This is a genomic window from Paucisalibacillus globulus DSM 18846 (assembly GCF_000482485.1).
Taxonomy (GTDB): Bacteria; Bacillota; Bacilli; order Bacillales; family Amphibacillaceae; genus Ornithinibacillus; species Ornithinibacillus globulus.
On the sequence record NZ_AXVK01000031.1, the window covers coordinates 1 to 57,671 of the forward strand.

Here is a 57,671-nt window from a genome sequence, read left to right on the forward strand (position 1 = left end):
TATATAGCTTCATAGTCATAGCCTGCATCCATTGTTTGATAACGTAATGGGAGATGAAGGCGTTCATGAATTCCCTTCAGTAAAGGGATAGCTGCCTTAGCGTCACTTAGGCTTCCAGATGAAAAAAGGGCATGTAGAATATATTGACTAGACGTTCCAACGGCAAAATGACCTTTGTATCCAAACCAAAAAATATTCTGCCCTTCTGCGTTCTTTTTCACGCCCCATTTAGGGTCTTGAGGGACTTCAGCCCGTAGTTCAGCTAAAGGTACATCCAATTGTGCTTCGATTTTTCTGTCATATAAAGGCAAATTAGCTTCCTTTTCAGCCTGTTCCTTAAGCCACCCGTCACGCTCTTCTTTTAATTTACGACCGCGTTTTTTGGGCTCAGGTTTTGGCTTTTCCTCTTTAGGAGGTGCTTGGTCACGTGCTTCAAAATGAGTTGCATCAATGGCAGCTGCATCATCCGTGATAAAGCCTTCCGCAATGGCTTGAAGGGTTACGTTATCTCGTTCTTTCTCTAAGACATTGCACTCGACTAATTTTGTGATAAGACGAGAATAGGAGGATTCCGAGGGAACTACGTCTGATACGAGGAACCCACAGTTCAACTTAAAAGAAATATCATTCTTAAGACGTTTAATCAGATCCTTAATCGTTGGAATTCGTTCAACATACCTTACTAAGGTGGAAATAATCATCGCCGCATAATTCAGATCTTCTGGCGCACCCAGTCGGGATTTCTTGGTAACTTTATGATAGATTTTATCCAAATCTACCGTCGAAATAATCGCTTCATATTTTTGGGTAGGTTCCATGTCGTATAATTCTTGAATGCCAAATAAGCTAGTTTGTCGTATAATGGTCAAAGGGAGCACTCCTTCTGTCTTTTTGGTTGTTTTAGTCAACTACCATTATACAAGATTTGGGGAGGTGCTTCCTTTTTTATGTTTTTAATCCCTTGCCACGCAAGGGCTAAAAATTATGAAATTCATTCAACCGAAAACTACTAACCAACTTTATCAATATTTTTTCCGCATTAGTTTGATCTAGCTTACCAATCTTAGAAGGTGGAAAAGCTGTAGTTGGTGTAATGTAAAAGTCATAGTTTTCATGAAAATCTTCCATTTTAATTGCAACTTCATCCCAATACTTTAAACTAGTTAGAAAATCTTTCGCAGTTACTGCTTTTCCAAGCAAACCAAGAATCCAAGTGGTAGGTTCAACATCTTTAGAAGTTACTTTACGACTAACTTTTTTCTCAATTTCTCTCAATGTTGAGCCAACCTCAGCAAAATACATCATGAGATAGCTTTCTGCTAATCGTTTGCCGTCAATAGGGGCTTCTTTTTCCTCCACATGATGTCCCATGCTTTCCAACAGCTTCAACGTTTTATGTACTGCCACTTTGCATTCTTCGTCAACAGGTGTTCCTAATGGTGATCTAGTTGTAAAAGCAATGTTTAAAGGTCGGTTGATAGGAGTCTGTGACGCCTTTAAATATGAGCCCTCAAAAGTTGGCGCAATAAAGGCATTCGCACGGTCCGGTGTATACTCATCAAGCATTGCCGCACTGTCCCTTACCGAACGAGTTAAAATATGGTCCACGGAAGCACCTTGCCATGATCGACCACGTGCAGGGCCAATAGGTGTACGTCCTCGAGTTGGTTTTAAGCCAAACAACCCACAATATGCAGCAGGTATTCGAATCGAACCTCCCCCATCATTTGCACCTGCAATTGGCACCATCCCTGATGCTACAGCAGCTGCAGATCCTCCACTTGATCCACCAGGTGTGTAATCCGTATTCCAAGGATTTCGAGATGGCCCGTAAAAGGTTGGTTCTGTTATACCCATTAATGCAAATTCTGGAACATTAGTCTGTCCAAGTATGTTTACCCCAGTGGTCATGATTTGCCGGACAAATTCACTATCATGATCCGCTTTATATTCAGCAAGTGCCTTTGACCCCATTGTCATTGGCTGTCCTTTTGACTCCTGAGCAATATTTTTAGTTAAGATAGGTACACCAGCGAATACACCAGTTAAATTTGGTTGTGATTCATCATACATCTTATGAATAATTGCGTTAAGCTTTGGATTCTTATTTTCTATTTCCAGAATTGCCATGGAACGTACTTCTTCCAATTTCACTTCATTCTTTTTAATTAAATCTGCTAATCCAAGACCATCGTATTGCTTATAATCAAATACCAATTGGACCACCCCATATCATACTTATCTATTAATCATATTTATAAATTGTTTAAAAATTTAAAAAAATATTCTTCCATTCCATTCTAGCATAGTTGTAATGATATTACCTTCTTATCGCCAATTCATTTCTTACAATGGATTAATTTTTCTACCTAGTGAAATACTATGTTAGTACACTTACTTTTTTATACCTTGTGTGTATTTCGTTAGGAGTGTTCATTATGTACAACGAATCCTATAGCCCATTTTTAATTATCTTTTCTATCCTTATTGCCATTTTCTCATCCTATACCACATTAGTTTTAGTCGGGAGAATATTAGATGGTAAAAGGGCAAAGAAAAAGATATGGCTTTTTACTGGGGCATTTGTCATGGGCTCTGGAATTTTTTCTATGCATTTTATTGGCATGATTGCCTTTCATAGTAATCATTCCATTACGGTAAATGGATTTCTACTAGTATTAGCTTTCATAAGTTCGCTTTTATCTTCTTATGCTGCTTTTTATCTCCTTCAGGCTCAGCCACTAACAAGAACTAAAATTCTTATTAGTGGCTTATCGGTTGGTCTGGGTATTGTACTGCTACACTATATTGCAACTTTTGCCGTACATGAAAAAGTTGCAATTCAGTTTAAATCAATCTTTTTCACCTTATCTATCTTGATTTCTCTTGCCTTCTCATTCGTAGCAATTAAAATGTTTGTAACGATGAGAAGTAAACCTCAAAAGTCCAATTTTAACATCCTAATTAACTCAGTTGTTTTAGGGGTAACCGTTTCAGCCATGCATTACACCGGAATGAAAGCAACAAATTTCCTAGATTCAGACTCTAATGCAAGTTCTTCAATGATTGATGCACTGGTGTTAGGTAATATTATTTCATACAGTATTATTTTCATTATGATGGCCACATTAATTACAGCTTATCATGACCATCGCATCCTAATTACGGAGAGACGTCTTATCAAACAACTCAAAGAAAGTGAATTGCGGTACCGACGTTTGGTGGAACAATCACCAGAAGCAATTCTTGTTCATAATGGACAAACTATTTTATTTGTAAATGATGCATGTCTTAGAATTACACATGCAACTAGTAAGAATGAGCTGATTGGTAAACAAGTTATAGATTTTATTGACCCCATAAATCGTGAAGTTTTAAAAAAACATATAGAGTCCATAGAGATGGAAGGGCGATTAGAAATTAGCCAACAGAAAATTATTGCTGTTGATGATTCAATCGTTGATGTGGAAATAGCCTGGATTGGAATAATGTATGATAATCAGCCTGCAATTCAATTAGTTTTGAGAGATATAACAGAACAAAATAAGTTAAAAAGGGAGTTAGAAGAAAAAAAACAACGATACTCGTCCCTTTTTGAATATAATCCTGATCCAGTTTTATCGGTTGATTGTCAAGGCAACTTTAAAGAAGTAAATTCTATAGTTTGGGATCTTCTGGGTTATTCTAAGGAAGAATTGTTAAATATGTCATTTCATTCCCTGATAGATCCTAGTTATTTAGATTTGGCAATATCTATCTTTTACAAAGTTCTCGGTGGAAAGCCCCAAAATTATGAGGTAGTTGTAATTGGAAAAAAAGGGTACAAATTACCAGCAAACTTAACGCTTATCCCTATTATTATTGATAAAAATGTCACGGGTGTATTTTGTATTGCTAAAGATTTAACAAAAGAAAAAGAATCACTACAAAGAATAGAGGAACTCGCATATACCGATCAACTTACCGGCCTTTTTAATCGTACGTCTTTTAACAATTACTTTAGAGAAGTATTAACAAAAACAAAAGAAGATAAGACCTCCATTGTGATTCTCATGCTGGATTTTGATAATTTTAAAGATGTTAATGATATCTTAGGACATAATATCGGAGATCTCTACCTACAGCGTGTATCCAAGAGACTTAGGGAATGCCTTCACCAACAGGATAAAATTGCAAGAATTGGTGGAGATGAATTCATCATATTATTAGAAGACGTAACCAAGGATGAAGCAGGGAATATAGCTAGAACTATTCTTAATGTAATGAATCATGCTATTCATATTGAGGGTCACGACATTACAGTAACATTGAGCATTGGAATTAGTATCAATTCTGATTCAAACACTGATGTAAATACGATGATTAAACAGGCTGATTTAGCGATGTATCACGCGAAGGACCAAGGGAAAAATAATTACCAATTTTTCACCAATGAATTAAATGAGAGAGCCCTTCGAAAAGTAAAACTAGAAAGTGCACTAAGAAGAGCCATTGAACAGGAGGAGCTAAAGTTACATTACCAACCACTAGTAGAAATTCAAACCGGAAAACTTGTCGGAGTGGAAGCACTACTAAGATGGAACCCTATATTTGGTTCTGTTGCACCTAGTGAATTTATTCCGATTGCTGAAGACACCGGATTGATTGTCGAAATAGGAGAATGGGTAATTGAAGAAGTTTGTAGGCAAATAAATAGTTGGCAACGCCATTATTCCACTGTAGTCCCTGTTTCCTTAAATGTCTCGGCAAGACAATTTAAAGAAGCCGAATTTACTAAAACAGTAAAACAAATCATTCAAGATGCACATATTAATCCTTCCTTATTGGAAATTGAAATTACGGAAAGTGTCATGATGGATATAGAAGAATCGGTTCAAATTATACAAGAACTAAGGGATTTCGGGGTAAAAAATAGCAATTGATGATTTTGGAACTGGCTATTCTTCTTTATATGTTATTACGAACCTCAAATATGACACCCTAAAACTTGATAAATCCCTTATTGACGAAGGGTTAAGACCTGAATTCAGAGCAATATTATTGGCTGTTTTAGAATCAACAAGAGATCATAAACGAATCGTTGTGGAAGGTATTGAAACAAAAGAACAATTCGATGCACTAAAGTCTTTTCCGATAATTGGGCAAGGTTATTATTTTAGCAAACCTCTGCCCCCAGAAGAGATGCAGTTGTAGTTTTAAATTGAGAAAAGCCGAAGCAATTTTGACAAGGGCTCCGGCTTCTCCATTATTTATCTTTCATCCATTGTTCTTTCGTCAATTTCATATTAATCGAATCGATCCATTCCCCTTCATATTCCAAATCATTTTCATCAACACGTTCGAATACAAATCCAACTTTTTCATAAACAGTCTTTGCCCGTGGATTAAATGCAAACACACTTAAAGTTAATTGATTTAAATCTGTTTGTGTAAAGAGATAATCGACCAATAGTTGGGTCGCTTCTGTCCCAAATCCGCGATTTCTTCCACGTGGTCCAATTAATATTCTGAAGTTCATACTTTTGTGTTTTTCTTCATATAAATTGGCAACGACCTCCCCAACTAAATAATTCATTTTTTTATCTATAATAGCTAGATCCAAACGATCAGGCTGCTCATTTCTAGTATTATACCAATCCCTAACTTCTTTCTCGTTATATCCAGGGGTACTCCCTGTTAATTTAATAACTTCAGGATCTTGTAGACATTCTTCTAGTCTAGGAAAATCTTCTTCTAAGATAAATGGTTAATATTACTTTTTCACCTTGAATAGTAGGTTTCTTTCGTAGATTAATCATTTCATACTCCCCACTTCTACAGCTTTACTCCGCTTCAGCAATACTTATATTCATTCGTCCATCGCGATAGGGTGCAAAAAAATCATCTTGCTCTCCTATCATTAAACGTTCATTTTGAAGAAAGGCTAGTTCTTTCTTATGGTATATCTCCCCATCGATTTCAACTTCCAATACTAGGTGATGCCAAAAGGAATGCCCATCCTCATTTTCTACCTCCACTATCTTATAATCTTTCACACGATAATTCTGTTCTTTCAAAAATGAAATTTTACTATGATAGAATTGTTTTGCTTCCGTTTCTATTAAGGAGGTTCCTGCACTTCTACTGCCTTCACTGTCGATTTTCTCTTGATCATATATATACAAATATTGATAAGCCTTCTCATAATCTTCATCTATGATTGCTTGATAATATTTATTAATTAAACGTTCCGCTTCTAATTCAGGAAAGAAAGTTTTCCGTATCCCTGACCAGGAAAATGCTACGATAAGTAGGATAATTACTACTATTATTACTTGCTTATTGATTCGTTTCAAAACAATCCCCCAATATCTCAGTAAAAATTGTGAAGTCATCTATAATAACTTTCTTCATCTCATATACAAATACAAAGCAAATGCAATAAAGGAAAGGGAAATGGCTATGATATAGATCCAAGATAAGCTTTTCACATTGGAAGATATTGATTGGGATTCATATTCAAGGGACCTTTTCAACTCATTTTGGGCTGTATCTCCATCTTCTTCATATTGTTTCATCTTACTTTCTTCTTGCTTTATAACTAGAAGTGTTGCAATTAACCCAATTACACATAAAATAGCAATGATAGCTATAATAAGCCATATATTCACGTTAAATCCTCCTCATTACATAAGAAAGTTTAGATACCTTTTTAACTGCTAAAACATATCTATAGTATTAATTTTACTATACTTCTCTTAATTAATGGGTATAATCATTGAAAAATTTCAAATATAATACAAAGGGCAGTTTTGTCGTTGCTCTTCATGCAACACAAAACTGTCCTTTGTATTTATCCTTATTTAGCATTCTCATCTGTCTGATGAATACCGATAACATTTCCTTCTGTATCTATATCATATCCTTACCACGCCATTTCTGGTAGTGCATACTTTGCTAATGCAACAGTACCACCATATTCAAGATTTTTTGCTTCCGTAGCATCATTTGTGTTAATCTTTCATTTTATCTATTCCATAGCACCCAACCACAAATCTGTAGCCACCTCTAGCTCCTCACTAAGTTCTACTTTTCTATTATGCAACGTATTAAGCTCCATATAATCAATAGATGCTACTAGCATCGCTTCCTCTAATGCTTTTAATTCCTTTTCAAGAAATTCTACTTTTTCCAGTAGCTTTGCTTGATTGACAGTTATCCTTTCCTCACTAACTTGCTTCACTACCCGTACCTGCTTCTTCGGTACTACTATACGTTCTTTCTTTTCTTGCTCGAGTCTAAACTTCTCTTTTTCATTTTTATAATCATCATAATTTCCAAGATAGCTCTTTAAGGAATGTTCCTCTACCGCGATCATACGATTACTCATTTTATTAATGAAATAACGATCATGTGAGATAAAGAAAATCGTCCCCCCAAAGTCTTCTAATGCTTCCTCCAACGTTTCAATCGAATCAATATCCAGATGGTTAGTTGGTTCATCCAGAATTAATAGATTGACCTCTTGATAAAGTAAAATGGCTAGCTTAAGTCGGATTCTTTCTCCACCAGACAAATGCTTTACTTTCTTAAAGACACTTGCTTTATAAAACATGAACTTGGAAAGATATTCTCGTGCTTTTCCTTCTACTATTGAAATATCTTCACGAAAAGCATCGATTAACATTAACTCCTCATTAGGAAAAATGATTTTTTGTGGCAAATAAGCTACTTTCACATTTGCTCCAATTTCGATTTCTCCACGATCCGGGTATTCTTCTTTAAATAGCATCTTTAAGAGTGTCGTTTTTCCACTTCCATTTGGGCCAATAAGACCAACCCTTTCCCCATAACGAACGAAGACCTCAGCATCCTTAAATATTAATTTTTCTCCATAGCTTTTAGTTAAATTATTAGCTTTGATGGTTTCTTTTCCAGATTGTCCAGACTCATTCATATCTAGTTGCATATTTTTCCTTTGGAGTGTTGGTTTATCTATACGTTCCATCTTATCTAATCTCTTCTCGATACTAGCAGCTCTTCTAAAAAATTTATTATTATCCGCTCGCATTGCCCAATCTCGTAAGTCTTTTACCGTTTTCTCCATGGCATTAATCTTCTTCTGTTGCACACGATATTGTTCGAATTGAATTCGTATAGTTTCTTCCTTTTGTTTTACAAACGATGAATAGTTACCCTTGTAACTAGTAGATTCCATATCTTCAATTTCAACAATTTTTGTAGCGACATGATCAAGAAAATAGCGGTCGTGCGACACAATGAGTACAATCCCTTTATAACTTTTCAAATAACCTTCTAGCCATTCAATGGATTCCATATCCAAATGGTTGGTAGGCTCATCTAGCAGTAAAATGTCAGGATTATGAATGAGTAGCTTACCAAGTATGACGGTCGTTTTCTCACCGCCACTTAAGTGATCAAAATCCCTTTGTAGAAAGCTTTCATTAAACTTCAACCCTGTACAAACCTTGCTTAATTTTTCTTCGCGTTCGTAACCACCTTTTAATTCATACAATTGCATTAAACTACTATATTTATTAAGTGCTTTATCAAGGGAAGTACCGTCTAACTTTTTCATTTTTTCTTCTTGTTCACGCATTTTCTTTTCTATCGTATCAATTTCTTCAAAGGCAAGATTTAGAATGTCGATTACTTTCACATCATGTGGGTAGTTAGGCATTTGTTCCAGATAAGCTTTTGTTGCTCCTCGTGGTATCACATGAATTAAGCCTTCATCATATCCATTGCTTGTCGTTTGCGGATAACCCGGATAATAATTCATTGGCTCAATCCCAGCAATCACCTTCAGAATCGTACTTTTCCCACTTCCGTTTACGCCAACAATTCCTAATCTTTCACCATCATACGCTTCAAAACTGACATCCTCTAACACAAGTGTCGCTTCCAAATACTTTTTAATATTATTCAATTTAAGTTCTAACATACTAATCTCTTCCTTCATCCATTAGTGTGTTACACCAACAGTGGACAGGCAAAACTAAGTCGTTTACTATTCAGCTGTTAACTAAAAAAGACCATAAGAAGAAAACACTTCTTACAGTCTGATATAATCTGCGAAAATAAATAGATCGATATGCACCATTTCTTATGCACATACAAATGTATGAGACAAGGGCCTGTAACAGTTCTTTGCCTTAACATTATAATCTCCGTATCAGATAGTAAGTAACCTTCTAAATTGCCTGATTCCTAATGGCATAACAAATAAACCTATTTTTTAGGTTATATTCTTACAAATACACATTAAAAATCTTTATTAATTTGATTAACAATTAATAATTAGCAATTTGTCGGCATCATTACTACCTAACTCCTTTCGAAATTGTTTATATTATTACATTTTTTTGTCATTTTGTAAATAGGCGGTTTACAAGGACAACAAATCCTTTCCCACTACTATTCTCATATTTCAATTAATATAGGTACAATCATCGGTCGCTTTCTTGTTTTCTCTTTTATATGCTGGCCAACTAATTTTTTGATTTGTTTCTTTTTCACATTCCAGGAATACCTATTTGCCTCATGGAGCTCTTCAACGGTGGCATTAATGATCTGAATCATTTCTTTCCGTAGCTGGGAAAAATTATTGTCTACAAATCCACGCGATATTATTTCTGGTTCTGCAACCATTTCTCCTTCCAGTTTACTCATCGGAAGAATAAGCATAACCATACCATCCTCTGAAATTTGTTTGCGATCACGTAATACAAAATCAATATTCCCTACATCCACACCATCTACATAAGTGCTTCCAACTGGAATTGTTCTGATACTTAATGCAATAGAATTTTCAATATCAACAACATCACCATTCTTTAGAATAAACGTATTCCCCTGCTCTACACCTACTGATTCAGCTAGTTGACGATGATGATGTAGCATTCGATATTCTCCGTGAATAGGAATAAAATACGTAGGTTTCATCAGGGTCAGCATTAACTTTAAATCTTCTTGATACCCATGACCGGAAACATGCATACCAGAAGTACTTCCTGAACCATAAATCACATGAGCACCTAACTGATATAGATTGTCTACAATAGCAGAAACATTCTTTTCATTTCCTGGTATGGGGCCCGCAGCAAGAATTACTGTATCTTCCGGTAAAATTTCAGCATCGCGAAAATTACCTGTGGAAAGTCGACTAAGAGCGGCACCTGGTTCGCCTTGACTACCTGTACATAAAATCGTTATTTTATCTGGTGGAAAGTCATCCACTTCTCTCGGTTCAATTAGCATGCCTTTTGGAACATCTAGATAACCTCTTTCCATCGCAACCCCAATAACATTCACCATAGATCTACCAAGTAGAACTAATTTTCGATTTGTTTTTTCAGAGGCTTGAACTACTTGTTGGACACGACTAACATTAGATGCAAAAGTCGAAACAATAACTTTCCGTTTTGCTTTCATAATTATACTTTCTAAATTTTCACCTACCATTTGTTCCGATGGCGTATAGCCTTTGCGTTCTGCATTGGTACTCTCGGACAGCAAGAGCAGTACTCCTTTATTTCCAATCTCAGCCATTTTATGAATTTCTGGACGTTCATTGTTGGCAGGGGTCCAATCAAACTTGAAGTCCCCAGTATGTACAATAGTTCCATCAGGAGTGTTAAAAACAATTCCTAAGCAATCGGGAATGCTATGATTGACTTTAAAAAAGCTGATATTCATGTCTCCAATTTGAACTTCAGAGTCTGAATGGATTCCATTGAGCTCGGTTTCTCTTAGGATTCGGTGCTCCTTTAATTTAATTTCAATCACTCCCAGTGTGAACCATGTTGCATATATTGGCACATTAATTTTCTTTAAAAAATACGGAATCCCGCCAATATGGTCTTCATGACCATGCGTAACGATTAATGCTCGGACCTTATCCTTATTTTCTTCTAGATAGGAAATATCCGGGATGATTAAATCAATACCTAATAAACTCTCGTCAGGAAACTTATTTCCACAATCGATAATAACAATATCCTCGCCATATTCAATGGCATACATGTTTTTTCCTATTTCATTCAATCCACCAAGGGCAAAGACTGATAGCATGTTATTCAATTTCATACCCTCCTGTTTATAATTTTGTTATAGTATGCCCGTTTAGTTTCCTTTTTATGGGAGGTATGTTTTATCTCAATATAAAAAGCACTCAAGTCTATGAGTGCTTTACAGTATGTATTCCTATAGTTTTTTAACAAATTCGGACTTTAGCTTCATCGGACCAAATCCATCAATCTTGCAATCGATATTGTGGTCTCCTTCAACTAAACGTATGTTTTTCACTCTAGTCCCTTGTTTTAAGACTGATGAACTTCCTTTTACCTTTAAGTCTTTTATGACGGTAATGGTATCCCCATCACTCAATACATTTCCATTTGCATCCTTTATAACTTTACTATCCTCTTCATTCTCTGTTTCTTGATTTAACATCCACTCATGTCCACATTCTGGACAAACTAACATTGTCCCGTCTTCATAGGTATACTCAGAATGACATGTTGGGCAATTTGGTAGATTCACTTGAATTTCCTCCCTTTGTGAAAGAATACTATGTAGCTTCTATACTACCTTCTCTGTAAAGAAAGTAAATAAAAGTGCTGTCACTTCCTGGAATATGTCGGGTTCGACATATTTCGGGAAGTGACAGGCACCATTAATCTTCTGCTTTATGGAAGAGGGCTTCTGGTATCATTTCGAAGCCTTCGATCATGGTGTTTTCCTCTAGTTCTATCATGAGGTAGATTTTTCCGTTAAGGTGTACTTGACGGACATGTCTTAATTCTGGTGGACTGATAGAAAGGTCTGCTACTTTTGTTTTTACTTTAATGGATTTAGATGAATATTTTGGTAAAATATTACTTGCCTTCAATTCGAAATTTCCATCATCGATTACGGTCTTAAATGCATCTTCAACCTTTTCTACATCTACGTCTTTTACACCACTCGTCCGTAAAACTTTTTCAACATCCTTGTAGTCTAGTTTAGGAACTTCTTCCTCTTCATTTTCTTCGATAACACGATGAATCTCATCGTAAACATTAGAAAGTGTTGATGTATTAATCTGATCACCAGCAACTTTTTTCACGATTTCTTCAAAGACTATCTTATCATCTTCAGCAGTCATGGTTTCTTCAGCATTTAATACTTCTTCAATAAAATGATAGCTTAACTCATACTTTTTCCCAGCAGAATATAAAACATGATTCACATCCGCTGCGTTATCATTGAAACATGGGAAAAGAAAACCTGATAATGGTGCTTTTAAATTAATGATAGGATCAACAACAATATTATATTTGAACTGTTTTTCTACATAGTCAAAGAGTAATTCCTTCTTTGGATCTTGTGTGCGATTCATACTACTCAAAATAAACGGGTTCGAGAAAACCGTGTCTCGTGCATTTTCTTCCGTTTCTGCATTACTTCGTTTCACTGGCTTCCTATATTCCCCGCGAATAAAGGTCACTACAATGTCCATCTCATATTGCTTATCCGTTAGCATCTTCTCCACTAAACGAAGCATATGACCTTTCCATTCTTCTGTATCGCTACTTAATAAACCTTGGTGAAGAATCAGCTGACTGTTATTCTCTACATCTCGTTGGAATTTTAATTCAAATAGCTTCTCATCCAACTGACCAGATAGTACTTTTTTAAAGTTATCCATAAACAACTCTTGTTGTTCTTGTTCTAGCATTTCGAATGGAAAGCTTTGATGATGATAAATATCGCTCGATTCCTTCATGATGTACACGTAGAAAATTTCATGTATCTTTAAAAGATCATTATTTACTTTGAACTGTTTTTTAAAATTTGCTATGTCTTTTTTGTTCAACTTTTATAACACTCCTAAGCAGATTATCTTATTCATTGTTACACACATTCTTCCATTTTATCATGAATCAAAATGTAGCATAATCTTTTCTTCCAAAAGATATGGATAACCCCATAATAAAAAACACTCAAACATTTTAAGCTGCTTGAGTGGAATTAATTGTTATTCATGATAAACTTTCATGCTAATGGATTGATAGTCTGTCTATCATCTAACAGCATTAAGTACACAACGCCCTTTACCGAATGGTATACACATTGGTGTACCAAACAGTGGATCACAAGCTACACTACACTTCATTTGAAATACTTCATGAACTAATTCGCTTGTAATAATTTCTTCAGGCTTTCCTTGTGCAAAAATCTTTTTATCTTTGACTGCAATAATATGATGGGCATATCTACTAGCTAAATTCAAATCATGCAGCACCATAACAATGGTCCGCCCATCTTTCTCATTCAGGTCAAATAATAAATCAAGAACATCAATTTGATGTGTAAGATCCAAATACGTAGTCGGTTCATCTAGTAGAATAATATCCGTTTGCTGTGCCAATGTTAATGCTATCCACGCTCGCTGCCTTTGCCCACCGGATAGTGAATCTACTAGTTTATCTTTTAAAGAAAGCATATTAGTCAGTTCGAGTGCATGTTGAACTGCTTCATCATCTTCCGTTGTCCATTTTTTCGTAAAACCTCTATATGGATGTCTTCCTAAATTGACAAGTTCTTGAACGGTTAATCCCTCGGGGGTAATCGGACTTTGAGGTAATATAGCCAATTTCTTAGCAATATCTTTCGTTTTCATAGTAGTAATATTCTCACCATCTAATACAATGTTACCATCCATTGGTTTTAATAAACGTGCTAAGGAACGCAATATAGTTGACTTTCCACAACCATTTGCACCGATTAACACAGACACTTTTCCTTTTGGTATGTCAAGATTAATGTCATCAATAATGACATTCCCTCCAAACCCTAATGTTAAATCTTGTGCTGATAATGTCTGCATGTAATCCACCTCCACCATAGTCGACTTAAGAACTTAGTAATACCGATTCATCCATAATCGTTACTTCCATTCTATTTGCTTTCACCCCCGAAGTCAATGATAATCGTTTTCATTTAGGTGAAATTGAAGAGGCTGAAACATATGTAGTTGAATGAATGATTTTACGTATGTTTCAGCCTATTTTATTATTTTACTAATATATCCAACATAGATTCAATTGTACGTTTTGATGCAATCAGGCCTTTATTTGTCCAATTACTTGCATCGTGTACTATATATACTTGCCCATTTTTAGCTGCTGGTGTACTTTTCCATACTTCACTATTTTCTAATGTTTCTAACCCCTGCTCATCTTCCGTAGCAAGCAAGAAAACATGGTCCGCATCTAGTTCAGAAAGCTTCTCAACTGAAATAGGATTCCACTGTGCTTCCGCTTCTCCTAATTCTTCAATTAAAGCTGGATACTGTAATCCCAATTCAGAATATATCACTTCCGCACTGTGACGATTCTTTTCAAATAAAAAGAATTGATTTCCAATGGCCCATATCACTGCGACAGTGTCTTCACCAATTGCTTCTTTCAACTGTGTACTGGCATTTGCAACAGTTTCTTCATAATCCTCTAATGCTTGTTTAGCAGCATCTTCCTTATCTACTAATTGACCAAATACTTCTAGTTGCTTACGCCAATCTGTCATTGTTTCCTCAGTCATTACATAGGTAGGGGCAATTTTGTTATAATCATCATAGGTTCCTTCATAGCTATCTAAATTGTTTTCTACTATAATTAAATCTGGTTCATACTGAAGAACTTGTTCCAATGGAAGATTCCATTCTAATTTTGGTAAATCTTTCATTTCAGGCTCTAGATAATCTTGAATTGTATTTCCAATGGCCCATTTTGCTACTGGCTCTACATCAAGTGCTAGCAAGGCATCTTCATGAAATGGAGCAAGAATTCGTTCCGTATCTTTAGGGATAGCAAATTCACCTTTAGCAGATTCTATAACCGCTTCAGAAGATGATTCTGTATTCTTCTCTGATTCGGTAGAATTATCATTACTTCCACAAGCGGAAAGAAATGTAACAAGGCAAATGGTAACGATTAATACATATAAATGATTATGTAAAAATTTATTCATGTTAACTCCCCTTTATGGTAAAATTCATGATAAATGATAATCATTTTCAATTATAAAGTCAATACATATCTATTATACCTTATATTAAATCGAGGGAAATTATGCTAAACACAATTAAACACTCAACCATATTAAAAACAATCATTAATAGTATTGCCATACTATTACTCTTTTTATCAATTACGCTATCTATTTCTTATGGTGTCACATCGATACCACTTGAAACCGTTTGGAACGGTATTTTTTCATTTGATAGTAGTATGACAACACATCAAATAATACAGGAAATTAGAATACCTCGCACCTTATCAGCAGCATTTGTGGGAGCTTTTCTAGCTGTGTCTGGTGCTATTATGCAAGGGATGACACGAAATCCCCTTGCTTCTCCGTCTATAATGGGTGTTACCGATGGAGCAGCTCTAACATTGGTCATCATGTTGGCATTCTTTCCAGCAATCTCTAATTTGGGATTAACTTTTTCCTCCTTTTTAGGTGCTGGATTGGCAGTAGCACTTATATTTTTTATTGGATCCTTTTCAACAGGTGGATTAACCCCGGTTAAGCTTGCATTAGCAGGTGTGGCCATTGGAACTATGCTACGCTCCTTATCTACCATTCTGTCGTTACATTTTAATTTGGAAAAGGAAGTAGGATTTTGGCTTGCGGGTGAATTATCTGGTACGAGTTGGACATCCGTTCAAGTTCTATTCATTTCAGGGATTATTGGACTGCCTCTCGCCTTCTTCTTAGCCAGATCCATTACCGTACTTAGCTTGGGAGAAGATATGGCAACAAACTTAGGACAAAACAGTATTCTTATTAAAACGCTTGGTATCCTCACGATTCTCATCCTGACTGGAGCAGCAGTTTCTGTTGCTGGAGTAGTGGGTTTTGTAGGACTTATTGTGCCTCATATTACTAGATTTATTATGGGTACAGATTATAAGTGGATCATCCCTTCTTCCGCTATATTCGGTGCTTTACTACTTGTTTTGTCTGATTTAGTATCCAGGTTTATTAGTGCACCATTTGAAACACCTGTAGGAGCTATTACATCATTAGTTGGTGTTCCATTCTTCCTATATTTAGCACGTAATAGTGGAGGTGGGACAAAGTGAATCACAATAGTAAGTCGAAGAAAAAGAAATTTATTGGAATTAGTTTAATACTGACTGCTCTTATTATCATAATGATTTTTGTTAGTTTGCGTACTGGGGTCATTTCTATTTCATTTCAAGAGGTAATAGAGACCATTTTCCAAAATGGTTCTAAAAAGAATGAACTTATACTATTTGAGTTTCGATTACCAGGTATCATTCTTGCCATACTAATCGGGATAGGTTTAGCAGTTTCTGGTGCCATTCTACAAGGTATAACCCAAAATGAGCTGGCAGAACCAGGTATAATGGGAATTAATACAGGAGCTGGCCTTGCAATTGTCCTGTATCTTTTTCTTACTCGAGCATGGCTACCTACTAGTAGTGCCTTATCCACCTGGATGATGCCTATAGCTGCAATGCTTGGTGCATTATTTGCCGCATTGCTAATTTATATATTAGCATGGAAAAAAGGGGTAAACCCCATTCGTCTTATTCTTGTGGGTATTGGGATTAATGCTGGATTTGCAGCATTCATTACCATTTTCCAATTAAAAATGGACCCACAAGACTATCGACAAGTAACGGTTTGGCTATCTGGTGATATATGGAATGCTAATTGGAATACGGTAATAGCATTTTTGCCATGGATCTTAATTCTGATTCCTCTAGTCTTACGAAAACTCGAAACATTAAACGTATTAACTTTAGGGGATGACTTAGCTTCTGGATTGGGAGCAAATGTAGAAAAGGATAGGCGAACCTTACTAATTCTTGCTGTTGCATTGGCAGGAGCATCGGTTTCTGCAGGAGGGGCAATTGCCTTTTTAGGCTTAATTGTTCCACATATAGCCAGAAAGATTATTGGTCCATTACATCAGTATATCATTCCACTTTCCATGTTAATTGGTGCCTTGCTAATTATTACTGCCGATATAGTTGGAAAGGTAATCTTGGCACCAACAGAAATACCAATTGGAATTGTAGTTTCCATGTTAAGTGCTCCTTATTTTATTTACTTGCTAATGAAATCTGCGTAATTTCTAGGAGGAATAGTTAATGAATAACGACCTTTTTGATGTAACCATAATAGGTGGTGGACCGGTAGGATTGTTTACTGCTTTTTATAGTGGGATGCGTGAAATGAAGACTAAAATTATCGAATACTTACCCTACCTGGGTGGAAAAGTATCCTACTTTTATCCTGAAAAAATAATTCGTGATATAGGGGGTATTCCCCAAATTTCAGGAGAAAAGTTAACCGAAAACTTAATTGAGCAAGCGATGACCTTTGACCCCACCATCGTATTAAATGAACAAGTATTGGATGTAGAAAGATTAGAAGATGGGACATTTCTACTGACAAGCCATAATGGTGCAAAACATCATACAAAAACAATTATACTGGCTACAGGGTTTGGTACATTAAAATCCGTTAAATTAGATCTTCCTTTCGTTGAGGAATTTGAGGAATCAAGCATACACTATGCCATTAAAAGTCTAGCACGCTACCGAGGGAAAAAAGTACTTATTTCTGGTGGAGGAAATAGTGCGATTGATTGGGCTAATGAACTTGAATCCATCGCAGAAAAGGTAACATTAATTTACCGGAAAGAAGCATTTTCCGGAATTGAAAGTAATGTAAGGAGATTAATGAACTCATCGGTTGAGGTCCTTACCCCGTATCAATTGATTGAACTACAGAAGAGCGAAGGTAAATTATCAAATGTAGTCATTCAACATATGGAAACTGACAATCAACGAGAAATGAATATTGATTATCTAATTGTTAATCATGGTTTCCATATTAACTTAGGACAGATAGCTAATTGGGGACTTGCTATGCTAGATAATACCATTCAAGTCGATCATACCATGTCCACTTCTATACCTGGAATTTTTGCAATTGGTGACATTTCAAACTATCCACATAAATTAGGTTTAATTGCTGGTGGCTTTAATGAAGGACCAATCGCTGTGAATAGTGCTAAGCAATATATTCTACCAGATGAACAATTAGTTAATTTATTTTCAACCCATTACGAATCTTTTAAAAAGTAATCAAACTGGATTGTATACATCTAAACGGTGGGTAGAAAAGAAGGGAGACATCTATTTTGAAACTTATCGGAGTATCTGGAACACTGGCTGGAAATAAAACATCACAGGCCGTACATGATGTATTAGCAGCAGCTTCTCTCATTGACTCTACTATTAAAACAGAGTTAATTGACTTAAGAGAATATGAAGTTGAATTTTGTCGGGGCGAACCATTAACTTATTATAATGACGATACATGGAAAGTGGTAAAGAAAGTGTTGGATGCTGACTTTGTCGTGTTCGGTACGCCTATCTATCAGGCATCCATTTCAGGAGTCTTAAAAAACTTATTAGATTTCTTCCCAGAGTACGCTTTTAAAAATAAGGTAACCGGGATTATTGCTACAGGAGCTTCTGAGAAACATTTTCTTGTTCCTGAGAATCATTTAAAACCTGTCCTTTCCTACTTAAGAGGCTTGGTACCATCAACCAATGTATTTGTACATAATGATTTTTTTGATATCGAAACAGATGAAATAATTGATCACGGTATTTCTAAGCGAATTCATCATTTGGCAGAGGAAATGATTTTCTTACAGCGTAGTATAGATAGTAGATTGAATTCTAGCGAAAAATAAACAACGAATGAAGCGTGCCAAACCTAGTGACAAATCTCACAGTAAGAATTTTCCGAATTTAGTATACTCCTCTTGTTCTTTTAAAAACAGGAGGGGTTTTTTATGTCTAGGGAGAAGTTAGCTGCAGTGACAATTGTTTTAACATACTTTCTCATTGTCTTCGGTGGTTATGTAGCCTCATCAGAATCTGGGATGGGCTGTGGACCAGAATGGCCACTATGCAACGGAGAAGTGATTCCAGAATTACAGGGGGAAACATTGATTGAGTTTGGACATCGAGTAATAGGGGCAGTCCTTTTTGTATTATCAATCGTGTTATTTGTGAAGGTTAAAAAGGAAAAGGGTAGCAAACAGGAAAAGCTTGTGGCTAATTGGATGATCGGGTTACTTACTTTGCAATTGATTGCGGGAGCCATTGTTGTTTTCTATCATCTACCCTCGATTGTCATTACCATCCACCTATTAATTGCCATGATATTTATGAGTATCCTAACTTGGTTTTGGCGTCTTACATATACTAGAATTCAGCTTAAAAACCATAGTCGTATCAAAAAGCATCTATCCTTTCTTGCTACTCTATTATTTATCACCATGGCACTTGGGGCTTACATAAAACACCAACATTATGGAATGGCATGTGGATACTTAGAGTGTAATGATCGGGTTCTACCAACAACCTGGCCTGAATTCCTACAATCATCCCACCGATTATTCGCTTTCCTATCTACTATCTATATATTGTTCCTTTCCGTAAAGGTATTTTCTATAGGAAACAACAGGTTAAACATTCGGATGATTCTTGCTTTAATTATCATTCTAGTTCAGTTGATAATTGGGGTAATGACGATTGTTTCAACCATAGCGATTTCATTTGCTGTGTTACACTTAGCAGCAGCTACATTGCTTTTTGCCATTGTGATAGAGACAAGGATTGTGATGGATTAGTGATAAGAATAGCTATGTATCTTTATTACTAGTTATCTAAAAGAATGAAGCTAAATGAATTCCGCAAGAGATAGTATCTTATATTAATTGTAGAATTTATTTGTTTGGTAATTAAAAAGTATTATGATACCATAGAACTTAATTAAATAGAATTCCTTCGGGGTCGGGTGTAATTCCCAACCGGCGGTGATGAGATTTTTTCTCTAAGCCCGTGACCCGTTATTATATTTTTAATAACGGTGGATTTGGTTAAATTCCAAAGCCGACAGTTAAAGTCTGGATGGGAGAAGGATATCGGGTAAATTCAAAAATATAGTTTTTGAATTTTATTTGTTATGCATTTTCTCCCTATCATTATTATAATGATGGGGATTTTTTAGTAATGGGAAAAATTTACTTATCTAGTCGTAATTGTTCCATAGTGACAATTTGTCAGCGTATTTTTCTATTTCTATATATTCTCCGTTTCTTCTTACCTATCCCCCACCCCCCCAAGAGAATTTCATTCTATTTAAAAAATGATTTCATAGAAAGGATGATACCTATATTTACTGGATTAGTTGAAGAATTTGGCACCGTTAAAAACATTTCCAAGAATGGCCATTCCATGAACGTAACAATTAAAGGAAAAAAAGTTATGGGTGATTTAAAACTCGGTGACAGCATTGCTGTGAATGGTGTTTGTTTGACGGTTACTGAATATGACAACCATTCTTTTATAGCAGACGTAATGCCAGAAACGTTTAAAAGCACCTCATTAGCTAACTTAAAGGCAGGATCACTTGTTAACTTAGAACGGGCCATTGCAGCTGGGGAACGTTTTGGTGGGCATTTTATTAGCGGACATGTGGATACTGTAGGACAGATTCTCCAAAAGAAAGTAAGGGAAAATGCACTATATATTGAAATACTATTTCCAAAAGAATATGGCCACTTGGCCATACTAAAAGGCTCTATAGCAATCGACGGTGTCTCATTAACAATATTTGAAAAAAGTAATCAAACCGTTACCGTATCACTAATTCCCCATACGGCTAAAGAGACAGTTCCTGGTATCAAGGGGGTCGGTGAAAAAGTGAATATTGAGTTTGACATGGTAGGTAAATATCTTTTTTCATTCCAAAATGCCAATATACAAGAAACGAAAGATAAGCAAACCATTTCAAAGAATTTACTTATAGAAAACGGATTTATGTAATGAAAGGATGGTTAGATGTTTGATAGTATTGAAGATGCGATTAAGGATTTAAAAAGTGGTCAAGTAGTTATCGTTTGTGATGATGAAGACAGAGAGAACGAAGGTGATTTCATAGGGTTGGCTGAGTATATAACACCACAGACAATTAACTTTATGGCAAAGGAGGGGCGAGGACTCATTTGCACCCCAATCACGAATAAATTAGCTAGAAACCTTAATCTTAATCCCATGGTCTCTAATAACACAGACAATCACGGGACAGCCTTTACAGTTAGTATCGACCATATAGATACAACAACAGGAATTAGTGCTCATGAACGAGCATTAACGATTCAAAAAATGTGTGATGACCATTCTTCACCAGAAGATTTCAGAAGGCCTGGCCACATTTTCCCACTGATAGCTAGAAATGGTGGTGTTTTGGAAAGACCAGGACATACGGAAGCTTGCGTTGATTTAGCCAAACTAGCAGGTGCAAAACCTTTAGGAGTTATTGTTGAAATCATGAACGAAGATGGAACAATGGCACGGGTCGTTGATTTAAAGAAAGTAGCTCAAAAATTCAATCTAAAAATAATAACCATAAAAGATCTCATCCAATATATGCATAATCATACTGGAAGATAACCTAAAATTATCCCCTATATTTCTAAAACACAAAATGAAGATATGAAAGGAAAGAGTAAGATGAAAAGAGTATTGGAAGGAAGTTTAATAGGCTCGGGACTTAAAATAGGCATTGTAGTAGGACGTTTCAATGAGTTTATCACAACCAAATTACTTAGTGGTGCTGAAGATGCGTTAAAAAGACATGGAGTAAATGAAGAGGATCTTACAGTTTTATGGGTTCCAGGAGCATTCGAGATTCCCCTGGCTGCTAAGAAATTAGCTACTAAAGGTGAATTTGATGCAATCATCACATTAGGAACCGTTATAAGAGGTGCAACCCCACACTTTGATTTTGTGAGCAGTGAAGTTGCAAAAGGCGTAGCAAATATCGGATTACAAAGTGATATCCCAATAATATTTGGTGTCCTTACGACTGACTCTATTGAGCAGGCAATTGAACGAGCAGGAACAAAAGCAGGAAATAAAGGCTATGAGGCTGCTATTTCAGCAATTGAAATGGGTAATCTTTATAAAGATATAATTTAATATATTTAGAAAGGATCCCACTATTTGTGAGATCCTTTCTTATGTACGAAATTCCTAAAGTTTATATTCACACACCATACTATAAGGAATAAGATAAGGTAAAAAAAGGAATGAGCAAATTGCCTACTTTTCCAGTTCAACTTATTACATTAAACGTTAGTGGTGGTCCAAATAAGATTATATATTATCCACAGGTAATCCAAATGGAAAATCAATCACTCGAAAGGTATATTAATCAATCCATTATTCAACAATCTCAAGCACTAATTAATCAGCAAGTTGCGGAAATGCCAACAACCGTAGTGGAGATGCTGGGTACGTATGAAATAAAAAATAATCAGCGAAATGTCCTAAGTCTCACGCAAACAAATTACACGTATCATGACAAAGCTGCACATGGTATGACATATATTAAATCGTTAACATTCGATTTAGAAGCCCAAAAGAAAGTAGAATTAAAGGATTTATTTAAACCCGACAGTAATTACGTTGAACGGTTATCAGCAATTATCCAAGAGCAAATTAAACAACGTGACATTGGGCTTATTGAGGATTTTACGGAAATCAGTCCTAACCAAGATTTCTACATTGCCGATAAAACCCTAGTCATCTATTTCCAACTATATGAAATTACACCATATGTTTTTGGCTTTCCAATGTTCCCAATTTCTGTGTATGATATTCAGAATATAATTAAGGAAGATGGGCCGCTTTCGAGAATGGCAGAGAATAATTAACAACCACGAACAACCACGGGGACAGGTTCATTGGCTGTAGCCAATGAACCTGTCCCCGTGGTTGTTTCGACTCTAGAGCTAAGGTACCTATTCTTTTGTTATTTTACTTTTTAACCTCTGTAATATCGGAGAATGTTCCAACATAACGAATCGGTTCTCCTGTTTCATCCTTTATAGTACTGATGTTTAACCATTCTAAATATAATGTGCCATCTTTTCGTTTATTCCAAATCTTACCTTGCCACTCCCCATTTGCATGAATCTCTTGCCACATTTTCTGATAGAATTCAGCTGATTGTTTACCAGATTTCAGCACAGCTGGTGTTTGCCCAATAATCTCATCCTCTGTGTAACCTGTTAATGTGGAGAAAGATGGATTAACTGCTATGACCTTACCATCTATTTGCGTTACCATAATTCCTTGCCCTGTAGAGCTAAATACATCATTTGAAATCTTTAATCGATCCTGATAATAAATCCAGATTACTAAGATTAAACTTGCCAGCGTAATTTGCGATAACAACATAAAGCCAATAGCATAATGACTCGTAATCGAATAAACACTAGCTAATATTAGCGGAGGGAAGAATCCACCTAGCCCTCCCATCATAGATACAATACCATTTGCAATACCAGCTTGTTTGTTAAAATACATCGGTACTAGTTTGAAGATGACTCCATTTCCAATCCCTGATGAAATAGCAATAGCGATGGAGCCAATGGTGTAAAGACCAATTGATGGCGAGAAGGCTAATATAATTGCTGCTATCGTATAGATTCCGAAAACTCCTATTAGTAGAGTTAGAGGTTTAAAACGGTCACCCAGCCAGCCGCCAACTGGACGTAGTAAGGTTGCTACAGCGATAAATCCTGCCGTTCTTAATCCAGCATCAACCTTATCTAGTCCAAAGTTTCCCACGAGAAAATTTGGCAAATATACTGTAAAAGCAACAAATGATCCAAATGTTATAAAATAAAACATGGAGAAAAGCCAGAGCTTGTCATTCTTATAAACACCTTTAATTTGTTCGACAATCGGAGTTTTCACCTTTTGTTCATGACGATCCCCTATGAAAATATTAAGTACGATAAATAATAATAACAGGAGTAAATATAGTTTTACCGTTACCTCCCAACCTACTTGGGTTGCTATAACTGGAGCAGCAAACGTCGTGATTGCCGTCCCAATGTTACCAACACCATACACACCATTAATCAAGCCGTGTTTTTCTTTCGAATAGTATTTTGGTAAAGAGGTAACCCCAACTGAGAATACTGCCCCTCCAATACCTATAAACAATCCACCAATAACTAAATCAGTAAATGTAGAAGCTTCACTAATATAGAAGACCGGAAACAATAACAAGACAAAACTTATAATAAATACAATTCTTGCCCCCACTAAATTAGCAAGATACCCAAGCGGAATTCGTAGTATGGAGCCTAGCACTACCGGAATAGCAGTTAAAATAGCAATGCTTTCTGGTTGTATTGTAATATCTTCTTGTATAAATGGTAGCAAAGAGGAGATAATAACCCACACCATAAAACCAATAACTAGATTCGCAGTTTGCAAAGGTAATTGTAATTTTTTCATGTTTCTTTCTCCCTTTTTTTCCTATATGTTTTAACTTCTAACTACCTTCATTTTATTTAGTGCTCGATATGAATAATATAGGGGAGTCCCCCAAATTTCTTAGGTGACTCCCCCATTTTTTATGATGTAATAAGTGTATTTAGTTCTTCCATTAATTGATTCAAATCGTCTATTCTCATCACACGGTCAACCATAGGAAAAAGCACCGTCACTTCCTTAACAAAGTGAATCATAATTACTTCAAATGTCTCACCAGCATCTTGGACAATTTTCTTCATTTCTTGATAGGAAAAGTCTTGAACATTCCCCCTTGAATGATGGAAGAAGTGCCCCATATACCCATCAATTTCCTTGTGCTCTTCTTCAATTGCCACAATTGGCCCTTGTTCTTTACCAATATACATTCCAAGCATAGGGAAAAAGTACTTTTCTTCCTTATCCGTATGGTTTTTAAATGGTTCAATAAAGGCCTTCAATTTCTCTTGTAAGGTAATGAATGCAGCTCTCGCTTCTTCCTCATTTTCAAAAGAATCGTTTTCAAATTTTAATACAATAGGGTGCCATTCTTCCATTAAATACTGTAAATATCGATGTTCGTTTTCTAAGATTTGTGTTGCGCGATTTTTCGTTTTGAAATCTTGCTTTGTCCACATTTATAAGCACCATCTTTCATTAAGGCAACTTTTGTTAGACTGCGATGTAACTAATAATTTTTAGTAGAGCACCATACCCGCTCCGGAAATACACTGCGCTTTCCATGGGCGGCTGTTGAGCCTCCTCGTGCTGTCGCACTGCGGGGTCTCACCTATTCCTGTCCTCCCATAGGAGTCTCCGTGTATTTCCGGAGCTGGTGCAGATTTAGAATATAATAACTGCCTATGCAAATTTTACATCTATTATTTGTTAGTTTTATGCTTAGAAAAAAAGCTTTCGTAAACAGCTTACTTTAAAATTCTAGTAATTTCTTTTTAAGTGCAAATTCTACTAATTCTGGTTTACTTTGCAATTCAAGTTTTTCCATGATCTTTGCTTTGTGAGCTTCGACTGTTTTTACGGATATGTAAAGTTTCTCCGCTATCTCTTTATTGCCAAACCCTTTTGCAACTAGTGGTAAAATCTCTAATTCTCGTTTTGTTAATAATTTCAGTGGGTCTGTTCGGTTGGATTCTCCATCATATTTTACAAATTCTCGTACCAATGAACTAGCCATTTTAGGTTCGATGTATGTACCATTATTATGGATTGTGCGAATTGCTAAAATTAACTCTTCATCAGGTGAATTTTTTAAAATATACCCAGATGCTCCGTTTCGTAATACATGAAATAAATATTCTTCATCATCATGCATCGTTAAAATCAGTATCTTTGTTTTTGGGAAATCCTCATGTATTCTACCAACAGCGGTTAAGCCGCTTTCCCCTGGTGGCATACTTAAATCTAGTAGTAAGATATCTGGTCCAAATTGTGATACTTTTTGATAAGCTTCAATCCCATCTGCCGCAGTGGCAACAACTTCCATATCGGATTGCAAGTTTATAATCATCGAAAATCCACTACGTACAACAGCATGGTCATCAGCAATCACAATCTTCATTTATAATGGGACCTCCTTCTCTTCCAGTTGTGTTGTCGGTAATGTTAGATAGACCGTTGTTCCTTTACCTATCTCAGAATGAATTTGAAGCCTACCACCAATTAAATCAGCACGTTCTTTCATCCCAAAAATACCCAATCCAGATCCTTTTACGTCAGGTCTTTCCGTGTCAAACCCATTCCCTTGATCTTGCACAATAAGCTCTAATTTTCCGTTTTTCTCTGAAAGGGTAACATTCACCTCTAACACCTGAGCGTATTTTACTGCATTTAAAACCGCTTCTTGGCAAATTCGGTAGACAGACGTTTCAATATTTTGAGAGTAACGTTTTTTATTAATGGTTGATTGGTAATTAACATAAAAACCATAACTATGTTCAACCCATTTAAAATGCGAACGAAAGGCAGCTTCCAGTCCAAGGTCATCTAGTGAGGCAGGTCTTAGGAATACAGAAAGATTGCGAATATCAGCTATTAATCTATTAAGTGATTCCTCTGTCTGTTTGACGCGTGAATGGATTTCTTCATGACTCTGAATGTATTTTAATAGACGCATATCGACTAACATACTAATTAATTCTTGTACAACACTATCATGAAGCTCACGGGAAATTCGCTTACGTTCATTTTCCCCAGCCTCAAACGTTTTCTTTAGCATTTCGTTACGATAGAGCATTTCCTGTTGTTTATATTGTAATGTTAAATCTCTAAGCATATAGACATGGATCCCGTTTTCCTTATCAATCGTATGATAAGTTGCTGTAAACGGGACAATTCCTTTATCACGAGTATCCAAGTAAACTTGAAAAGATGTAAAGTTACCCTCTTTATCATTTACATAACAATTGGAGCAGGTAATATGCTCTTCACTGCTTGTATAGCCACGACATAATGAACATAATGTATGAGCCTTACCATTCTTTATGGATTCTATTACACTTGGATCAATAATTCGCTCCGCGGCAGGGTTTAGTGATAAGATTTTTGCGGAGTTATCTAAGAAGAATATTGCTTCTGTGCTGTTTTTGTACATTTTCATTAAGAATTCAATTATTTGTGAATGGGTAACTTGATTCAATTTGCCAACAGCTCCCGTATAAATAATGGCCCGAAACTATCACCTAAATCATAGATAACTTGTTGATAAAAATCTTCCGAGATGCCATTTGGTTTACGTGATGCAAACATTAAAACCGCCTTAACCCTATGATGTTTAAATAACGGGATAGAAACGCAACTTTTAATCTGTTCGAATTGTAGTATCGGGTATTCATATAACTCATTTATACTAATTTCATCATGAACATTTTCTAGAATTAATGATTTTCCAGTTTTAAATACCTGTCCTGCAATCCCTTTACCAGATCGTAATGTAATACGCTGATACAAATCATTCAAGTTTCCTGATATATACTTCCACTTTAATACATATTCTTGATCCGGCATAACAATTGCTAATGCAATAAGATCAACCTCATATGTCCTTCTAAGTTCATTGATTGCTTCTTGATAATTAAATGCGTAAACCACCCGAATCTTCCCCTCTATCATACGCGACTAGTTAGACTTATCTTTTTCTAAGGTGTCTTCTATATAAGATGTAGCTCCTACCAACATAATTCCATGGAACACTCCAAACATGAACAAGGCGGGTAAATGGCCAAAGTGCAAAAATCGTAAATCCTGCAAGAACATGCATTTTAAATGTAAAAGGAACATTCATCATATATGCTGCATCAGGTCTTAAAATAATTAAATCTCTAAACCAAATAGAAATGGTGTCTCGATAGTCGAAGTCGTGTTGGATATTATTGGTTACAAGTGTAGCATAGACACCAATAAAAACGATAAATAATAATAAAAAATTCACAATAATATCAGACATGGAGCTTAGCTTACGTACTGATTCTTTCGTAACACGTCTCAAAGTTAAAAGTAACATTCCTGCAAGCGTTACAATTCCAAATAATCCTCCAACATATACTGCCCCGATATGGTACAAATGATCATTTACACCAATTGCGCGCATCCACTCTTTTGGAATTCCTAAACCAGCAACATGACCAAAAATAACTGGAATAATCCCAATATGAAATAGCAAGCTACCAATCATCAATTGTTTTTTCTCGATAAACTCGCTTGACTTTGCTGTCCAGCTAAATTGATCATGCTTATAGCGAAAGATATGCCCTACTATAAAAACTACAATACATAAATAAGGAAATATTATCCACAAAAATTGGTTCATCAACTTGACTCTACCCCCTGCTTTTTCACACAGGATTTCAACATAGCACGAAGTCCCTTAACAAGATGGACATAAGGACTTTTTTGCTTTTCTAATGATTGTACGAGATGATAGGTACCATCCTCCATGACAGCGAACAATAAAGAAAAGCTCTGCGGTGACCGGTCATCATGTAACCAATCACCTGCAAAAATAAACTCACACATTAGTGGTAAATAATCGGAAAGCTCACTCTTTGGCATATTTAACCCATACATTTCATAACAGACTTTAAGCCTTGCAAGCATTTGCCCACGCTCTTTACTATCCTCAAATTTAGGATAGGTCATATATAAAGTGGACGACTTATGAAAATCAAATGTTTCGATATATTCTTCTTGGATTTTATCTAAGTCAAATTTCTGCATGGTTACAAAGTACGTTAAAACATGTTCATATCCGGGAAACTCTTTCTCGAAACAAGCATGCAAGTATTCTGAATCAAAATCCACTGCCTCTGGATAAGAAAGATGCTGTGTAAAAAAGCTAAAAGCTTGTTTATATTCATGGAGTTTTGCAAGATCAATCACGCCAAATCCCTCCGTAGAAGTTTTCTTCATAAACTTCTTTACCTGTTTTCCCTGCTGGTACTGTAGGTCCACAGCCGTCACAATCCATTCCAAATCCTTCTGAGCCTTGGGCACGGTACGTATTCATATATCCTTCTTTATGAGAAGTTGGAATCACAAAACGATCCTCATACTTCGCAATAGACAATAGGCGATACATAGATTGAGTTTGATGCGCAGTAAGCCCAACGCGTTCTAAACGAGTTTCATCAAAATCTTTTCCACTCGAAAGAGCACGCATATACGACCGCATCATCGCCATTCGTTGTAATGCCTCTTTCACTGATTCTGCATCACCGGCTGTTAGCATATTAGCCAAGTATTGAATTGGTGTGCGCATTTCCTCAATTGCTGGAAAAATAGCATCCGGATTCTTAATAGAGTCTTTCCCTTCAAAATAGCTCATAATCGGGCTTAGTGGTGGTACATACCAAACCATTGGTAGTGTACGATATTCTGGGTGAAGTGGAAAAGCTAATTTATACTCAATTGCTAATTTATAAACTGGTGAATTCTGTGCAGCCTCGATCCAGTCCTCTGTAATCCCATCTTTTCTTGCTTGTTTCATCACTTCTGGATCATGTGGATCTAAGAATAAATTACATTGTGCTTCATATAAATCTTTTTCATCTGGTGTAGCTGCTGCTTCTAACACCTTATCTGCATCATAAAGTAATACACCTAAGTAACGTATACGACCAGTACATGTTTCTGAACAAACAGTTGGTAAGCCAGATTCAATTCTTGGATAACAAAATGTACATTTTTCTGCTTTATTTGTTTGCCAGTTGAAATATACCTTTTTATACGGACAGCCTGTCATACAATAACGCCAACCACGACATGACTCCTGATCCACAAGAACAATACCATCTTCATCACGTTTATACATGGCACCCGAAGGACAAGAAGCAACACAGCTAGGATTTAGACAATGTTCACATAAACGTGGAAGGTACATCATAAATGCCTGTTCAAAATTAAATTTAATTTCTTCTTCAATCTTCTCAATGTTAGGATCCTGTGGACCCGTAACGTGAGCACCAGCCAAATCATCCTCCCAGTTCGGTCCCCATTCTAAATCCATTTTTTTACCGGTTACTGCAGAATGTGGACGAGCCACTGGTTGATGTTCTTTCTCACCAGAATTTGTGAGATTATCGTAATTATATGTCCATGGCTCATAATAATCCTTCATTTCTGGCATATCAGGGTTATAAAAAATCTTACCTAATGCGATTTTTGATAGCTTGGAACCAGCTTTTAGCTCAAGCTTGCCATTACGCATTTGCCAGCCACCTTTGTATTTCTCTTGGTCTTCCCAGCGCTTCGGGTAACCAATACCAGGCTTCGTTTCCACGTTATTAAACCACATATACTCCGCACCAGGGCGATTTGTCCACGTACTTTTACATGTCACACTACAGGTATGACATCCAATACATTTGTCCAAATTCATTACCATTGCTACTTGTGCCTTAATCTTCAAGCCAATCTACCTCCTTCATTTTTCTCACAGCTACATATACATCCCGTTGGTTTCCTATAGGACCATAGTAGTTAAAGCCGTAGCTTAACTGAGCATATCCACCAACCATTTGGGTTGGTTTCACATGAATTCTAGTTGGGGCATTATGACTTCCACCACGTTCACCCGTTATTTCTGAACCAGGAACATTAATATGTTTATCCTGGGCATGGTACATAAACATCGTTCCCTGTGGCATTCTGTGACTGACAACCGCTCGGGCTGTTACAACACCATTACGATTAAATACTTCAACCCACTCATTATCATGAATATCATGTTGTTTAGCATCCACATCACTAATCCAAACTGTTGGCCCACCTCTAAATAACGTTAACATGTGTAAATTATCCTGATACGTACTATGAATATTCCATTTTCCATGTGGTGTTAGATAGCGAAGGACTAGCGCATCCTCTCCACCGACTACCTTTTTATCCCGCGTACCAAATACCATTGGTGGTAATGTTGGTTTATAAATGGGTAAAGCCTCACCAAATTGGAGAAATATTTCATGATCAATATAAAAATGTTGTCTACCAGTTAATGTTCTAAATGGCACCAATCGCTCGATGTTTGTAGTGAATGGTGAATAACGTTTACTACCTTTATTGGACCCAGTAAAGACAGGTGTTGGGATTACCTCACGCGGTTGTGCGGTAATTTGATCAAACGTTATTTTTTCCCCTGCCCGGTCTGCAGAAATATCTTTTAGTTCGAGACCTGTATCCTTCTCTAATGATTCATATGCACGTTGTGATACGGCACCATTTGTTGCAGATGAGAGATGTAACATTGCATTAGCAGCTTGACGTGCCGTATCTAGCTTTGGTAAGCCATTTTTAAACGTTTCATCAAAATGGGTTCCATTAATTAATTTTAGTTCTTCATATTCCTCGGCAACAGAGAAATTAACACCATGTGCACCGGTCTTTCCTTCTTTCAAATTCGGACCTAGTGTGACATATTTATCATAAACTTTCGTATAATCTCGCTCGACAATCTGTATGTTAGGCATTGTTTTTCCTGGTATCGTATCAATCTCACCCTTTTTCCAATCCTTAATCTTACCTAAGGGTTGGGCAATTTCATTTGGTGAATCATGTCCGAGTGGGGCAGTGACTATATCTTGATACGTTCCAGGTAAATATTCTTCAGCCATTTTTGAAAAGGTTCGTGCTAGTGATCGATAAATATCCCAATCGGAACGGGACTCCCATAGTGGATCAATCGCTGGGTTAAATGGATGAACAAATGGATGCATATCTGTTGATGAAAGGTCTGTTTTTTCATACCAAGTTGCTGCTGGTAAAACAACATCCGCATACATTGGTGTTGCTGTCATTCTAAAGTCTAAGGCTACAAGTAAATCTAGCTTTCCTTCGACTTCTTCCCGCCACTTAATTTCTTCAGGCTTTTCCTCATCATTTGGTGTAGATAAGAGTCCATTATGTGTGCCAAGTAAATGCTTCATGAAATACTCTTGACCCTTTGCTGAACTGGAGATTAAATTAGAACGCCACACGAATAATGAACGTGGGAAATTCTCTTCTGCACCTGGATCTTCAATTGCAAAATTCATCTCACCAGATGTTAATTTATCTACAGTATGCTGAACAATTTCTTCATTCGTTGTTTTCCCTAGTTTTTTAGCCTCTTCTACTAACTCTAAGCTATTTTGATTAAATTGCGGGTAGGACGGTAACCACCCTAAACGAGCAGCTAATACATTGTAATCTGCTGGGTGTTTGTAACGAATGTCCCCACCGGTTGGTGACTTTAGTGACTCGTTTCCTGATTCTTCATATTTCCATTGATCCGTAGCAAAATAAAAGAATGAAGTTGCATTTTGTAAACGCGTTGGTCCTTGCCAATCCTTAGCAAAGGCAATAGTTGACCACCCTTCAATTGGACGACACTTTTCCTGCCCAACATAGTGAGCCCAGCCACCACCATTTTTACCTTGTGATCCGGTCAAAATTACAAGATTTAAAATAGCACGGTAAATTGTATCACTATTGAACCAGTGGTTAATTCCAGCACCCATGATAATCATGGAGCGCCCATTCGTATCAATTGCATTCTGTGCAAATTCGCGTGCCACCTGTGTAACTATAGAAGCTTTTACACCAGTAATCTTTTCCTGCCATGCTGGTGTGTAATGGGAGTCTGCATCATCATACCCCTTAGCCTCTAGAGGACTTCCGCTTTTCCTTATACCATATTGGCTAATCATTAAATCATAGACAGTAGTTACTTTCTTCGTAGTTCCATCTGCTAGTTTAATAGATTTAACGGGAATAGGGCGTCTAAATATTCCATTCCCTTTTTGGTCGAAATAAGGGAATACCATCTCTTCCCAATTTGAATCATGTGGAACTACAGATAATGCAGGTGTAATTTTAGACCCGTCTTCCCGCTTTAAAATTAAATTCCACTGTTTCTCTTCTTCCCAGCGCTGTCCCATCGTACCATTTGGAACAATAATCTCATTTGTAGCTTCATCAAAAATAACTGGCTTCCATTCCGCATGCTCATCCGTTTGTCCAAGGTCACTTGCTCTTAAGAAACGTCCGGCCTTATAGCTTGTGTCTTCTTCTTCCAACATAATTAGAAATGGCATATCCGTATATTGCTTTGCATAATCGATAAACATAGATTCTTTTCTTTGCTCATAAAACTCATCTAAAATAACATGTGTCATTCCCTGGGCAATTGCTGCATCTGAACCTGGATTAGGAGCCAACCAATTATCAGCAAACTTCACATTCTCCGCATAATCCGGTGCTACAGATACAACTTTCGCACCTTTATACCGTACTTCCGTCATAAAGTGTGCGTCTGGTGTACGTGTTAGCGGGACATTGGATCCCCACATAATTAAGTATTGTGCGTTGTACCAATCAGACGATTCTGGTACATCGGTTTGTTCACCCCATATTTGTGGCGAAGATGGCGGTAAGTCTGCATACCAATCGTAGAAGCTTAACATCTCTCCACCAATTAAATTGATAAAGCGAGCCCCCGATGCATAACTAATCATTGACATCGCTGGAATTGGTGTAAAACCAGCAATTCGATCTGGACCGTACTTTTTAATCGTATAGATAAGCTGTGCAGCAATAAGCTCTAATGCCCCGTCCCATGGGACACGAACATGCCCCCCTTTACCGCGGGCGCTTTTATATGTCTTAGACTTTTCCTTATCTTCTACAATACTTGCCCAGGCCTTGATTGGATCATTGTATTCCGCTAGCGCTTCCCGCCATAGGCGCCATAGTTTACCCCTCATATAAGGATATTTCACACGAAGTGGACTATATTCATACCAGGAAAAAGATGCCCCACGAGGACAACCTCGTGGTTCGAATTCAGGCATATCAGGTCCACAGGAAGGGTAATCAATTTGTTGATTTTCCCATGTGATAATGCCATTCTTCACAAATACTTTCCAACTACATGAACCAGTACAGTTGACACCGTGGGTTGTCCGAACTACTTTATCATGTGACCAACGATTGCGATACATATTCTCCCAATCCCGACTCTTCTCTTCCAGAAGCGACCAATTTCCGGAATATCGTTCTATAGGTTTAAAATACTTCAATCCAAATTTACGCTTCAATTGGTTCCACCACCTTAAAATGATTGCACTCCTACATGTATCTGTTGAACAGAATTCATTTTCTATACATGTATTCATACACCTTGGAAGCTATTCACTGTTCTACAACCTATTATGAGGAATTTTAATCCTGTATTATATTAGGGATAATCCTATTAATCTTGGTAAATACCCTTTTCTTCCCCACTCTATTCCTAGTAGATTTGTCATATTCACGTTTAATAATGACAAAATTTGACCTTGGTTAGATTTTGAAACTAATTTCCAACTGCTACATTATGTGATTATCGTTAAATATCAATCTTTTCGAAGAGTGTTTTGTTGTATTATTTTTGTTGTTTTATAATGCGCAGTTGATGGAAAGTGTGAAGTAACTTAAATTATTAAATGAAGTACGTGGGTTTCCGTATAAATTTACAGATTTCCTGTGTTGAGGCCTCAAGGTGCGAGAAGCCATGCGCCCGATTCCGGAAAACATGAGCCCTCACAGCCAGAGCATGCGACCGATTCAGGAAAACATGGGCCCGAATTATGAAAACGTAGTCCTTGTTACTTCACACTTTATACAAATTCTGTAATTTACAACAATCTTTCAGAATACTACCTTTACGAAATTAGTCGATGCAATTAAGGGAAATCCCTAATCTAATAATTTAGTAGATTATGATAAGCTATACGTAGAAGGAGTGGATATTCATGAGCGGACCATCATTAAAACAATTGCATGCCCACCATGCCATTCATGCAGGAGCACTAGCGGGTGCTATAGCAAAGACAGAACAACTAAAACAATTTATACTAGACAGAAATCAAGAACAAATTAAGAATGCTGTTTATGACTTAATTGATTATTGGGAAACAAGAATTATTAGTCATGCGGACGCTGAAGAGGAAGAAGATGGATTTTACGAGGAAATTTTGGAATGGAAGCCCCAACTAAAAGATGAAGTTACCGCATTGAAACGGGATCATACTATTTTACGTATAATCACTCAAGAAATTAGAGATATTATGGTTCAGGACGGATATACCGATAATGTTTTAGATAAGTTTCTAGCATTAATTATTGTAAATGAGATTCATAGTCGGGATGAGGAGCGTATCCTATTAGAAGATTAAACAAAGAGACAAATTTATTACCTATTAAAAATACCCAATAAACATTCACTTTCCAATGTTTATTGGGTATTTCCTACTCTATTTCGTTACTTCCATTTGATGCTCTGTATGTTCATGAAGACCTTCATCATTTTCCACATGAATGACTATTGTATACATACCCTCTTCTATAAAGGAATGAGAATTTGTGTATTCTCCAGCAACAGATTCCTCCACATCAATCCAATCATGTTTCTCAGAACCTTCTTGATAGATTTCATAACGAACTCGAGCTTGCTCAAGTGGCTCATTATCCAATTGTAAATGTACCATTAGCTCTATTTCTTGATTTACTTTTACATCCTCAGGTTTTACAAAATGCATACTAAATCCTTCCGCAAGGTCATGCCCACCATGTTCGTGACTATCTTCATCATTATCATGTCCATCCCCATGATCAGTGCTTACACCTTCACCGACTGTAATCGACTTTTTAGGCATAGTGTGTAAATCTCTTGCAGTTGTATGAGCATATATTTCATAAACACCATCAGATTCAAAGGAAACCTCCGCAGTATATGTACCATCTTCATTATTAGTAGATTCGATCGTTGTCGTATTATCTTCGTCACCTTGTAGCCAATATTCAAAATTGACATCGTCAGCATCTTTCACTTCTTCGTCACCATATGTTACAGTAGCCTTTAATACCACTGTCTCACCAACATCCGCTTTTTCCGGTACTTCAAAATCAACTACTAATGTTTTTACCTCTTCCGTGTCTTGCTCCGCTTTATTCTCTGTATCATTATTACATGCAGCTAAAACCGTTAGAAGTAATAGGAACATGACCATCAAAATTTTTCTTCTCATTTTTCAGTCCTCCAAAATTTTATTTAAAGTTGTTTGCTACAACATGAATCTTTTCCGTTTATCTTTTCAAAAATAGACTCCATCGCTTCACTAAAGCTATATACTTTCCCACCAAATCCTTTAACGAATTTGTCGGCATGTTCTTTCCATTCAAAGGTTAATATTTGCGGATGGCAACAGCCAATATGGATAGAAGTATCCATAACATACCAAGCTACTTTCGCACTAATCGTTGTTTGCCGTAAAAAGTCTGGACAAATTGCTTGAATATGGTCGTTTCCTAGTTGACGGGAACGAAGCAGTCCACAGTGGGCACAACACGCCATTTCAATTGTATTATTTGGTAGAAATAGACGATAAGCTAAACGTTCGTTTACTTTACGACTACACAAAATACACTCATCAGAAGCGTTATGTTTACTAGTGGGTTTGCTAGCTAATGTAACACCACCAAAAGTCTTAATAACTATACCTTCTTCAATTAAAGGTTTTAAATCCCGATGGATGGTCATTTCTGATACACCAATCTCATTGCTTAATTCTGAGATTCTCATGTTATGTCTATCAAGAATTAATTCTTTAATACGTTTTTGTCGCTCAATTGGCAACAATACATTCACCCCCTGTCCGCAATCGAATGATTAAACTTTAACAAATCACAACAATCTCTAACAAGAATGTATCAAGATTCGATAAACTAATCAATAAAATTTCTGTGAATAATATGTGAAAACAGTGATAAACAAGCTAAAATTCACTAAATGTTTAAAAAGATATGTTTGTATTAGTTTTCTATTATAAATAACAAACTCAAACATATAATGTACCGTTAATTAAAATTAAGGTGGTGAAGATCTGAATGAATGAAACAGTTTACTTAGAAGTAAAAGGAATGCATTGTAAGGATTGCCCTAAAAAGGTTGAAAAATCCCTTACAAAGTTGGTTGGAGTAAGCGAAGTGAAGGTGCAGTATGAAACGGAAGATGGCTATGTAACTTTCAACAAGGAATTAGTAAGTATGATTGATATTATTAATCGAATTAGCAAAATGGGCTTTGAAGCAACACCAGCTAATGAAGCACCAATCAAGAATTAACGAGAGGTGCCTTCCAAACAGGCACCTCTCAACCTAATAGTACATGATATATTGTTCTCTTTCCCATGCATGAACCTGGGTTCGGAAAGATTCCCACTCGATTCGTTTTGCTGCTATAAAGTGGTTACTAATATGCTCACCTAGTACACTAGTGATAACTTTATTCGTTTCAAATGCTGTAATAGCTTCTTCCAGATTCTTTGGAAGACTTTTAATACCCGCATGCTCTTTTTCCCCATCTGTCATTTGATAGATATTTTGATTAATAGGTTCACACAATGAAGCTTTACTTTTAATACCATCTAACCCCGCCGCAAGCATTACTGCTAAAGCGAGATAAGGATTGGCAGACGAATCTGGATTTCTCAATTCGATTCGAGTACTCATACCTCTACTAGCTGGGATACGAACGAGTGGACTACGGTTTTTCTCAGACCATGCAATATAACTTGGTGCTTCATAACCTGGAACTAAGCGCTTATAGGAGTTAACCGTTGGATTCGTAATTGCGGCAAAGCTATAGGCATGCTTTAGAATTCCTGCTAAATACTGCTTCGCTATTTCACTCATCCCTAGTTTATCCTTCTTATCATAAAAGGCGTTTTCGTTTCCACGGAAAAGTGACTGATGACAATGCATTCCTGAACCATTTACCCCATGAAGTGGCTTCGGCATAAATGTCGCGTGAAGTCCATGTTTTCTCGCGATATTTTTCACTACCAGTTTAAACGTTTGAATTTGGTCAGCAGCCTCTACTGCATTAGCATACTTAAAGTCAATTTCATGCTGTCCTGGAGCCACTTCGTGATGGGAGGCCTCTATCTCATACCCCATTCCCTCTAGCGTTAGTACTATTTCCCGTCTACAGTTTTCACCAAGATCTACCGGAGCTAAGTCAAAATAACCTCCGTTATCATTTAGGTCCATCGTAGGGTTGCCACTTCCATCTGTTTTAAACAAGAAAAATTCCGGCTCTGGTCCAACATTCATGGCTGTAAACCCAAGCATCTTTGCCTCCCCCAACACGCTTTTCAACATTCCCCGAGGATCTCCAGCAAACGGATTTCCATTTGGTAAATATACATCACAAATAAGTCTCGCAATCTTACTCTCCTTTGCCTCCCAAGGAAAGATGAGCCAGGTACTTAAGTCTGGATATAAATACATGTCAGACTCCTCAATGCGAACAAAACCCTCTATCGAAGAACCATCAAACATTACTTGATTATTCAACGCTTTTCCCAGCTGTCTAACTGGTATTTCCACATTTTTAATCATGCCGAATAAATCGGTAAATTGTAAGCGAATATAACGGACATCTTCTTCCGCTACTATTTTTAAGATTTCTTCTTTTGTATATGATTTCCCCATTTCATTTCCTCCTTAAATTTTGAAAAATCCACTTATCACCTTAGTCAACAATGTCCACGTTATATAATTCCAACCACATATTTATTTGCGCTAAATGCGCAATGAGCTGTGGACCTGTCATTAGCTGTCCAAACCAAGGTGCCTTAAAGGAAGACCCATCTGAATCAATAATTTCCTTTACCTGTTGTTTAGACACCAACTCTAGAATTGGAGAGTTTTTATTTTCGATTATGTTAGTAAGCATGTTTTTTACTAGTTTCCTATATGCTGAATGATGGGTTTTCGGGTAAGGATTTTTCTTCCGATACAAAACGGAATGAGGTAACACTCCTTCTAAAGCCTTCCTTAATATCCCCTTCTCCCTTCCTTCTAACATCTTCATTTCCCAAGGAATATTCCACACATATTCAACCAACCGATGATCGGCAAATGGAACCCGCACTTCTAAACTAGCCCCCATACTCATGCGATCCTTTCGCTCTAATAGGGTGGCCATGAACCAAGTCATATTTAAATAGAATAATTCTCTGCGCCTCGATTCTGAAGAACTTTCCCCATCTAAGCTTGGCACCTCAAGTAATGTTTCCTGGTATCGATGTTGTACGTAGTCTGCTAGTTTCAACTTTTTTTGCCAATGTGGTAAAAGTAGTCCATGTCTTTCAGGTTCTGATTTCATCCATGGAAAGTGGTCTGCATGTAGTAATTCTTTTTTAGAAAACCAAGGATACCCGCCAAATATTTCATCTGCACATTCACCGGATAATGCCACCGTAAAGTTTTGTTTAATCTCCTCAGAAAACCAGAGGAGTGATGAGTCAATGTCAGCCATCCCCGGTAGGTCTCGTGCTTTGACTGCATCTTCCAACCTATTTGCAAGTACTTCTTGCGAGATAGTTTTTGCATGATGAACAGACCCTATATGTTGCGTCATTTTTTCTATCCATGGTCGGTCTTCATCGATTTGGAATAAACTTGATTGAAAAAATTCACTGTTTTGTTCATAATCAATCGAATACGTATGAAGTTTTCCTTTTCCTTGCTGTTTAAAATGATTCGCAGCAATAGCACTAATTGCACTTGAGTCTAGCCCCCCTGATAAAAATGTACTAACAGGAACATCTGCAACTAGCTGCCTCACAATTGCATCCTCCACAAGATATTTAACTTGTTCCACCGTTTCTTCAAGTGTTTGGTTATGTTTACGGCTTTCCACATTCCAATATCTATTTATTCGGATTCCATTCCGATCGAACAAAAGAACATGGGCTGGTCTTAACTCCTTTATCCCTCTATAAATACCTTGACCTGGTGTGCGGGAGGGACCTAATCCAAATACTTCTTGCAAGCCTTCCCGGTCTACCTCTGCCTTAACAGATGGATGCGCCAGTATTGCTTTTAGTTCTGATCCGAATAATAAAGAACCATTTCGATACGTATAAAATAGTGGCTTCACCCCAAGCCGGTCTCTTGCCATAAATAGCCTTTCTTGACTCTCCTCCCAAACCGCAAAAGCAAAAATACCATTTAGTCGCTCCACACAACTTTCTCTCCATTCCATGTAAGCAAATAGAAGTACCTCTGTATCTGAATGGGAATGGAAAACATACCCACGACTAGACAACTCTTTACGCAACTCCTCCGTATTATAAAGCTCTCCATTATAGACAATAGTAAAGCTTATTCCTTCCTTTGTTTTCCTTGTCATCGGCTGGGACCCACCAGAAGGATCCACAACAATAAGCCTCGTATGACCTAGGGCAGCATGTTGGTCAGTAAAAACTCCCGTACTATCAGGGCCACGCTTCTCTAATGTTTGAGCCATTTTATTAATGGTCGATACTTGCAGTTTTATATTTTGTTGCCAGTCTACCCATCCTGTAATACCACACATAGCTATCACTCTTTCCTAAAAGATTTTATAACTTCATTTGTTGAGGGTGTAGTTTAATGGTAGCATCGTGCACCTGAAAAATATTTAGACTCTTTAATACAATATTTGCATTTTTATACCTATCCTTTTCATACATAAAAAAACACCTTAACCAATATGGCTAGGTGTTGTTGATGTTCTGCATAAGAGTATTAACGAATGTCAGAAGGACTTTTCCCTGTATATTGTTTAAACTGTCTGCTAAAAAAGTGGAGATTTGTATAGCCTAGGGCTTCTGATACTTCAGTTACTGTCATACCGGTATAATAAAGCAAATGCTCCGCCCTTTTAATACGAACTTCTATAAGATAAGACCGGACAGGCTGACCCATGATCTCCTTAAATTTTCTCGAAAAATAACGCGGGGAAAAGTTTGCACGAGCTGCTAAACTTTCCAATGTGTGACTTTTTCCTGGATGTTGTTGCACGTGATTTGCCACTTCTTTAATAGCTGATAAGATGGTATGTTGAATGTGATCTGCTTTTCTCTCTATCTGCTGTTCTTCTCGTAATAACAGGATCATTAATTGTTTAAGGATTAATTTCGCCTCCGCTTCTGCCCAACATGTTTCTATTAAAAACAAACGAACATATCTAGTTAGAAGAGACTCAAATATAATTGTTTCTTGTATGATACGAAAAGAAACGGGTCTTACTTTTGGTTCTTTCTCTAAGTCAAAGTGGATATAGGTTAATTGAAGGGGATTCTGTGAGTTCTGTGTGGCTGTTACCCAGTCACCTGGAAGAAAGAAGAAACAGCTTCCTCTTTGGAGCACATACTCTTTCTCATTTACAACTAACTTCCCTTCCCCTTTCCAAACATACACCAGATCATAATTAGGGAGGGGTACCTTTCGTTTCCATTGCCAATTAGGCTCACAGATTATAGTTGCAAATACTGGCTTTATGATGAATTGTTCAGAGGTTATATCGAGCATACCGCTCTCCTTTCCACTGCTATATTTTCAAATTATTTTATGCATGAACAACACACCGTAGAATGATTGGCGAAAAAAACGCATTAAAAAAACAGGTAGACTCTAGCCACCTGTTTTTAAAAATGATAGTTAAGTTCGCTTTTTCTTCTTCCTTGAAGAATCCACCATTTTTCTTCCTGTTTCCCTATTCGTAGTACCTTGGCCTTCGATTTCTGGTGAGCTTAAACCATTTGTTAAAGGATTAGCCTTTCTTTTTGACACACTATTCACCTCCAGTTATAGTATTTCTGAAAATGAAATAGTTATGTTATTGAAAGTTTATCCCACAAGTCAAACTGCCCTACGATGGTAGAAATAATACATACTCAACGGCCACCATAATACAGCAAATATCGGGTAAACAGCCCAGATTGCATTTGGTGAATAGAAAGCATTAATACAGATGAAAAACAGACCGATAAATAGTGCCGCACTCACGGAATAAGCAAAAAAAGTATTTCTCTTACTATGATAAATAGTAAGCGGCCACCAGAGAATGACGAATGCTGGGAAAATCGCCCATGGATTTGACGGGGCTAAATACATATTTAAGATGGCGTAATAAAAAATAAATAAGATGCTAATTATGCTAGCAACAAACATATTATAATTCCGTTTACCAAGAATAGACAGTATCGGCCATAGAATAATAGGTGCAGCAGCATAAAGTACCCATGGATAGCCTGGTGTTTTAATAAAATTCTCCATAATTAAAACGACTAATAGGATAAAACTACTAACCATTGAAAATAGGGTAAGTTTTTTCTCCATGCTGCAGTAAAGCCCAAGTGGCAATAATAACAGTAAAACTGTTGGATAAATAAACCATGGATACTCCTCACTTGTTAAAAAATTTACCACGATTAAAAAAAGAATCGTTAATACGGATCCAGATGCAACAAAACCCCATTGATATCTTTTCATCTTACTCACCCCTTTTTACTTTTAACCAACGATAGTACATCGATAAGGGCCACCATAATACAGCAAATGTAGGATATACAAACCAAATTATTTCCGGGGTATAGTAAAAGTTAATAAAAGTAAACAAACCAATAATCAACACGCTGCCCCAAATGGAATATTCCAAGTTTAGTTTTCTATTTTTTAACATACTTGGTTGTCGTTCAGATGCCTCCGGCGAAACCCCAAGTTCATTTTTCAATTCATCAATGTCACCAAATTCAACAATTGCTTTATTAATTGCATCTTCTTCTTCTTTCCCATGCTCCATTAAATCCCAGACTTTTTCTTCCAGGTTTTGTAGAACCTCTTGCATCACTACCTCTTTTCGCTCACTTGCAGGAATGTCCTTAAACAAATCATTTACATGTTGCGTTAGCTTTTTCAATCCAATCCCTCCATAAAAATATTAATTACATCCTTCAATTCTTCCCATTCAGCAACCGTCTCTTTAAAATAAGCTTTTCCCAATGTAGTAATGCGGTAATACTTTCTTTTTCCACCTTTAGATTCACTACCAAAGTATGATTCAATTAATTCCTTTTTCTCTAATCGTTGAAAAACTGCATACAATGTTGCCTCTTTTATCTCGAATCGCTGATTGGTACGGTGGGCAATCTCCTTTGATATATCATAGCCGTAACGATCCTTTTCTAAGATTAACCGCAGAATAATGGAATCCAAATGCCCGCGAATAATATCACTTCTAATCAAGTTGCTACTCCTTTCTCTAAAGTACTTTGTCACGTAGAGTTCTATCTGATAGAGTAATTATATTCCAATGTACTCTATCTGTCAAAGTAATTTTTAATTATTAATGATTTTTTTTCCAAAAAGTCCGCTGCTTTAAAGGAGAGATGCCTATATCCATACGTTTTATGAGAGTAAAAAAATGGGTAGCTTTTCTAATTATCGTTGTTCTTAGGAATCAAAAGAATGCAGAAAGGGCAAGGAAGTACAGGAAGAATTTGACGAAATCACTATTTCGAAAGGGGAAGAGTATGGTCTAAAACTCGAGCCAAACACGAAAAAAATAAACGTTGCTCTACAACCTGTTGTACCTCTAATAGACGATAGAACTCTTCTTATCCCCGTCAAAACAATCGGCGAACCTGAATTTCCATTTGAGTTGAGACTGAATATTGAGGATCCTGGTGACGGAACTAGAGAAATAGGTGATTTCGAATTTTGGCTATCGGAAGACTTAGGAGATTTTCTAGTAAAACATGCATTTGAAGAAGAATACAAAAGTGCATTCGATGCAAGAAAAACAAGATCGGTTTGGCGCTTCACTGAAAAGTAAAACACTCAAACCTAATTTTACTATTATTAAAGGCTGTTTTGGTAAAGTTTGTTTTTATTACTTTCTCAGTTGATGGAAACTGTGCGGTAACTAATTATTTTTGGTTGAGCAACGCACCCGCGGTGGAAATACACTTCGCTGATGATGTATATTGAAAAAGATTGACAGCACTTATTACTGAAAACATGTGATAAAACAATAAATACTTAGGAAACTCTAACTAGCGCAGGCAGAATACGTAGACTCCTGCGGGAACAGCACGTGTCCGAAGACCCCGCAGCGGCGTTTTTTCCGCGAGGAGGCTGAGGCCGTGCCCGCGGAAAGCGGAGTATTCTGCCGGAGCGATGTCATCGCACAAACTTTCACTAAGTAAGAATCAAGGAAAATTGTCACCGCACAGTCTATACAAATTATGTAATCAACAACAATCTTTTACAAAACAGCCTTATTAAAATACGTCTTATACGGCTAACTCAATAAATCCTTAATGTCCTCATCTGTGAGAGTACCTGTTTGTGCATCTTTTGAATCAATTACCTCTTCAATCAAATGCCGCTTCCGGTCTTGTAACACATTCATTTTCTCTTCAATTGTCCCTTTGGACACAAGCTTAATTACTTGAACAGTGTGCTTTTGTCCCATGCGATGGGCACGGTCTGCCGCTTGTTCTTCAACTGCAGGGTTCCACCAGCTATCGTAAAAAATAACGGTATCTGCGCCAGTTAAATTTAGCCCTGTTCCCCCTGCTTTTAAAGAAATAAGAAAAATATCGCGTTCGCCACCATTAAATCTGTTACATAATGCCAGTCTTTCCTCTGACGGAGTTTGTCCATCCAAATAGAAATGCGAAATCCCACGGCTAGCTAGTTCTTGCCCAATCAAATGCAACATCTTTGTAAATTGGGAGAATATCAATAGCCTGCGTCCTGAAAGTCTTGCTTCTTCCACAATTCCCATCAACTGTTCAAACTTTGCCGATGTCCCTTCATACCCATCGACAAACAAAGCCGGATGACAGCAAATTTGACGCAGTCTCGTTAACCCTGCCAGGATTTTAATTCGATTTTTCCTTATGGTGTCCTTATCTAAATGTCTTAAGGTTTTATGACGTAGCTTAGCTAAATAACTAGCATATAATTTCTTCTGCTCTGGCAGTAGCTCAGTCGTATCCACTGTTTCCCTTTTCTCTGGCAATTCACCAAGAACATCTTCCTTAATCCTGCGCAGCATAAATGGACGTATTCTTCGGGAAATCTGCTTATTTGTTAGTTCACTATACTCTCTTAATCCTAAGAACAACTCTGGGAAAACTACGTGGAAAATTGACCAGAGCTCTTCTAAATTATTTTCCATTGGTGTTCCTGTTAAAGCAAAACGATGGGTTGCTTTTAGCTTTTTTACTACACGTGCAGTCTGAGTTAAAGCATTCTTAAATACTTGGGCTTCATCAAAAAACACAACATGAAAGTCCTTTTCCTCATACCACTTTACATCACTACGAAGTAATGGATAGCTCGTAACAACTACATCAATATTATCCAGCTCGCTTTGAAGCTTTATCCGTTCTGCCTTGCTTCCGTCGATAATCACCATTTGAATATTTGGTGCAAATCGCATAATTTCACTTTGCCAATTATACGTTACAGATGAGGGGCACACGATTAATGCTGGCTGTTTTTTTTCACGGATACTAGAAAGCTCAGATAAAATAAAAGCAATACTTTGAATGGTTTTTCCAAGCCCCATATCATCCGCTAGAATTCCACCAAATCCAAAGTTCGCAAGTGTTTTCATCCAGTTAAAGCCCTGTTTTTGATAGTTCCGTAAAATTCCGTCTAATTGTTCCGGAACATCAAACTTTAATTTTTTTGGCTGTTGAATCTGCTCTAGAAACTCTCGAAAAGATGCTTCCATGGAGACGGTATCACTGTCATCAAAATAATTCAGCAACCTAAGCCCTTCTACTACTGGTACTTTGAACTGCTTCTCCCATTCATCATCTTGAACAGGAACTTCACGTAAGAAACGGTTGATTTGCTCCATCTCTTTTGTCTCTAAAGAAAATAATACACCATTTCGTAATCGGAAATATTTACGCTTTTCCTCCATGGCAGCTAAAATTCCCTTAATCTCTTCTTCTGTAATTCCATCGATGGAAAACGTAAATTCAAGAAAGTGATTCTTCTCCCGAAAATGCCTCACTTTGATTTTCGGTATTATCGTTTTTGGTAAAATTCGTGTTCGCACAGCGGTTGTCGCGTACACTTGAACTAAGTTTTGTAATTTAGGTAATTCATGGTACAAGAAGTTATATTCCAATTCTTCATTTTGAATGTAATAACCACTTTCTGTTTGGTTAAATTGGCTATCCATCATCAGTTGAAGTATTTCTTCTTCCTTCTCCATATCACGAATAATCATCGCTCCAACCTTGGGTTGTTGATTATCCAATGGGTTAATGACCACATTCTCATAATGAAATTCCAGTCCAGCTAGTAGGCGATGTTTTACACGATCCAAATACAACTTTGCCTTCAGCGGTGTTTTTTGTATCTCCGCGGTAATTTCTCCTGATAAATGAACCTCCCCCATTTTTCTTAAATGTGGTAATAGTTTTTCCATGTAATATTTAAGCCCATGGCGAGGTATGGCAATTTCATTTGTTCTGGACTTATCCAGCATTTGCTTTAATTCATAGAGTCGTTCCGTTTCTCCTCTTTTTACTGCTATAACTTTCCCTGAAAATAAAACAGTATCATAGTCTTTTAAAATCACCATGCTACTTAACCCACTGATAATCAATCGATATCCCTTTTCCTCGGTACCGTTAAATTCAAATGTTAATGGTAACTTCTCATCTGATAAATGGAAATCATGATAGGTTTTTCTTGCATATAGTAACTTCACTTTTGGTGCAGATACCAACAACGGTTCTAGTCTTTTCCAAGATGATGCAGGAACAGGAAGGACACTTCTTTCCTTTCTAATTTCCATTGCTTGTGAATACATTTTTTCGTCTTCCACTAGTTGAATCAGTTGTTGAATTACTGCATCCGTATCGGAATCGAAACAAAATTTAATTGGATCATACGTAAATTCTTTCGAGATAACATGATTTCTACCCTCGCTTATTTTCACGAGAAATCCGCGGATATCGTCAATATGCTCGGAAGCAACCTGAAGTCCAATACCAAACATCGAATCTTCCTCTTCAGTAGAAAGCACTTGACAAAGAATAGCAGTCTCCAATATCGTTCTATTTTCAAAATGGCGTTGCTGTCCGCTCTTAGGCTTTGGTTTCGAACCGAATAGTTCTAATAAACCTTCCGAAAGTTCTCCATCAATTGGCTGATTAGAAACAGACTCATCATATGCCTGTTCTTGCTGGTAGTTCTGCCAAGTAATTAATACTGCAGCAATATGCTGGCAATCCTTTTGAAAAGAAGATAATGACGGGCAACTGCAAGTCGCCGTAAATCCATTTCTGCTTTTCTTAAGATGGACATGAAAATCCTCCATTCCTTTCACTGTAGCATGGAGAGCATCCGAAGTGACCTCCTCAACAGTTACGCTTTCATGACGATAAAAGGCTTCCCCCTTTTTATAGGAAACAGCTCCACATCGTTCTTTGATGATTTTTTGATTTAGTTTAATTTCCATGCAGGCACCTCCTATTAAAAACCGAGCAATAATCTACTTAATCAATTTATCATGAAGACCATAAACTCGCCAGTGCATAGAATAGCTTAGTTTCATGATTTTGCTTTAACCTACTGCATATTAATTATATATAACTAGGTTTTATGAGGGTGTTCATCGTTAATAGTAAAAGGAGGAGATGAATTGAAAGGGCGTTACTTGATTTATATAGTGTTAAGCTTGGGTTTGATCATTTTTTGTGCGTTGTGGGTACTTTCCGAGAGTAAAAATAAGACCTATGAAGATTATTTGTCTCGTGTGATTGCAGATAAAGCCGCTATATCCTCACTTCCTACTTATACGTCAGAGATGATCGAGGTAGTTTTAGAGAATGGGACAATCAGTAAATCTCAAGCAAATGAGTTAATGAAAAGTTTCTGGGAGCTATATCTAGAAATACAAGACTTGGAAGGATTTGCAATCCAATTGGGGGAACTTGAGAAGGATAACGTAAGCAACCATGCACAGTCGGTCGTTTATGAATTTCACTCCTATATGATTAATTTACAAGCGAGTATAGATAAGGAGGAAATACTATTAACCGGTCAACAAAAAAATGATCTAGATCATATGAAAAAGCAACTTCAATCATATAGTATGGCTGTAACAGACCAATTCAAATTCGCTATTAGTGTAATGGATCACCCCGTCGGATATTACCAATCTTATTTAGATTTGGGGGTAACCAATGATTATTGGGTGATGCTGTTAGAGAGTTATGAGGAGGTAACGATCATAAATTAATCTTTTAAAGAACAATTAGAGTTATCCCACCACACCCTATTCTGAAACATATAACTAATTCATAACGTCATATAAGAAAGATATAAAAACAAAAAGGGGTGTTAAGGTGAAAAAGGCGCTATATCTGATTGTACTTGTAATCGGTATTTGCTTATTATTAATAGCTTGTAGCAATGACTCAGGTAGTAGTGAATCAGCCGACCAGTCTATGGACTACGATTCTAGTGAAGCGAAGGCAGTAAGTCCTAACCTTTCAAATGAGATGGAAAGTGAAATTGCTAGTGATGAATCCAGTGGCGAATCTAATAAGGAAGAAAGCAATTCATCTAATGCTAAGGAAAGTGCGAAAGACCGAAAGATTATCTATACAGCCAACTTAGCTATTGAGGTAAAAGATATACAACAATCTTTAAATCATATCCAAACGAAGGTTTCGGACTATGGTGGGTATATTGTAGAATCAACGATGGATAAAGGTCAAGAAGATGACATGGCAAGTGGTTCTATTACAGTACGTATCCCACAGGATCAATTTCGAGAGTTCATTCAGTTAGTGGAAGATGGTAGCAGCAAAGTGATCGAAAATTCTATTTCAGGTCAAGATGTAACCGAAGAATATGTTGATTTAGAGTCCCGTTTGAAATCAAAACGAGTAGTAGAGGAACGATTACTTTCTTTCATGGAGAAAGCAGAAAAGACTGAAGACCTGTTAACCATTTCAAATGATTTAGCTACTGTTCAGGAAGAGATTGAACAAGTATTGGGACGGATGAAATATTTAGATAATAGGGCTGAACTTGCAACAATTACTATCCATATTCAAGAAAACAATGTGACTCTTACAACGATGAATAATCAGGATTTAAATACGTGGGAACAAACAAAACAACAATTTGTAAAAAGTATTAATATGCTTGTATCCTTCTTTTCTAGCCTTTTTGTTTTCCTTGTTGGAAACTTGCCGGTTCTTCTATTATTAGGGGGACTTGGAGTGGTGTTCTTTTTGATTGTCAAAAAGAAAATGAATCATAGGCAAAACGACTCGTGAAACCTTAAGCGAAGAAAGATTTCATACAGCCCGTAGGATACCTACATTATTAAAAGCCGATTGACTCTAATAGAATCAATCGGCTAAACAGTTTAATATACTAATTTAAGCATTTACCATTTTACGAGACTTTGCAGCATGTAATTGTTTCATTGCAAATCTTGCAGCTGGTTGTGCAATTAAAGCTTCAATCCAGAATGCAATGAAAAAGTTTCGTGGCCACATATAAAAGAAATTATGAATTGGTTCCATAGAAACTTCTCGCATTCCAATCCAAGATCCAATGATTGTTAATAGGATGGAAAGAATAGTTACACTGAATAAAATATTAAATAATACTCGTGCGTTAAATCCGTCAGTAGGTGCAACGAATTTGGGTACCAATCTACTTACAATCGGATTTGCAACCAATGTTACTAGTAATATAACGCAAACCCATACAAATGGAATAACTTTTAATGTTTCTAGATAGTTCTCTTTACTAAAACCAAATTCAAATCCCATAATTAAAGGTGCGATCGTATTTACTGAAATAATTGAAATAACCGCTAAAAATAAAATAAATTCTTTCCCGTTATGTGGTAATCTTGTTTCTCCCTGCATGTGTTGACATCTCCATAATAGTATTTCAGATGGTAGACGTATCGAGATTGACATATATTTTTGACCCTATTAGTGGATCAATATCTCTACAACACTGATTTATTTATAATATCATTTTAATTCCCGAAATATCAAGGAAATTTTTGACTACATGCTAATCAGAAATAGAAAATTCAACGTTATCCCATCTCCTATTACACAATCATAGGCTTAACATCTTACATATTTACGTTTAAAACCGAGCTTCCCTCTATCAACTTCTTTCTGAATACTTTCAGAAGCATTTAAAATACTAGGTTTCTTATTTTCCCTTTTCACTTCTACTAGACCTATATCCTCTGCAGTTTCAACTGCCTTTTCATGTAGTGGCAAATATGAAATTCCTACCGTATAAACAAAATTATTCATTGAAGCCTTTGTTCGTTCCGGGGATTCGTGAATTGTATTTTTCACCATTTCAAGCATATCGGCAATTTTGTTTTCTTCAAATTCAACGTCTTTACGATTACCTAAAAGCCAACAGTAGCAACTCCAACCTGCTGACATTTTAAGTTCTTCACCACTTCTAATCCATTTGTCTGCAACTTCCTGCGCAATATCAGCCTCTGATAACGTTACTGCTACGACATAATCAGATAACATATAAAAATAAGCTGAATCCATCCACCGATCAAAATCTGACTCGGTCATTGCTTTTGGATCCGCAATGATCCCTGCAAAATACATTGCGTCGTAATTTCCCGTTGCATAAAGTTCTTCTGCTAATGGTTGATTTATTTTAATCTTCTTTGAGATTGGTTTCATTGCACCTGTAGCTACACCAAAAAGTGGTTCATGAGCACCATTGGATAAATACATTTTTTTCATTCGTTCCTTGCCAAGGGCTTCAAGATCTTGCATCACAGTTTGTAGATTCATCATTGCACACATCCTTTTTGAAAAAATATCTCGTTTTATTCCTGAGGTTATCGTATATTATTATCTTATTTAAAACCAGTTTACCGTCTGTTTATAGGAATCATGTTTCGATAGTGTGTTTAGTTACTACTGCTCTCTTTTTTCAACAAACAACAATATTAGTGTTGCTATTGGGCCTAGTACAAGGGAAAGCAAAAACCAGTTTAAACCCGTCCTGTTCTTTCCTTGCGCAAGTCCTGCGTTTATTAGTGCTAATGTACCCCAGCCTACAAAATATTGGTTATCCATTAATTATCCACCCCATTTAGTCTCTTCAGTTAGCAAAAAATGTTTTTGACCTATTGTACCTATAGTATAGTAGAAGTTTTCATATTTTGCAGGTGCTCACTCTACAGCTAGATTGGTTATACTTGCCAAACATCTATGAATTTGATTGACTTTTATTAAGAGCAGTCTTGTTTACGAAGGACTGACGATAGAATATTCATATATGAGGAGGGTTCATAGATGGTAAGTAAAATAGATTGGAAGCACTTGCAACGTAGTGTGGAATTAGCTAAAACTGCTTTGGAGAAAGGCGACGAGCCATTTGGTTCCGTACTTGTTTCTGCCGATGGAGAGGTGCTTTTTGAAGATCACAACCACGTGGCAGGTGGTGACCATACACAACACCCGGAATTTGCTATTGCACGATGGGCCGCTAGTAACATGCAGCCTGAGGAAAGAAGGAAGGCAACTGTTTATACCTCTGGTGAACATTGCCCGATGTGCTCTGCAGCCCACGGTTGGGTTGGTTTAGGTCGGATCGTGTATGCAAGTTCTTCTGAGCAGTTGGCACATTGGTTGCGTGAAATTGGAGTTACTCCATCGCGCGTTCGGAATCTTTCTATACAAGAAGTTATTCGTGATATCACAGTAGATGGACCTGTTCCTGAACTAGCGGAGCAAGTTCAAGAGCTACATCGTCAGTTTTATGCGGATAGACGTCGAACATAATCATCAATTATCATGCATGAGGAATAGGGGTTCTTCGTTTGGGCTCCTATTTCTCTTTTATAGGGCTACTTTATTCAGTAGATTCCTAACGTTACATCACCAGGAAAAAATCGTTAACACAGTAAATACAACTTATCCCTCTCTCATCCCAAATATCTAATTCCCCTACCATCTGCAACAATTTGCTTGATCCTCATCTCCGGATACATCCGTTATTTCAGCAACGTATTAAAAAATCGGAAATATAGCTGAGAGAATGAATCCCACTATAATTCCTATAATGAAAAAAATAATATTTCTTTTATTCATTTTTCCACCCCTGTTCGCAACTAGTAGCGTAAAAAGAAGTATTTGATCGAAATGCTACTTTCTATTAAGTTTATCTTCTAACTCTCTTATTCTATTTTCTAGCTTTGTCACTCTATCAGACGAATAAAGTGCAATTGAAACAGCACCAGCAGCTATAGAAAAAGCCAAAATTTCCATTACTCCCATCAAATCAACCCCTCGCATTTTAGTAAAAAATCATGAACTTTACAGATAATAAATAACATAATTTTCAAAACGCTTATCTAAAAATAAAGACCATCCGTCTGATGATCCCATCACGCTAAAACAACATATTGCTTATTGGTTATTTTTACTTCTGAATTTCTTTGGAATAAAGTATGCAATTGTCGCCGAAAGAAAAGCAATCAATAATTGTACTAAAAAGGGGCTATGGTTACTTGAAATAATAACTTCTTTCGGTAAACTACTACTCATATTCCAAGCATCTTCTATACTAGGCGTATATATAAATGTTAATAACACACCAGATAATACCTGAAATATTGAAAACAGTACTATAAAACTAATAGCAAATATACTATATTTTTTCAATGTAAACATCTCCATTTTTTTACTGCTTTACTTTAAGTACGAATAATATAGCTAAAAGTTTCATTATGTTGGCATTTGCATGTCCTATTGAACTCAGTGGCAAAAAGCTTAAGTAAAACTATCCAAACCTACGAACAAAAGCGGAAGCGCCCGGTTAGGGACTACGGACTGGACTGAGCCGGAGGAGATAAAGTGAAGCTTCAATCAGTGGGAGTTTTTGTACTTCCCCCACTGATTGTTAGTTGAACGAACCTTAGCTTTTGACTTACTGTTTGATCCCCCACTTATAATTCTTGAATTTCACTCGAATTCTCGAAGTGGGGGATCAACAGCCAGTTAACCACACGTCGACCGTAGGGAGTCGATGTTGACTTATCGTACGAAGGTGAGGGAAGTCTCGCTAGTCCCTGGGCGCTGGAGCTGGACGTGGCTTTAAAATAGTGATATCCACAGGCAGTTACTTTTATAATTTCCTAAAGCAATAAAATTAGGCGCTGCCTTTCCTAATGCACCGCGCCTAATTTTATTTTATGTTTTCTTTTATCTTAATACTTACCTTTTTTCCATAACGGCAAAATAATTGTTTTCACTATCTGCAAAATTAAACACTCTACCGGACGGCATATCCACAATCTCTCCAACTACAACATTTTTGCTTTTTAAATCACTATATAATTGTTCGAATCTATCTGAGAAGAACATCAAAGAAGGTGTGCCTAAATCTAATTCAGGGGACATCCTAGCCACTATTTCTTTATTATGCAAAATGATACTTGTCTCTGCATCCTTTGTAGGAGCAATTTCAATCCATCTCATTCCCTGTCCATTTTCTTCTGAAATAACACTAAACCCTACTTTTTCAGTCCAAAACTTAACTGCTTCATCTTGGTTACTTACATACAACATAATTTGACCGACAATATTAATCAACACGTTCACCTCCACTTTATACTTTCAATAATCATATCATTTTTTATTTTTCAAAAAAAGTGTATCTATGTATCTTATTGGATTGTTTATGTAAGTTACCTCAAAACAATGTTCCTATTATTAACCCACATGAAATTAAAAAACCACCTCACTTCTATTATAGGAGTAAGGTGATTTGGATAAAACTATTCAATTTAAAATTAGCGACAACTTCCTTAAAAGTTTAATCAGCCTTGATAATTGGCTATTATGTTTAGCGTGACTCTTTAGGTGGTTGACACACGTCACATTTACGTTGGTTATTATTTTTAAACTTCTTAAATGTCTTTTCAAAGTTGTTACCACACGCACATTTAAATAGTAACTTTTGTGAATAACCGTGATATTCCGTTGTTAGCAACTTACTTTCTGAATTGTTCTCAACAAATTCTTTAATTTTATCAATTGTCCATCGTTTATTCATTCACTTATACCTCCATATTTAATCGATAGTCGGAGGCTGTACTTGGCATCCGTTCTATTTAATCATCTTAAGTTCCTCATTATAACATGAGCCAGCACACAATTAAATAGATGGTATGTATCTTAATAGGTCTTTTTTATGTATAGTGGAAAGTTTAGATAATAGGACAATAGTATAATACTTATAAAATATCAATTATCATTGGATTACCCCCGAAAAATCCCCTTGTAGTACTATCTTTCCATGTTGATTTTCACATGTAAAGGAAGTAATAATACGTGCCCTATTATCCTGTTTTTCGAATTGCTCAATAGTTACTGCACAAATTATGGTATCTTCAGTAAAGACGGGTCTTAAAAATTCAAAGTTCATGGTACGAGCAAGCACATTATAATCTCCACCAACCTTTGTCGGTAATGTAGCAGTTAATAACCCTTGAACTACAAGTCTTCCTACTTCATCCGGATTCGTATGGTGATTCCCTTCATCCATCGATATTTTGGTAAACATCTCAACATCTTCTTTTGTAAATATCCGTTCGAATTGAATGATATCCCCAACTTTTAAACCCATAAAACTCCTCCTACTTCCTTTCATTCTTTTGTTGCACTAACCCGCCCCGTCAGCCGGGGAACACAATCTTCAAAATATTTAATTATATATTAACATAAAACGATATTAACCCTAAAACTTCTTAGATAAGGCTCAGAATAGCATATCAACAAAAAAATAGCACCCCTATCTGCACAACGACAATATCTATTGTCATTATGCTTTCAAGGGTACTAATAACTATCATATTTCTACTATACTTTTTTTAATAACATTGGCATAGAAACGAAAACTGAACTACTTAAGATACAACCTTAAAGGACGTAACACATATTAGCCCCTCTTAACCAACTTCGCCTGCACAACTAATCTTCCATCCATGCTATCCAATTCCTCATCACAAGTGGATAAGGTGAGAATGATATCTTCCTTACTTACTTCTACATCTGTTTCATAAATAGATTCTTCCTGAACGCTAGAAAGATAGCTTTCAAATTCTTCATCACTGGCAAAATCGGTTTGGATATAGTTGAAATCTGTTGTTGTTATATAAACAGCAAATACTTCCGCTTCATAACTATCATACAACGTTTCAAATGGAAAAGTTCGATGTTCTTCCAAAAACGCTTTATCCTTAAACTTTATTAAGTGCTCGAACATGGAACCATTCTTTGTGCGATGGCCATATATAATTGTATTTTTCCCTAGTGTTTTCATGTCATTCCGAAAATCCATAAAAATACTTCCAAGAATGGAATACTCTTTATTAAAGTTTTGTGTTAAATAGTCTTCATTATTATCCGTTTGTAAGATTGGGTAATCAATCTTCGTATCCTCTATTTTAACCCAGCCAACGAGGTCATCATTTTCCTTTAATAAGTCTTGGAATTCTGGGCGCACTGTATCAGAATCATGATTATCCTCTTTCTCCTCAGCAGAAACCGTATCATAAAACTTCTCCTGAACCTCATCTGTCTCTTTACTATTTTGATAGTAATCAACTGCGATATTAACTAATCCATGCGCAGCAAAAAGAAAGACTGTTAAATAACCTATTACAATTATTATCTTTAGAGATTTCTTCATGTCGTCACCCTTTCTGACTTTCACCCATTAAATTCCTATAGGAACAATATACATACCAGCGTCATCATCCTGTTTTACAACCACATTTACACCGTAAATATCCTGAATCAATTCTTTCGTTATAATATTTTTTGGGTTTCCTGTTTCTACTACTTTTCCATGCTTCATTACTATAATATTATGGCTGTATTGAATGGCCTGATTAATATCATGCAAAACCATCACTATCGTTAATCCGTGCTCTTCACATAACATTTTTACCAGTTCCAGTATTTCATATTGGTAATATAAATCTAGGTACGATGTTGGTTCATCAAGAAAAAGAAATGGTGTGTCCTGTGCAAGTGCCATCGCAATCCAAGCGCGTTGTTGCTGTCCACCGGAAAGATTATCAATCTCTTCATTACGTTTTTCATACAATCCAGTACATTTCAGTGCCCACTCTACTTTTTCTTCGTCCTTATCTGACTTTGGAGAAAAGGTATTTTTATGTGGTAAACGGCCATAATAGACTAGCTTTTCTACTGTCATGTCTGATGGTGCAGAATTTTGTTGGTGAACCACACCCAACTTTCTAGCTAACTCTTTCGATTTGTATTGGTTAATATTTTTTCCGTCTAGGATAACTTGTCCTACCTGTGGCTGATTATTGTTTGTAATCACGCCTAGAAGTGTTGATTTACCACAGCCATTAGGGCCAATAATGGTTGTAATTTCTCCTTCCTTAATATGAAGGTTAACATCATGCAGTCGTTTTATTTTATCTTGATAGGCGAATGTTATATCTTTAATTTCCATAAATACGATCACTCTTTCTAAGAAGGAAAATTAGGAATGCTCCACCGATAACTGCCATAATCATGGATGCTGGAATTTCAATTGGTGAAATAAGTGTTCTTCCTAAAGTATCCGCCGTTAAAATTAGCAAGGCCCCAGCTACTGCGGAAAATGGAATAAGCAGGATATAGTTATTTCCCACGAGTGTTCTCCCAATGTGTGGGATAAGTAAGCCAACAAACGTAAACACCCCGGCAATGGCTGTTGCAATGGAAGCTAGCAAAACAGCAATAATAGAAATAACAAATCGTGCTCGGTTTACTTGAAAGCCGAGGTTTTTTAATGTTTTATCCTTCAATCCTAAATGGTTACACCATGCGAAAACAAGAAATGCCAAGATAAGTCCGATTGTACCATAAAGGACAATAACACCTACGTCACCCCAAGTTTTCATCGTAAGTGTTGAAGATGTCACCGAAATACCGGACATCATACTACTCCCATTCATCGAGCTCATTAATTGACTTAATCCCGTGAAAACCGCATTCACAGCAACACCAATTAAGATCATGCGAAGAGGATTGAGTCCAGATTTCCAAGAAAAGAAATATACAAGAACAAAGGCAAGCGCTCCACCGATAAAGGAAAATAATGGTGTGAAGAAATATAATGTAGGGAAAAATGTGATCATAATAATCGAAACGAAGCCCGCACCTGATGCAACACCGATAATTCCAGGTTCCGCCAGCGGATTACGCATGACCGCCTGAAGTAGTACACCAGAAACCGATAAAGCTGCCCCAGCAAAAAGTGCGATAATAATACGTGGTAGGCGCAAATCTTTGATAATTTCTACATTTTCATTTGTTCCTGTGAACAGTCCTTCAATTAGCTCTTTAACTGTAATATCAATACTTCCTGTAGCCATAGAATAAATTGTTACCGCAAAAAGCAGCCCAATTACAACTACAAAACTGATAATCTTTTTGTACATTCGAAAAACCTCTTTCGTAATGATGGTCAGTCCCTTACTAGGGGACTGTCCCCCATTATGTTAACTTGCTAAGTCTGGATAGAGCATTTCTACTAATTCATCTAGTGCTTCTGGTGCTGCAAGGTTGGCAGTTGAACCAAAGCGAGTTTCTTCTAAGTCATATACTCTATCATCTTGTACTGCTTTAAAATGCTTCCAAATATCATTCTCTTTAAATTCCTTGTCAAACATTTCAACTACTTCTTCAGGCATTCCGTGGGCCATGCGCAAGATAACGTCAGGATTAGTTTGTTGTAAGTTTTCTGTATTGGAAGAAATATATTCTACACCCTTATCTTGAACAG

At 36.7% G+C, this 57,671-nt stretch carries 58 protein-coding genes, 2 pseudogenes and 1 riboswitch (1 of these 61 running past the window's edge); of the genes and pseudogenes, 17 read left to right on the forward strand and 43 right to left on the reverse strand.

Annotated features, from left to right (window positions below; genetic code table 11):
* Together K332_RS0110040 and K332_RS22315 are read right to left on the reverse strand one after the other, a co-directional pair.
* Positions 1-869 (reverse strand): transposase (locus K332_RS0110040; RefSeq protein WP_026907346.1); only part of this gene is annotated, 869 nt, incomplete at its 3' end.
* A gap of 106 nt (positions 870-975) precedes the next feature.
* Positions 976-2,217, reverse strand: a complete 1,242-nt coding sequence (locus K332_RS22315) for an amidase (RefSeq protein ID WP_245604664.1) — start codon at positions 2,215-2,217, stop codon at positions 976-978.
* Between the two features lie 221 nt (positions 2,218-2,438).
* On the opposite strand from K332_RS22315, the gene K332_RS0110050 reads away from it, so the two are divergent.
* Complete coding sequence (locus tag K332_RS0110050) at positions 2,439-4,922, forward strand: bifunctional diguanylate cyclase/phosphodiesterase (RefSeq protein WP_026907347.1); 2,484 nt, start codon at positions 2,439-2,441, stop codon at positions 4,920-4,922.
* A 34-nt stretch (positions 4,923-4,956) separates the two neighbouring features.
* Entirely contained in the window at positions 4,957-5,193 is a 237-nt protein-coding gene (locus tag K332_RS24865; protein ID WP_425414456.1) for an EAL domain-containing protein, read from the forward strand.
* Between the two features lie 52 nt (positions 5,194-5,245).
* On the opposite strand, the gene K332_RS22320 is transcribed toward K332_RS24865, so the two are convergent.
* The 10 genes and pseudogenes from K332_RS22320 to K332_RS0110095 all read right to left on the reverse strand — a co-directional run bounded on the left by K332_RS22320 (position 5,246) and on the right by K332_RS0110095 (position 15,015).
* Entirely contained in the window at positions 5,246-5,740 is a 495-nt protein-coding gene (locus K332_RS22320) for a GNAT family N-acetyltransferase (protein WP_342665452.1), read from the reverse strand.
* Positions 5,741-5,822: 82 nt separating this feature from the next.
* Positions 5,823-6,335, reverse strand: coding sequence for a hypothetical protein (locus tag K332_RS0110060; protein ID WP_051359422.1), 513 nt, complete (start codon positions 6,333-6,335; stop codon positions 5,823-5,825).
* Positions 6,336-6,389: 54 nt separating this feature from the next.
* Positions 6,390-6,650, reverse strand: a complete 261-nt coding sequence (locus K332_RS0110065; protein WP_026907349.1) for a hypothetical protein — start codon at positions 6,648-6,650, stop codon at positions 6,390-6,392.
* Between the two features lie 188 nt (positions 6,651-6,838).
* Positions 6,839-6,985: pseudogene (locus K332_RS24470) on the reverse strand (VOC family protein); the annotation flags it as partial.
* Positions 6,986-7,009: 24 nt separating this feature from the next.
* Positions 7,010-8,944 carry a ribosomal protection-like ABC-F family protein gene (gene abc-f, locus K332_RS0110070; RefSeq protein WP_026907350.1) on the reverse strand — a complete coding sequence of 645 codons (1,935 nt, stop codon included), beginning with the start codon at positions 8,942-8,944 and terminating at the stop codon, positions 7,010-7,012.
* A gap of 479 nt (positions 8,945-9,423) precedes the next feature.
* Entirely contained in the window at positions 9,424-11,088 is a 1,665-nt protein-coding gene (locus K332_RS0110075; protein WP_026907351.1) for a ribonuclease J, read from the reverse strand.
* Between the two features lie 117 nt (positions 11,089-11,205).
* Positions 11,206-11,544 carry a zinc ribbon domain-containing protein YjdM gene (locus K332_RS0110080; protein ID WP_036688637.1) on the reverse strand — a complete coding sequence of 113 codons (339 nt, stop codon included), beginning with the start codon at positions 11,542-11,544 and terminating at the stop codon, positions 11,206-11,208.
* Positions 11,545-11,677: 133 nt separating this feature from the next.
* Positions 11,678-12,859 (reverse strand): DUF4317 domain-containing protein, encoded by a 1,182-nt coding sequence (locus K332_RS0110085; protein WP_026907353.1) that lies wholly within the window; start codon positions 12,857-12,859, stop codon positions 11,678-11,680.
* Positions 12,860-13,066: 207 nt separating this feature from the next.
* Complete coding sequence (locus K332_RS0110090; protein WP_026907354.1) at positions 13,067-13,873, reverse strand: ABC transporter ATP-binding protein; 807 nt, start codon at positions 13,871-13,873, stop codon at positions 13,067-13,069.
* A gap of 185 nt (positions 13,874-14,058) precedes the next feature.
* Complete coding sequence (locus tag K332_RS0110095; protein ID WP_026907355.1) at positions 14,059-15,015, reverse strand: iron-hydroxamate ABC transporter substrate-binding protein; 957 nt, start codon at positions 15,013-15,015, stop codon at positions 14,059-14,061.
* A 101-nt stretch (positions 15,016-15,116) separates the two neighbouring features.
* Between K332_RS0110095 and K332_RS0110100 the strand changes: the two genes are divergently transcribed.
* The 9 genes and pseudogenes from K332_RS0110100 (at position 15,117) to K332_RS0110140 (ending at position 22,825) form a co-directional block, all read left to right on the forward strand.
* Positions 15,117-16,133, forward strand: coding sequence for a FecCD family ABC transporter permease (locus tag K332_RS0110100; protein ID WP_026907356.1), 1,017 nt, complete (start codon positions 15,117-15,119; stop codon positions 16,131-16,133).
* Positions 16,130-17,152 (forward strand): FecCD family ABC transporter permease, encoded by a 1,023-nt coding sequence (locus K332_RS0110105; protein ID WP_026907357.1) that lies wholly within the window; start codon positions 16,130-16,132, stop codon positions 17,150-17,152. Before K332_RS0110100 ends, K332_RS0110105 begins: the two co-directional genes overlap by 4 nt.
* Positions 17,153-17,171: 19 nt before the next feature.
* Complete coding sequence (locus K332_RS0110110; protein WP_026907358.1) at positions 17,172-18,173, forward strand: NAD(P)/FAD-dependent oxidoreductase; 1,002 nt, start codon at positions 17,172-17,174, stop codon at positions 18,171-18,173.
* A gap of 56 nt (positions 18,174-18,229) precedes the next feature.
* Positions 18,230-18,790 carry an NADPH-dependent FMN reductase gene (locus tag K332_RS0110115; RefSeq protein WP_026907359.1) on the forward strand — a complete coding sequence of 187 codons (561 nt, stop codon included), beginning with the start codon at positions 18,230-18,232 and terminating at the stop codon, positions 18,788-18,790.
* Between the two features lie 102 nt (positions 18,791-18,892).
* The gene (locus K332_RS22325) at positions 18,893-19,735 is read left to right on the forward strand and encodes a COX15/CtaA family protein (protein WP_051359423.1); all 843 of its coding nucleotides are present in this window, start codon (positions 18,893-18,895) and stop codon (positions 19,733-19,735) included.
* Between the two features lie 149 nt (positions 19,736-19,884).
* Positions 19,885-20,031, forward strand: a riboswitch (FMN riboswitch).
* A gap of 248 nt (positions 20,032-20,279) precedes the next feature.
* Complete coding sequence (ribE, locus tag K332_RS0110125; protein WP_026907360.1) at positions 20,280-20,933, forward strand: riboflavin synthase; 654 nt, start codon at positions 20,280-20,282, stop codon at positions 20,931-20,933.
* Positions 20,934-20,948: 15 nt separating this feature from the next.
* A pseudogene (gene ribB, locus K332_RS22330) lies at positions 20,949-21,548 on the forward strand (3,4-dihydroxy-2-butanone-4-phosphate synthase); the annotation flags it as partial.
* Between the two features lie 72 nt (positions 21,549-21,620).
* Complete coding sequence (ribH, locus tag K332_RS0110135) at positions 21,621-22,088, forward strand: 6,7-dimethyl-8-ribityllumazine synthase (RefSeq protein WP_026907361.1); 468 nt, start codon at positions 21,621-21,623, stop codon at positions 22,086-22,088.
* Positions 22,089-22,198: 110 nt separating this feature from the next.
* Entirely contained in the window at positions 22,199-22,825 is a 627-nt protein-coding gene (locus K332_RS0110140; protein ID WP_026907362.1) for a DUF3298 and DUF4163 domain-containing protein, read from the forward strand.
* A 103-nt stretch (positions 22,826-22,928) separates the two neighbouring features.
* Here K332_RS0110140 and K332_RS0110145 read toward each other — a convergent pair whose 3' ends face one another.
* From K332_RS0110145 to K332_RS0110185, 9 genes are all read right to left on the reverse strand, one after another.
* Positions 22,929-24,422 (reverse strand): nitrate/nitrite transporter, encoded by a 1,494-nt coding sequence (locus K332_RS0110145; protein WP_026907363.1) that lies wholly within the window; start codon positions 24,420-24,422, stop codon positions 22,929-22,931.
* A gap of 119 nt (positions 24,423-24,541) precedes the next feature.
* Entirely contained in the window at positions 24,542-25,075 is a 534-nt protein-coding gene (locus tag K332_RS0110150; RefSeq protein ID WP_026907364.1) for a hemerythrin domain-containing protein, read from the reverse strand.
* Between the two features lie 293 nt (positions 25,076-25,368).
* Complete coding sequence (locus K332_RS0110155) at positions 25,369-26,016, reverse strand: response regulator transcription factor (RefSeq protein ID WP_026907365.1); 648 nt, start codon at positions 26,014-26,016, stop codon at positions 25,369-25,371.
* A complete protein-coding gene (locus tag K332_RS0110160) occupies positions 26,017-27,093 on the reverse strand; it encodes a sensor histidine kinase (protein ID WP_026907366.1) in 1,077 nt (358 codons plus the stop codon). It abuts the gene before it with no gap.
* Positions 27,090-27,545, reverse strand: coding sequence for a GAF domain-containing protein (locus K332_RS0110165; protein ID WP_026907367.1), 456 nt, complete (start codon positions 27,543-27,545; stop codon positions 27,090-27,092). The genes K332_RS0110160 and K332_RS0110165 overlap by 4 nt, the downstream gene beginning before the upstream one ends.
* A gap of 37 nt (positions 27,546-27,582) precedes the next feature.
* The gene (gene narI, locus K332_RS0110170; RefSeq protein WP_026907368.1) at positions 27,583-28,266 is read right to left on the reverse strand and encodes a respiratory nitrate reductase subunit gamma; all 684 of its coding nucleotides are present in this window, start codon (positions 28,264-28,266) and stop codon (positions 27,583-27,585) included.
* The gene (gene narJ, locus K332_RS0110175) at positions 28,263-28,832 is read right to left on the reverse strand and encodes a nitrate reductase molybdenum cofactor assembly chaperone (protein WP_026907369.1); all 570 of its coding nucleotides are present in this window, start codon (positions 28,830-28,832) and stop codon (positions 28,263-28,265) included. Before narJ ends, narI begins: the two co-directional genes overlap by 4 nt.
* Positions 28,825-30,360 carry a nitrate reductase subunit beta gene (narH, locus tag K332_RS0110180; protein WP_026907370.1) on the reverse strand — a complete coding sequence of 512 codons (1,536 nt, stop codon included), beginning with the start codon at positions 30,358-30,360 and terminating at the stop codon, positions 28,825-28,827. The genes narJ and narH overlap by 8 nt, the downstream gene beginning before the upstream one ends.
* On the reverse strand, positions 30,350-34,024 hold the full coding sequence (locus K332_RS0110185; RefSeq protein ID WP_026907371.1) for a nitrate reductase subunit alpha: 3,675 nt from the start codon (positions 34,022-34,024) through the stop codon (positions 30,350-30,352). The genes narH and K332_RS0110185 overlap by 11 nt, the downstream gene beginning before the upstream one ends.
* 696 nt (positions 34,025-34,720) lie before the next feature.
* Here K332_RS0110185 and K332_RS0110190 point away from each other — a divergent pair.
* Entirely contained in the window at positions 34,721-35,143 is a 423-nt protein-coding gene (locus tag K332_RS0110190) for a hypothetical protein (RefSeq protein WP_026907372.1), read from the forward strand.
* 78 nt (positions 35,144-35,221) lie between these two features.
* On the opposite strand, the gene K332_RS0110195 is transcribed toward K332_RS0110190, so the two are convergent.
* Together K332_RS0110195 and K332_RS0110200 are read right to left on the reverse strand one after the other, a co-directional pair.
* The gene (locus tag K332_RS0110195; RefSeq protein WP_026907373.1) at positions 35,222-35,995 is read right to left on the reverse strand and encodes a FixH family protein; all 774 of its coding nucleotides are present in this window, start codon (positions 35,993-35,995) and stop codon (positions 35,222-35,224) included.
* Between the two features lie 23 nt (positions 35,996-36,018).
* Positions 36,019-36,606, reverse strand: coding sequence for a DeoR family transcriptional regulator (locus K332_RS0110200; RefSeq protein ID WP_026907374.1), 588 nt, complete (start codon positions 36,604-36,606; stop codon positions 36,019-36,021).
* 248 nt (positions 36,607-36,854) lie between these two features.
* On the opposite strand from K332_RS0110200, the gene K332_RS0110205 reads away from it, so the two are divergent.
* The gene (locus K332_RS0110205; RefSeq protein WP_026907375.1) at positions 36,855-37,091 is read left to right on the forward strand and encodes a cation transporter; all 237 of its coding nucleotides are present in this window, start codon (positions 36,855-36,857) and stop codon (positions 37,089-37,091) included.
* 33 nt (positions 37,092-37,124) lie between these two features.
* On the opposite strand, the gene glnA is transcribed toward K332_RS0110205, so the two are convergent.
* The 7 genes from glnA to K332_RS0110245 form a co-directional block, all read right to left on the reverse strand.
* Positions 37,125-38,462 (reverse strand): type I glutamate--ammonia ligase, encoded by a 1,338-nt coding sequence (gene glnA, locus K332_RS0110210; protein WP_026907376.1) that lies wholly within the window; start codon positions 38,460-38,462, stop codon positions 37,125-37,127.
* Between the two features lie 40 nt (positions 38,463-38,502).
* Positions 38,503-40,353, reverse strand: coding sequence for an asparagine synthase (glutamine-hydrolyzing) (gene asnB, locus K332_RS0110215; protein WP_026907377.1), 1,851 nt, complete (start codon positions 40,351-40,353; stop codon positions 38,503-38,505).
* Between the two features lie 191 nt (positions 40,354-40,544).
* Entirely contained in the window at positions 40,545-41,330 is a 786-nt protein-coding gene (locus K332_RS0110225; RefSeq protein ID WP_026907378.1) for a helix-turn-helix domain-containing protein, read from the reverse strand.
* Positions 41,331-41,459: 129 nt separating this feature from the next.
* Positions 41,460-41,591, reverse strand: a complete 132-nt coding sequence (locus K332_RS23600) for a YuzL family protein (protein ID WP_084287909.1) — start codon at positions 41,589-41,591, stop codon at positions 41,460-41,462.
* Positions 41,592-41,660: 69 nt separating this feature from the next.
* Positions 41,661-42,293, reverse strand: a complete 633-nt coding sequence (locus K332_RS0110235; RefSeq protein ID WP_026907379.1) for a hypothetical protein — start codon at positions 42,291-42,293, stop codon at positions 41,661-41,663.
* 1 nt (position 42,294) lies between these two features.
* Entirely contained in the window at positions 42,295-42,720 is a 426-nt protein-coding gene (locus K332_RS0110240) for a permease prefix domain 1-containing protein (protein ID WP_026907380.1), read from the reverse strand.
* Positions 42,717-43,046, reverse strand: coding sequence for a PadR family transcriptional regulator (locus K332_RS0110245; RefSeq protein WP_026907381.1), 330 nt, complete (start codon positions 43,044-43,046; stop codon positions 42,717-42,719). The genes K332_RS0110240 and K332_RS0110245 overlap by 4 nt, the downstream gene beginning before the upstream one ends.
* A gap of 415 nt (positions 43,047-43,461) precedes the next feature.
* On the opposite strand from K332_RS0110245, the gene K332_RS23945 reads away from it, so the two are divergent.
* Positions 43,462-43,635 carry a hypothetical protein gene (locus K332_RS23945; RefSeq protein ID WP_156914179.1) on the forward strand — a complete coding sequence of 58 codons (174 nt, stop codon included), beginning with the start codon at positions 43,462-43,464 and terminating at the stop codon, positions 43,633-43,635.
* A gap of 468 nt (positions 43,636-44,103) precedes the next feature.
* Here K332_RS23945 and K332_RS0110260 read toward each other — a convergent pair whose 3' ends face one another.
* Positions 44,104-47,295: a DEAD/DEAH box helicase gene (locus K332_RS0110260; protein WP_026907382.1), complete on the reverse strand. Its 3,192-nt coding sequence runs from the start codon at positions 47,293-47,295 to the stop codon at positions 44,104-44,106.
* 183 nt (positions 47,296-47,478) lie between these two features.
* Here K332_RS0110260 and K332_RS0110265 point away from each other — a divergent pair, with 183 nt between their 5' ends.
* Both K332_RS0110265 and K332_RS0110270 read left to right on the forward strand, forming a co-directional pair.
* Positions 47,479-48,078, forward strand: a complete 600-nt coding sequence (locus K332_RS0110265) for a hypothetical protein (protein ID WP_026907383.1) — start codon at positions 47,479-47,481, stop codon at positions 48,076-48,078.
* A 106-nt stretch (positions 48,079-48,184) separates the two neighbouring features.
* Positions 48,185-49,126 carry a DUF4349 domain-containing protein gene (locus tag K332_RS0110270; RefSeq protein ID WP_026907384.1) on the forward strand — a complete coding sequence of 314 codons (942 nt, stop codon included), beginning with the start codon at positions 48,185-48,187 and terminating at the stop codon, positions 49,124-49,126.
* Positions 49,127-49,231: 105 nt separating this feature from the next.
* On the opposite strand, the gene K332_RS0110275 is transcribed toward K332_RS0110270, so the two are convergent.
* The 3 genes from K332_RS0110275 to K332_RS24200 form a co-directional block, all read right to left on the reverse strand.
* Positions 49,232-49,729: a hypothetical protein gene (locus K332_RS0110275; RefSeq protein WP_026907385.1), complete on the reverse strand. Its 498-nt coding sequence runs from the start codon at positions 49,727-49,729 to the stop codon at positions 49,232-49,234.
* A 210-nt stretch (positions 49,730-49,939) separates the two neighbouring features.
* On the reverse strand, positions 49,940-50,647 hold the full coding sequence (locus K332_RS0110280) for a DNA alkylation repair protein (RefSeq protein WP_026907386.1): 708 nt from the start codon (positions 50,645-50,647) through the stop codon (positions 49,940-49,942).
* A 126-nt stretch (positions 50,648-50,773) separates the two neighbouring features.
* On the reverse strand, positions 50,774-50,935 hold the full coding sequence (locus K332_RS24200) for a hypothetical protein (RefSeq protein ID WP_169727362.1): 162 nt from the start codon (positions 50,933-50,935) through the stop codon (positions 50,774-50,776).
* A 219-nt stretch (positions 50,936-51,154) separates the two neighbouring features.
* On the opposite strand from K332_RS24200, the gene K332_RS0110290 reads away from it, so the two are divergent.
* Complete coding sequence (locus K332_RS0110290; RefSeq protein WP_026907387.1) at positions 51,155-51,643, forward strand: nucleoside deaminase; 489 nt, start codon at positions 51,155-51,157, stop codon at positions 51,641-51,643.
* 363 nt (positions 51,644-52,006) lie between these two features.
* On the opposite strand, the gene K332_RS24695 is transcribed toward K332_RS0110290, so the two are convergent.
* From K332_RS24695 to isdE, 9 genes are all read right to left on the reverse strand, one after another.
* The gene (locus tag K332_RS24695; protein WP_281170917.1) at positions 52,007-52,138 is read right to left on the reverse strand and encodes a hypothetical protein; all 132 of its coding nucleotides are present in this window, start codon (positions 52,136-52,138) and stop codon (positions 52,007-52,009) included.
* 132 nt (positions 52,139-52,270) lie between these two features.
* Entirely contained in the window at positions 52,271-52,525 is a 255-nt protein-coding gene (locus K332_RS0110300; protein WP_026907388.1) for a hypothetical protein, read from the reverse strand.
* Between the two features lie 552 nt (positions 52,526-53,077).
* The gene (locus tag K332_RS0110305; protein WP_026907389.1) at positions 53,078-53,455 is read right to left on the reverse strand and encodes a VOC family protein; all 378 of its coding nucleotides are present in this window, start codon (positions 53,453-53,455) and stop codon (positions 53,078-53,080) included.
* A 253-nt stretch (positions 53,456-53,708) separates the two neighbouring features.
* Entirely contained in the window at positions 53,709-53,918 is a 210-nt protein-coding gene (locus K332_RS0110310; protein WP_026907390.1) for a hypothetical protein, read from the reverse strand.
* Positions 53,919-54,116: 198 nt separating this feature from the next.
* Positions 54,117-54,491 (reverse strand): hotdog family protein, encoded by a 375-nt coding sequence (locus K332_RS0110315; RefSeq protein ID WP_026907391.1) that lies wholly within the window; start codon positions 54,489-54,491, stop codon positions 54,117-54,119.
* A gap of 312 nt (positions 54,492-54,803) precedes the next feature.
* A complete protein-coding gene (gene srtB / locus K332_RS0110320) occupies positions 54,804-55,556 on the reverse strand; it encodes a class B sortase (protein WP_026907392.1) in 753 nt (250 codons plus the stop codon).
* Positions 55,557-55,583: 27 nt separating this feature from the next.
* Positions 55,584-56,354 carry an ABC transporter ATP-binding protein gene (locus K332_RS0110325; RefSeq protein ID WP_026907393.1) on the reverse strand — a complete coding sequence of 257 codons (771 nt, stop codon included), beginning with the start codon at positions 56,352-56,354 and terminating at the stop codon, positions 55,584-55,586.
* Positions 56,344-57,327, reverse strand: coding sequence for a FecCD family ABC transporter permease (locus K332_RS0110330; protein ID WP_026907394.1), 984 nt, complete (start codon positions 57,325-57,327; stop codon positions 56,344-56,346). The genes K332_RS0110325 and K332_RS0110330 overlap by 11 nt, the downstream gene beginning before the upstream one ends.
* A gap of 60 nt (positions 57,328-57,387) precedes the next feature.
* A protein-coding gene (isdE, locus tag K332_RS0110335; RefSeq protein ID WP_026907395.1) for a heme ABC transporter substrate-binding protein IsdE crosses the window boundary here: on the reverse strand, positions 57,388-57,671 show its end. It continues 652 nt past the right edge of the window; 284 of the gene's 936 nt are visible here — the last part of the coding sequence; its start codon lies beyond the right edge, outside the window; the stop codon is at positions 57,388-57,390.

Bases quoted from the DNA above. Each gene is read 5' to 3' on its own strand.
- K332_RS0110315 (WP_026907391.1), bottom strand. From the start codon at position 54,491: ATGGGTTTAAAAGTTGGGGATATCATTCAATTCGAACGGATATTTACA.
- asnB (WP_026907377.1), bottom strand. From the start codon at position 40,353: ATGTGTGGTATTACAGGATGGGTAGACTGGCAACAAAATATAAAACTG.
- K332_RS24200 (WP_169727362.1), bottom strand. From the start codon at position 50,935: ATGGATAACCAATATTTTGTAGGCTGGGGTACATTAGCACTAATAAAC.
- K332_RS0110145 (WP_026907363.1), bottom strand. From the start codon at position 24,422: ATGAAAAAATTACAATTACCTTTGCAAACTGCGAATCTAGTTATTGGT.
- K332_RS0110195 (WP_026907373.1), bottom strand. From the start codon at position 35,995: ATGAGAAGAAAAATTTTGATGGTCATGTTCCTATTACTTCTAACGGTT.
- K332_RS0110280 (WP_026907386.1), bottom strand. From the start codon at position 50,647: ATGAATCTACAAACTGTGATGCAAGATCTTGAAGCCCTTGGCAAGGAA.
- K332_RS0110260 (WP_026907382.1), bottom strand. From the start codon at position 47,295: ATGGAAATTAAACTAAATCAAAAAATCATCAAAGAACGATGTGGAGCT.
- K332_RS0110095 (WP_026907355.1), bottom strand. From the start codon at position 15,015: ATGAATAAATTTTTACATAATCATTTATATGTATTAATCGTTACCATT.
- K332_RS0110205 (WP_026907375.1), top strand. From the start codon at position 36,855: ATGAATGAAACAGTTTACTTAGAAGTAAAAGGAATGCATTGTAAGGAT.
- glnA (WP_026907376.1), bottom strand. From the start codon at position 38,462: ATGGGGAAATCATATACAAAAGAAGAAATCTTAAAAATAGTAGCGGAA.
- K332_RS0110310 (WP_026907390.1), bottom strand. From the start codon at position 53,918: ATGAATAAACGATGGACAATTGATAAAATTAAAGAATTTGTTGAGAAC.
- K332_RS0110090 (WP_026907354.1), bottom strand. From the start codon at position 13,873: ATGCAGACATTATCAGCACAAGATTTAACATTAGGGTTTGGAGGGAAT.
- K332_RS0110290 (WP_026907387.1), top strand. From the start codon at position 51,155: ATGGTAAGTAAAATAGATTGGAAGCACTTGCAACGTAGTGTGGAATTA.
- K332_RS0110325 (WP_026907393.1), bottom strand. From the start codon at position 56,354: ATGGAAATTAAAGATATAACATTCGCCTATCAAGATAAAATAAAACGA.
- K332_RS0110110 (WP_026907358.1), top strand. From the start codon at position 17,172: ATGAATAACGACCTTTTTGATGTAACCATAATAGGTGGTGGACCGGTA.
- ribH (WP_026907361.1), top strand. From the start codon at position 21,621: ATGAAAAGAGTATTGGAAGGAAGTTTAATAGGCTCGGGACTTAAAATA.
- K332_RS0110155 (WP_026907365.1), bottom strand. From the start codon at position 26,016: ATGAAGATTGTGATTGCTGATGACCATGCTGTTGTACGTAGTGGATTT.
- K332_RS22325 (WP_051359423.1), top strand. From the start codon at position 18,893: ATGTCTAGGGAGAAGTTAGCTGCAGTGACAATTGTTTTAACATACTTT.
- K332_RS24695 (WP_281170917.1), bottom strand. From the start codon at position 52,138: ATGGGAGTAATGGAAATTTTGGCTTTTTCTATAGCTGCTGGTGCTGTT.
- abc-f (WP_026907350.1), bottom strand. From the start codon at position 8,944: ATGTTAGAACTTAAATTGAATAATATTAAAAAGTATTTGGAAGCGACA.
- K332_RS0110100 (WP_026907356.1), top strand. From the start codon at position 15,117: ATGCTAAACACAATTAAACACTCAACCATATTAAAAACAATCATTAAT.
- K332_RS0110150 (WP_026907364.1), bottom strand. From the start codon at position 25,075: ATGTGGACAAAGCAAGATTTCAAAACGAAAAATCGCGCAACACAAATC.
- K332_RS0110235 (WP_026907379.1), bottom strand. From the start codon at position 42,293: ATGAAAAGATATCAATGGGGTTTTGTTGCATCTGGATCCGTATTAACG.
- K332_RS0110050 (WP_026907347.1), top strand. From the start codon at position 2,439: ATGTACAACGAATCCTATAGCCCATTTTTAATTATCTTTTCTATCCTT.
- K332_RS0110225 (WP_026907378.1), bottom strand. From the start codon at position 41,330: ATGCTCGATATAACCTCTGAACAATTCATCATAAAGCCAGTATTTGCA.
- K332_RS0110330 (WP_026907394.1), bottom strand. From the start codon at position 57,327: ATGTACAAAAAGATTATCAGTTTTGTAGTTGTAATTGGGCTGCTTTTT.
- K332_RS0110190 (WP_026907372.1), top strand. From the start codon at position 34,721: ATGAGCGGACCATCATTAAAACAATTGCATGCCCACCATGCCATTCAT.
- srtB (WP_026907392.1), bottom strand. From the start codon at position 55,556: ATGAAGAAATCTCTAAAGATAATAATTGTAATAGGTTATTTAACAGTC.
- K332_RS0110075 (WP_026907351.1), bottom strand. From the start codon at position 11,088: ATGAAATTGAATAACATGCTATCAGTCTTTGCCCTTGGTGGATTGAAT.
- K332_RS0110275 (WP_026907385.1), bottom strand. From the start codon at position 49,729: ATGCAGGGAGAAACAAGATTACCACATAACGGGAAAGAATTTATTTTA.
- K332_RS0110140 (WP_026907362.1), top strand. From the start codon at position 22,199: ATGAGCAAATTGCCTACTTTTCCAGTTCAACTTATTACATTAAACGTT.